Source organism: Acinetobacter sp. ANC 7912 (assembly GCF_039862785.1).
GTDB lineage: Bacteria > Pseudomonadota > Gammaproteobacteria > Pseudomonadales > Moraxellaceae > Acinetobacter > Acinetobacter thermotolerans.
Genome location: NZ_CP156795.1, coordinates 230,686 through 288,356, shown reverse-complemented (window position 1 = coordinate 288,356; position 57,671 = coordinate 230,686). Strand labels below are relative to the sequence as shown.

At 45.5% G+C, this 57,671-nt stretch carries 55 protein-coding genes; 24 read left to right on the top strand and 31 right to left on the bottom strand.

All coding sequences use genetic code 11. The annotated features are described in order from the left end of the window. Positions 1 to 147: 147 nt before the first annotated feature. From dksA to ABEF84_RS01380, 3 genes are read left to right on the top strand one after another with little or no spacing between them, the layout of a single operon-like run. A complete protein-coding gene (dksA, locus tag ABEF84_RS01390) occupies positions 148 to 675 on the top strand; it encodes an RNA polymerase-binding protein DksA (RefSeq protein WP_034587548.1) in 528 nt (175 codons plus the stop codon). A gap of 2 nt (positions 676 to 677) precedes the next feature. Next, a complete protein-coding gene (gluQRS, locus tag ABEF84_RS01385) occupies positions 678 to 1,598 on the top strand; it encodes a tRNA glutamyl-Q(34) synthetase GluQRS (RefSeq protein ID WP_347453462.1) in 921 nt (306 codons plus the stop codon). A 49-nt stretch (positions 1,599 to 1,647) separates the two neighbouring features. Further along, entirely contained in the window at positions 1,648 to 1,908 is a 261-nt protein-coding gene (locus tag ABEF84_RS01380; RefSeq protein WP_347473733.1) for a zinc ribbon domain-containing protein, read from the top strand. Here ABEF84_RS01380 and ftsW read toward each other — a convergent pair. The 5 genes from ftsW to ABEF84_RS01355 form a co-directional block, all read right to left on the bottom strand. Beyond that, positions 1,897 to 3,093, bottom strand: coding sequence for a putative lipid II flippase FtsW (gene ftsW, locus ABEF84_RS01375; RefSeq protein ID WP_347453460.1), 1,197 nt, complete (start codon positions 3,091 to 3,093; stop codon positions 1,897 to 1,899). The genes ABEF84_RS01380 and ftsW overlap by 12 nt on opposite strands. A 20-nt stretch (positions 3,094 to 3,113) precedes the next feature. Continuing rightward, the gene (gene murD, locus ABEF84_RS01370; RefSeq protein ID WP_347453459.1) at positions 3,114 to 4,463 is read right to left on the bottom strand and encodes a UDP-N-acetylmuramoyl-L-alanine--D-glutamate ligase; all 1,350 of its coding nucleotides are present in this window, start codon (positions 4,461 to 4,463) and stop codon (positions 3,114 to 3,116) included. A gap of 162 nt (positions 4,464 to 4,625) precedes the next feature. Then, the gene (locus ABEF84_RS01365; protein ID WP_347453458.1) at positions 4,626 to 4,877 is read right to left on the bottom strand and encodes a DUF6587 family protein; all 252 of its coding nucleotides are present in this window, start codon (positions 4,875 to 4,877) and stop codon (positions 4,626 to 4,628) included. 37 nt (positions 4,878 to 4,914) lie between these two features. After that, a complete protein-coding gene (locus tag ABEF84_RS01360; RefSeq protein WP_347453457.1) occupies positions 4,915 to 6,771 on the bottom strand; it encodes a ferrous iron transporter B in 1,857 nt (618 codons plus the stop codon). Continuing rightward, complete coding sequence (locus ABEF84_RS01355; protein WP_347453456.1) at positions 6,768 to 7,028, bottom strand: FeoA family protein; 261 nt, start codon at positions 7,026 to 7,028, stop codon at positions 6,768 to 6,770. The genes ABEF84_RS01360 and ABEF84_RS01355 overlap by 4 nt, the downstream gene beginning before the upstream one ends. A 174-nt stretch (positions 7,029 to 7,202) precedes the next feature. Here ABEF84_RS01355 and xerD point away from each other — a divergent pair, with 174 nt between their 5' ends. The 4 genes from xerD to thrC all read left to right on the top strand — a co-directional run bounded on the left by xerD (position 7,203) and on the right by thrC (position 11,660). After that, positions 7,203 to 8,120, top strand: a complete 918-nt coding sequence (gene xerD, locus ABEF84_RS01350; protein ID WP_347453455.1) for a site-specific tyrosine recombinase XerD — start codon at positions 7,203 to 7,205, stop codon at positions 8,118 to 8,120. Positions 8,121 to 8,218: 98 nt separating this feature from the next. Then, complete coding sequence (locus ABEF84_RS01345) at positions 8,219 to 9,031, top strand: DsbC family protein (protein ID WP_347453454.1); 813 nt, start codon at positions 8,219 to 8,221, stop codon at positions 9,029 to 9,031. Between the two features lie 127 nt (positions 9,032 to 9,158). Beyond that, on the top strand, positions 9,159 to 10,463 hold the full coding sequence (locus tag ABEF84_RS01340) for a homoserine dehydrogenase (RefSeq protein WP_034587565.1): 1,305 nt from the start codon (positions 9,159 to 9,161) through the stop codon (positions 10,461 to 10,463). A gap of 57 nt (positions 10,464 to 10,520) precedes the next feature. Beyond that, a complete protein-coding gene (gene thrC, locus ABEF84_RS01335; RefSeq protein WP_347473732.1) occupies positions 10,521 to 11,660 on the top strand; it encodes a threonine synthase in 1,140 nt (379 codons plus the stop codon). Positions 11,661 to 11,719: 59 nt separating this feature from the next. On the opposite strand, the gene ABEF84_RS01330 is transcribed toward thrC, so the two are convergent. Then, positions 11,720 to 12,769 carry a serine hydrolase gene (locus tag ABEF84_RS01330; protein WP_347453452.1) on the bottom strand — a complete coding sequence of 350 codons (1,050 nt, stop codon included), beginning with the start codon at positions 12,767 to 12,769 and terminating at the stop codon, positions 11,720 to 11,722. Positions 12,770 to 12,989: 220 nt separating this feature from the next. Here ABEF84_RS01330 and ABEF84_RS01325 point away from each other — a divergent pair, with 220 nt between their 5' ends. Genes ABEF84_RS01325 through ABEF84_RS01315 form a run of 3 tightly spaced genes read left to right on the top strand, consistent with a single transcriptional unit; the run spans position 12,990 to position 16,681 of the window. Continuing rightward, positions 12,990 to 13,625: a response regulator gene (locus ABEF84_RS01325; RefSeq protein WP_034587571.1), complete on the top strand. Its 636-nt coding sequence runs from the start codon at positions 12,990 to 12,992 to the stop codon at positions 13,623 to 13,625. Between the two features lie 38 nt (positions 13,626 to 13,663). Further along, positions 13,664 to 15,229 (top strand): ATP-binding protein, encoded by a 1,566-nt coding sequence (locus ABEF84_RS01320; protein ID WP_347454532.1) that lies wholly within the window; start codon positions 13,664 to 13,666, stop codon positions 15,227 to 15,229. 21 nt (positions 15,230 to 15,250) lie between these two features. Next, positions 15,251 to 16,681 (top strand): sigma-54 dependent transcriptional regulator, encoded by a 1,431-nt coding sequence (locus tag ABEF84_RS01315; RefSeq protein WP_161788389.1) that lies wholly within the window; start codon positions 15,251 to 15,253, stop codon positions 16,679 to 16,681. Between the two features lie 5 nt (positions 16,682 to 16,686). Here the strand turns inward: ABEF84_RS01315 and ABEF84_RS01310 are convergent, their stop codons facing one another. From ABEF84_RS01310 to lptF, 4 genes are all read right to left on the bottom strand, one after another. After that, complete coding sequence (locus ABEF84_RS01310) at positions 16,687 to 17,862, bottom strand: S41 family peptidase (protein ID WP_034587576.1); 1,176 nt, start codon at positions 17,860 to 17,862, stop codon at positions 16,687 to 16,689. Between the two features lie 20 nt (positions 17,863 to 17,882). After that, positions 17,883 to 19,430 carry a 2,3-bisphosphoglycerate-independent phosphoglycerate mutase gene (gpmI, locus tag ABEF84_RS01305; protein WP_347453450.1) on the bottom strand — a complete coding sequence of 516 codons (1,548 nt, stop codon included), beginning with the start codon at positions 19,428 to 19,430 and terminating at the stop codon, positions 17,883 to 17,885. Between the two features lie 123 nt (positions 19,431 to 19,553). Continuing rightward, entirely contained in the window at positions 19,554 to 20,624 is a 1,071-nt protein-coding gene (gene lptG, locus ABEF84_RS01300; RefSeq protein WP_347453449.1) for an LPS export ABC transporter permease LptG, read from the bottom strand. A gap of 2 nt (positions 20,625 to 20,626) precedes the next feature. After that, complete coding sequence (lptF, locus tag ABEF84_RS01295) at positions 20,627 to 21,727, bottom strand: LPS export ABC transporter permease LptF (protein ID WP_034587582.1); 1,101 nt, start codon at positions 21,725 to 21,727, stop codon at positions 20,627 to 20,629. Between the two features lie 163 nt (positions 21,728 to 21,890). Here lptF and ABEF84_RS01290 point away from each other — a divergent pair, with 163 nt between their 5' ends. Genes ABEF84_RS01290 through ABEF84_RS01280 form a run of 3 tightly spaced genes read left to right on the top strand, consistent with a single transcriptional unit; the run spans position 21,891 to position 24,374 of the window. Continuing rightward, complete coding sequence (locus ABEF84_RS01290) at positions 21,891 to 23,339, top strand: leucyl aminopeptidase (RefSeq protein ID WP_034587584.1); 1,449 nt, start codon at positions 21,891 to 21,893, stop codon at positions 23,337 to 23,339. Next, positions 23,332 to 23,739 (top strand): DNA polymerase III subunit chi, encoded by a 408-nt coding sequence (locus ABEF84_RS01285; protein WP_034587586.1) that lies wholly within the window; start codon positions 23,332 to 23,334, stop codon positions 23,737 to 23,739. Before ABEF84_RS01290 ends, ABEF84_RS01285 begins: the two co-directional genes overlap by 8 nt. A 29-nt stretch (positions 23,740 to 23,768) precedes the next feature. Next, positions 23,769 to 24,374: a hypothetical protein gene (locus tag ABEF84_RS01280; protein ID WP_347453448.1), complete on the top strand. Its 606-nt coding sequence runs from the start codon at positions 23,769 to 23,771 to the stop codon at positions 24,372 to 24,374. A 54-nt stretch (positions 24,375 to 24,428) separates the two neighbouring features. On the opposite strand, the gene ABEF84_RS01275 is transcribed toward ABEF84_RS01280, so the two are convergent. The 7 genes from ABEF84_RS01275 to glnK all read right to left on the bottom strand — a co-directional run bounded on the left by ABEF84_RS01275 (position 24,429) and on the right by glnK (position 30,551). Then, positions 24,429 to 24,974 carry a VTT domain-containing protein gene (locus tag ABEF84_RS01275; protein WP_034587590.1) on the bottom strand — a complete coding sequence of 182 codons (546 nt, stop codon included), beginning with the start codon at positions 24,972 to 24,974 and terminating at the stop codon, positions 24,429 to 24,431. A 109-nt stretch (positions 24,975 to 25,083) separates the two neighbouring features. After that, the gene (locus ABEF84_RS01270; protein ID WP_034587592.1) at positions 25,084 to 25,743 is read right to left on the bottom strand and encodes a riboflavin synthase; all 660 of its coding nucleotides are present in this window, start codon (positions 25,741 to 25,743) and stop codon (positions 25,084 to 25,086) included. Positions 25,744 to 25,765: 22 nt separating this feature from the next. Further along, positions 25,766 to 27,058: a DNA adenine methylase gene (locus tag ABEF84_RS01265; protein ID WP_034587593.1), complete on the bottom strand. Its 1,293-nt coding sequence runs from the start codon at positions 27,056 to 27,058 to the stop codon at positions 25,766 to 25,768. Beyond that, positions 27,055 to 28,143 carry a bifunctional diaminohydroxyphosphoribosylaminopyrimidine deaminase/5-amino-6-(5-phosphoribosylamino)uracil reductase RibD gene (ribD, locus tag ABEF84_RS01260; protein ID WP_034587594.1) on the bottom strand — a complete coding sequence of 363 codons (1,089 nt, stop codon included), beginning with the start codon at positions 28,141 to 28,143 and terminating at the stop codon, positions 27,055 to 27,057. The genes ABEF84_RS01265 and ribD overlap by 4 nt, the downstream gene beginning before the upstream one ends. A gap of 2 nt (positions 28,144 to 28,145) precedes the next feature. Further along, positions 28,146 to 28,613, bottom strand: coding sequence for a transcriptional regulator NrdR (gene nrdR, locus ABEF84_RS01255; protein WP_004787309.1), 468 nt, complete (start codon positions 28,611 to 28,613; stop codon positions 28,146 to 28,148). A gap of 139 nt (positions 28,614 to 28,752) precedes the next feature. Beyond that, positions 28,753 to 30,153, bottom strand: coding sequence for an ammonium transporter (locus ABEF84_RS01250; protein ID WP_034587595.1), 1,401 nt, complete (start codon positions 30,151 to 30,153; stop codon positions 28,753 to 28,755). 59 nt (positions 30,154 to 30,212) lie between these two features. After that, positions 30,213 to 30,551, bottom strand: a complete 339-nt coding sequence (glnK, locus tag ABEF84_RS01245; protein ID WP_004650081.1) for a P-II family nitrogen regulator — start codon at positions 30,549 to 30,551, stop codon at positions 30,213 to 30,215. Positions 30,552 to 30,827: 276 nt separating this feature from the next. Between glnK and ABEF84_RS01240 the strand changes: the two genes are divergently transcribed. Both ABEF84_RS01240 and ABEF84_RS01235 read left to right on the top strand, forming a co-directional pair. Next, the gene (locus ABEF84_RS01240) at positions 30,828 to 31,055 is read left to right on the top strand and encodes an accessory factor UbiK family protein (protein WP_034587597.1); all 228 of its coding nucleotides are present in this window, start codon (positions 30,828 to 30,830) and stop codon (positions 31,053 to 31,055) included. A gap of 64 nt (positions 31,056 to 31,119) precedes the next feature. Beyond that, a complete protein-coding gene (locus ABEF84_RS01235) occupies positions 31,120 to 32,607 on the top strand; it encodes a YifB family Mg chelatase-like AAA ATPase (protein WP_034587600.1) in 1,488 nt (495 codons plus the stop codon). A 52-nt stretch (positions 32,608 to 32,659) separates the two neighbouring features. On the opposite strand, the gene ABEF84_RS01230 is transcribed toward ABEF84_RS01235, so the two are convergent. Both ABEF84_RS01230 and tnpA read right to left on the bottom strand, forming a co-directional pair. Then, positions 32,660 to 33,391, bottom strand: a complete 732-nt coding sequence (locus ABEF84_RS01230) for a TorF family putative porin (RefSeq protein ID WP_034587601.1) — start codon at positions 33,389 to 33,391, stop codon at positions 32,660 to 32,662. A gap of 419 nt (positions 33,392 to 33,810) precedes the next feature. After that, the gene (tnpA, locus tag ABEF84_RS01225) at positions 33,811 to 34,224 is read right to left on the bottom strand and encodes an IS200/IS605 family transposase (RefSeq protein WP_075167884.1); all 414 of its coding nucleotides are present in this window, start codon (positions 34,222 to 34,224) and stop codon (positions 33,811 to 33,813) included. Between the two features lie 20 nt (positions 34,225 to 34,244). On the opposite strand from tnpA, the gene ABEF84_RS01220 reads away from it, so the two are divergent. Further along, positions 34,245 to 35,303 carry an RNA-guided endonuclease TnpB family protein gene (locus ABEF84_RS01220; RefSeq protein WP_034586922.1) on the top strand — a complete coding sequence of 353 codons (1,059 nt, stop codon included), beginning with the start codon at positions 34,245 to 34,247 and terminating at the stop codon, positions 35,301 to 35,303. A 57-nt stretch (positions 35,304 to 35,360) separates the two neighbouring features. On the opposite strand, the gene ABEF84_RS01215 is transcribed toward ABEF84_RS01220, so the two are convergent. Beyond that, on the bottom strand, positions 35,361 to 36,125 hold the full coding sequence (locus ABEF84_RS01215; protein ID WP_347454535.1) for a TorF family putative porin: 765 nt from the start codon (positions 36,123 to 36,125) through the stop codon (positions 35,361 to 35,363). A 497-nt stretch (positions 36,126 to 36,622) separates the two neighbouring features. Here ABEF84_RS01215 and ABEF84_RS01210 point away from each other — a divergent pair, with 497 nt between their 5' ends. Next, positions 36,623 to 37,936: an OprD family outer membrane porin gene (locus tag ABEF84_RS01210; protein WP_347473731.1), complete on the top strand. Its 1,314-nt coding sequence runs from the start codon at positions 36,623 to 36,625 to the stop codon at positions 37,934 to 37,936. Positions 37,937 to 38,026: 90 nt separating this feature from the next. On the opposite strand, the gene ppa is transcribed toward ABEF84_RS01210, so the two are convergent. After that, positions 38,027 to 38,563, bottom strand: coding sequence for an inorganic diphosphatase (gene ppa, locus ABEF84_RS01205; RefSeq protein ID WP_034587706.1), 537 nt, complete (start codon positions 38,561 to 38,563; stop codon positions 38,027 to 38,029). 119 nt (positions 38,564 to 38,682) lie between these two features. Beyond that, complete coding sequence (locus ABEF84_RS01200; protein ID WP_034587705.1) at positions 38,683 to 39,081, bottom strand: MAPEG family protein; 399 nt, start codon at positions 39,079 to 39,081, stop codon at positions 38,683 to 38,685. A 99-nt stretch (positions 39,082 to 39,180) separates the two neighbouring features. Here ABEF84_RS01200 and ABEF84_RS01195 point away from each other — a divergent pair, with 99 nt between their 5' ends. Beyond that, the gene (locus tag ABEF84_RS01195) at positions 39,181 to 39,579 is read left to right on the top strand and encodes a hypothetical protein (RefSeq protein ID WP_034587704.1); all 399 of its coding nucleotides are present in this window, start codon (positions 39,181 to 39,183) and stop codon (positions 39,577 to 39,579) included. Positions 39,580 to 39,639: 60 nt separating this feature from the next. On the opposite strand, the gene ABEF84_RS01190 is transcribed toward ABEF84_RS01195, so the two are convergent. From ABEF84_RS01190 to ABEF84_RS01165, 6 genes are all read right to left on the bottom strand, one after another. Continuing rightward, positions 39,640 to 41,316, bottom strand: a complete 1,677-nt coding sequence (locus ABEF84_RS01190) for an AMP-binding protein (RefSeq protein WP_347453440.1) — start codon at positions 41,314 to 41,316, stop codon at positions 39,640 to 39,642. 151 nt (positions 41,317 to 41,467) lie between these two features. Then, complete coding sequence (parC, locus tag ABEF84_RS01185; protein ID WP_347455455.1) at positions 41,468 to 43,687, bottom strand: DNA topoisomerase IV subunit A; 2,220 nt, start codon at positions 43,685 to 43,687, stop codon at positions 41,468 to 41,470. A 166-nt stretch (positions 43,688 to 43,853) separates the two neighbouring features. Further along, positions 43,854 to 45,173, bottom strand: coding sequence for an MFS transporter (locus ABEF84_RS01180; protein ID WP_347453439.1), 1,320 nt, complete (start codon positions 45,171 to 45,173; stop codon positions 43,854 to 43,856). Between the two features lie 124 nt (positions 45,174 to 45,297). Further along, positions 45,298 to 45,942: a trimeric intracellular cation channel family protein gene (locus ABEF84_RS01175; RefSeq protein WP_034587696.1), complete on the bottom strand. Its 645-nt coding sequence runs from the start codon at positions 45,940 to 45,942 to the stop codon at positions 45,298 to 45,300. Positions 45,943 to 46,003: 61 nt separating this feature from the next. Next, positions 46,004 to 46,468, bottom strand: a complete 465-nt coding sequence (locus tag ABEF84_RS01170; RefSeq protein ID WP_034587694.1) for a YchJ family protein — start codon at positions 46,466 to 46,468, stop codon at positions 46,004 to 46,006. A 77-nt stretch (positions 46,469 to 46,545) separates the two neighbouring features. Then, positions 46,546 to 48,123: a TerC family protein gene (locus ABEF84_RS01165; protein WP_034587692.1), complete on the bottom strand. Its 1,578-nt coding sequence runs from the start codon at positions 48,121 to 48,123 to the stop codon at positions 46,546 to 46,548. A gap of 317 nt (positions 48,124 to 48,440) precedes the next feature. Between ABEF84_RS01165 and ABEF84_RS01160 the strand changes: the two genes are divergently transcribed. Then, positions 48,441 to 49,061: a TIGR00730 family Rossman fold protein gene (locus ABEF84_RS01160; RefSeq protein WP_034587690.1), complete on the top strand. Its 621-nt coding sequence runs from the start codon at positions 48,441 to 48,443 to the stop codon at positions 49,059 to 49,061. 55 nt (positions 49,062 to 49,116) lie between these two features. Here ABEF84_RS01160 and ABEF84_RS01155 read toward each other — a convergent pair whose 3' ends face one another. Further along, positions 49,117 to 50,091: a hypothetical protein gene (locus tag ABEF84_RS01155; RefSeq protein ID WP_034587688.1), complete on the bottom strand. Its 975-nt coding sequence runs from the start codon at positions 50,089 to 50,091 to the stop codon at positions 49,117 to 49,119. Between the two features lie 321 nt (positions 50,092 to 50,412). On the opposite strand from ABEF84_RS01155, the gene mdtD reads away from it, so the two are divergent. The 5 genes from mdtD (at position 50,413) to ABEF84_RS01130 (ending at position 55,718) form a co-directional block, all read left to right on the top strand. Further along, positions 50,413 to 51,804, top strand: a complete 1,392-nt coding sequence (mdtD, locus tag ABEF84_RS01150; RefSeq protein WP_347454537.1) for a multidrug transporter subunit MdtD — start codon at positions 50,413 to 50,415, stop codon at positions 51,802 to 51,804. A gap of 66 nt (positions 51,805 to 51,870) precedes the next feature. Continuing rightward, entirely contained in the window at positions 51,871 to 52,644 is a 774-nt protein-coding gene (locus ABEF84_RS01145) for a GH25 family lysozyme (RefSeq protein ID WP_347454538.1), read from the top strand. Positions 52,645 to 52,775: 131 nt separating this feature from the next. Next, the gene (dinB, locus tag ABEF84_RS01140; RefSeq protein WP_347453435.1) at positions 52,776 to 53,831 is read left to right on the top strand and encodes a DNA polymerase IV; all 1,056 of its coding nucleotides are present in this window, start codon (positions 52,776 to 52,778) and stop codon (positions 53,829 to 53,831) included. A 221-nt stretch (positions 53,832 to 54,052) separates the two neighbouring features. Beyond that, on the top strand, positions 54,053 to 55,357 hold the full coding sequence (gene shiA / locus ABEF84_RS01135; protein ID WP_034587681.1) for a shikimate transporter: 1,305 nt from the start codon (positions 54,053 to 54,055) through the stop codon (positions 55,355 to 55,357). Between the two features lie 4 nt (positions 55,358 to 55,361). Further along, positions 55,362 to 55,718, top strand: coding sequence for a RidA family protein (locus ABEF84_RS01130; RefSeq protein WP_347453434.1), 357 nt, complete (start codon positions 55,362 to 55,364; stop codon positions 55,716 to 55,718). 68 nt (positions 55,719 to 55,786) lie between these two features. Here ABEF84_RS01130 and ABEF84_RS01125 read toward each other — a convergent pair whose 3' ends face one another. Further along, on the bottom strand, positions 55,787 to 56,329 hold the full coding sequence (locus ABEF84_RS01125; protein WP_347453433.1) for a DUF2726 domain-containing protein: 543 nt from the start codon (positions 56,327 to 56,329) through the stop codon (positions 55,787 to 55,789). 379 nt (positions 56,330 to 56,708) lie between these two features. After that, complete coding sequence (locus ABEF84_RS01120) at positions 56,709 to 57,572, bottom strand: IS982 family transposase (protein WP_347455453.1); 864 nt, start codon at positions 57,570 to 57,572, stop codon at positions 56,709 to 56,711. Between the last annotated feature and the right edge of the window lie 99 nt (positions 57,573 to 57,671).

Sequence of the window (57,671 nt, the reverse complement as noted above, 5' to 3'; positions counted from 1 at the left end):
CCGCCATCAAAGACTATCAAAACGCATAAAAAGTCTATATGATGACGACCCCCATAGGAGGATAATCCTTCTTCAGGGTGGATAAAAATTTGCATATCACCATATTTTTTGCGTAGTTACCTGCGCATATGATGAGGAATGCCCTAAATGGCGAATGACAACCAAAATCAAGTCTTAGACGAACAAACTGCTGTTGTAGACGAGAAAGCTACAAAACGTGTGCGCAAATCTAAGCCAAAAACGACTGAGGGTGGTTCTACTGCTAGCTTATTTGGTATCGAACCTTATCAGCCTAAAAAGAATGAAGAATACATGTCTGAGGGCCAGCTAGAGCATTTTCGCCAAATCTTGATGGCATGGAAAGCCGAGCTGATGTCTGAAGTGGACCGTACCTTGAACACCATGCAGGACGAAAATACTGCCCTTCCTGATGTAAACGACCGCGCAACCCAAGAAGAAGAATTTGCGATCGAACTACGTACCCGTGACCGTGAACGTAAACTGATCCGTAAAATCGAACAGTCTCTGGAAGCGATCAAGAATGATGACTACGGTTTCTGTGAAACTTGTGGTATCGAAATTGGTCTACGCCGTCTGGAAGCACGTCCAACTGCGACTTTATGTATTGACTGTAAAACCCTTGCTGAAATCAAAGAGAAGCAAAATAACGGTTAAGCATGTCTATAAGTAATCCCTCCCTGCCCCTCCCTTTAACAAAGGGAGGGAAAGCTGAAGAGAATTACGTGGGTCGGTTTGCGCCATCGCCAACCGGCCCTTTGCATTTTGGCTCCCTTATTACTGCCGTTGCCAGCTACTGTGATGCTCGTGCCCATCAGGGCAAGTGGCTGGTACGTATTGAAGACACTGACATTCCCCGCATTTATCCCGGCAGCGAAGAACATATTCTGCGTGCCATGGATGCCTTTGGTTTCGATCCCAATGCCGAGATTATTTTCCAAAAAGACCGTCTCGATATCTATGAAGGCGTGATTGAACAGCTACGTCATCAAGGTCTGGTGTATGCTTGCCAATGCACCCGCAAGATGCTCGGTTCTAATCATATCTATCAAGGCACCTGCCGTGACCTAAACCTGCCGTTTGAACATCAGGCCATTCGGCTCAAGGTCGAAGATATCGAAATCTGCTTTGATGATCCGCTGCAAGGCCGTCACTGTTCCAACCTGAAGCAGGATCTTGGAGATTTCGTCCTGAAACGTCGCGACGGCATTATTAATTATCAGCTCGCGGTCGTCGTGGATGACTATCTGCAAGGCATGACCCATGTGGTTCGTGGCGCAGATTTACTCGATAATACCGAACGGCAGATTTATTTAGGGCAACTGCTCGGTTATCCACGCCTACAGTATATGCATCTGCCGCTAGCGATGAATGATCAAGGCCAGAAACTTTCGAAACAGAACCTGGCTCAGGCACTCGATCTAACCCAAGCTCCACAATTACTGCAACAAGCATTGACTGCCTTGCACCAACCAGACGTAGAACTGGATACCCCAGAACGTATGCTCAAACAAGCGGTAGCACAATGGAATATTAAACAAATTCCACATACAACTGAGCTACAAGGTCACTATTTATAGAACCGGATTTTGGCTTAAGCTAAAGAAAAATTCAGCTGAGTGTTAGTCTATGTTGTTTATTTTTGGAATTGGTCCGAAAACCAAAGTCATTGAGAGAAGTCAATTTCTGTGCCCTGTCTGCCAGACACGTGCCGATTATGAGCTGAGGCAGCAACGTAATTATTTTTCTTTATTTTTTATTCCCCTGATTCCGCTGTCCAAAGCGAAACAGGCGTTTGTTCGCTGTAAACACTGCGGAACGGTCATGCCAAGCACAGTACTTGACCATGCCCAACCTGACCCGAACCGTCAGTCCAACCTAGAAGCTTGATTCCTCCCGGCTTGGGTTGGTTTCACGTGTCGTCGCATCAATCTTGAGAATCAGACTGATCATCATGGCACACATGATTAAGGATGACCCCCCATAACTAATAAATGGCAGAGTCAAACCTTTAGTTGGCAGCATACCCATGTTCATACCTGAGTTTACCAAGACCTGTAACAGGAAAATGATGCTGATCCCATAAGCCAGATAACCCGCACGCAGGTAATGGTTTTTTAGGGCACGATGACCAATACGGATACAGCACACGATCATGGTAAAAGACAGGATCAGTACTGCCGCAATCCCTAAGAAACCAAATTCTTCACCCAGAATCGCCAACATAAAGTCGGTATGTGCTTCTGGCAGATAGGACATTTTCTGAATACTGTGTCCTAGCCCTACCCCGGTCCATTCACCACGACCAAAGGCCATCAGGGCATTGGAGAGCTGATAACCGGTACCCAGTGGATCTTCCCAAGGATTTGAGAACGACATCAGACGTTTCAAACGATAAGGTTCCAGTAAAATCGCCCCGACCAGAGACACCAGCAAAATTCCGAAAGTGGCGCCGAACTGAATCAGTGGTGCCCCTGCCAGGAAAAATACACCCAGCATGGTCAGAGTAATCACTACGGTCGCACCCAAGTCAGGCTCCAGCATCACTAGCAGGATCGTGACCCCCATGATGATACATAAACGTACCAGACCGGAAATCTTGTTACGGACTTCTTCGGCACGACGCACTACATAGTCTGCGGTAAAGATCGCCATCATCACCTTGGCGACTTCCGAAGCCTGCAAGGTAAAGCCAGCCAGACGAATCCAGCGCTTGGAACCGTTCACCTCAGTCCCAACGACCAGCACGGCAGCCAGCAGAATAATGGTGATAAACCATAGAAAGAAGGTACTGTTAAACCAGCGATTCAGCGGAATTTTATAGGTGGCGTAAGCGATCCCGGCCCCGGCAATAATTGAAATTGCATGACGAGTCAGATAGTGAAAGGGATTGCCATTGATCCGCTCGGCATAGGGCATCGATGCCGATGCCACCATGATCGAACCCAGGCACAGCAAGGCCAGTACACAAAAAATCAGCACATTACGCGGATTAATCTCAGCGGGCAGCTTTGGCACCCACTGCTCATAGAGTTGAGTAATTTTATTGATCGCAGTCTGAGCAAACTCAGCCATAGCACGAATCCTTGTTATTCTTAGTTGAGCGCGTTGACATAGGCAACGAACTTACGACCACGCTCGGCATAGCCGCCAGCAAACATATCAAAACTTGCACATGCCGGAGACAATAGCACGACATCTTCAGGCTGGGTATTTTTTTGACACAATTCAACCGCTTGTTCTAGCGTTTTGGCATGCAGCAGTGTAGTTGTCCCTTCAATGGCTTTTTCAATGATTGGACGATCCACACCAAGCAATACTGCCACTTTGGCATATTTAGACAGCGAATCACGTAAAGCGGTAAAGTCCTGACCTTTGCCCTGACCACCGAGAATAATCACCACTTTGCCACCTTTGGCTTCAATCGCCATGCCCAGACCGTCAATTGCTGCCAGTGTTGCACCAATGTTAGTGCCTTTAGAATCGTTGTAATAACGCACACCATTGACTTCTTTGACGAATTCACAGCGGTGTTCCAGACCTTTGAAGTTTTTCAAGGTTTCCAGCATGCTATCTATTGGCAGGCCAATCGCTTCACCCAACGCCAGACAAGCCAGTGCATTCGCGACATTATGAGTGCCTTGAATATACATGTCAGAACTTTTCAGCAGACGCTCACGACCACGGGCCAACCAGATGGTGCCGTCATTATCTTTCAGGATACCGAATTGATTCATATCTGGTGCATTCAGACCAAAGCTTTGCATTGGTGTGGTATCTGGTACCAGCGGACGGGTCAGTGAATCATCACGGTTAAACACGACTTTTTTCACGCCCTGGAAAATACGGTGTTTGGCAGTGTGGTAACCCAGCATGTCACCGTGACGGTCCAAATGATCTTCACTCATGTTCAGTACCACCGCCACTTCTGCATTTAAGTTAGAAGTCGTTTCGAGCTGGAAGCTGGAGAGTTCTAACACATACAGTTCAGGATCATCTTTGGTCAGGTCCAGTGCTGGACGACCCAGGTTACCACCGACTGCCACTTTTTTGCCGGCATCTTTTGCCATCAGGCCAATCAAAGTGGTGACGGTACTTTTAGCATTGGAACCGGTAATAGCCACGATTGGTTTATCAGTCGAACGACGCAGAATCTGAATTTCACTGACGACTGGAATGCCTTTAGCAATCGCCGCCTGAATTTCTGGCAGTTTTGGATCCAGTCCCGGGCTGATCACGATTTCTTCAGCAGACAGCAGTAAATCCTGATCCAGCTTGCCAAAGCTGGTCTGTACTTCAGCCGGAATCTGGTCATGGCCCGGCGGCACTGCGCGAGAGTCGGTAACAGCAACGCGGTAGCCCTGGTCATGTAAGAAATTGACTGCTGCAACACCTGAAATACCGAGTCCTGCAACGACTTTAAGTCCACCACGTTGTATTAACATTTTTGCCTCATGTTCTGGTCTAATTTGAAACTTTGGAAATGTTAGCACTTTGCCGTTTTGAATGCTTTTTTTGATTGGCTTTTCTGCAGATTTTTTTTGTATATCGCACAAAAAAGCCAGCATAAAAATGCTGGCTTTTTCACTTACAACTGGATTGGAAAATTATTTCCATTTTACCGCCTGCTGGGCTGGCTCTTTCGCAATTTCCTGTTCAGAGACTGGGCAAGAACAATTACCGCCACACCCACCGCCCATGGCCGGTTTCAGCCATTTTGCCAAGGTATGCCAGCCCTTGACCTCAGCTGCATTAGACAGTTTCAGGAAAACCGAGCGTGAAGTATTCGGAAATACCTTCTTGAATACCACCACGGCGCTCCAGAGTACCAGTGCTGTCACAATCAGAACTTCAATCATCTCAGTCTCCCCTTCACATTTGCTGCTTCAGTCAATCTTAGCCAAAGTAGTGTGAAGCAATTTGATAAGTCAGGAATGACATCAGATATGCCAGACCAAACAGGTAAAAGGTCATAAAACCTACTGTACGCCATGAACCGGTTTCACGGCGAACTGTTGCCAGGGTTGCCAGGCAGTGCGGCGCATAGATAAACCACACCAGCAAAGACAAACCAGTCGCTAGTGACCAGCCCAGATCACCACCACCGCTGATCAAGGCTGCCAGTCCTTCCGACATCGCATCTTCATCAACTGCAGACAGTGCATACACGGTACCGAGTGCTGCAACCACGACTTCACGTGCTGCCATCGCCGGAATCAGTGCAATACAAATCTGCCAGTTAAAACCTACTGGAGCAAAGATTGGCTGAATCAAATGGCCAAGCATCCCTGCAAATGAATAATCGATATCCGGCAGTGTGGCACCTTCCGGTGGTTGCGGGAAAGTGCACAGGAACCACAGTAAAATCGACAGCGCAAAGATGATGCCACCGACACGTTTCAAGAAGATCTTGGCCCGATCCAGCAGACCTATCCAGATATTCTTGAGATCAGGGAAACGGTAACTTGGCAGCTCCATCAATAACATGTGGCCGACTTTGTCTTTATTAAAGAACTTCAATACAAAAGATACACACAGCGCACTCAGAATACCGGCCATATACAAGCCAAACAGCACAAGACCTTGCAGGTTAAAGATGCCCCACACGGTTTGTGATGGAATGAAAGCCGCAATCAATAGTGCATACACCGGCAAACGTGCTGAACAGGTCATCAACGGCGCCACAAAAATCGTGGTCAAACGATCCCGTGGATCACTGATGGTCCTTGAAGCCATGATGCCCGGGATTGCACAGGCAAAACTGGACAACAATGGAATAAAGGCACGACCAGATAGGCCGGCTTTAAACATCAGCTTATCTAATAGGAAAGCTGCTCGCGGCAAATAACCGGATTCTTCCAGAACCAGAATGAAGAAGAACAGAATCAAAATCTGTGGCAGGAACACCACCACGCCACCGGCACCGGCGATAATTCCATCCACCACCAGACTGTTTAACAGTGGGTGAGCAATCATTGGACCAACAGCTTCACCGAGCCAGCCAAAGATGGCTTCGATGCTATCCATAAATGGTGCGGCCCAAGCAAACACGGCCTGGAAAATGACAAACATCATTACCGCCAGACTCACCAAGCCCAGCACCGGATGCAAGAAAATTTTGTCGAGGAAATCGGTACGTTTGTCTTCGTGGTCAACGAAGTTCACCACATCTTTCAGGATACTTTCAATTTTATGATGGCTATCGCCGCTTAGACCGGTCATTTCGGTTTGTGGCATGGCATATTTGCCCTGATCCAGCGCATTCATCAGGTTTTCAATGCCTGAATTCCGTACGGCTACGGTTTCCACCACTGGAATCCCCAAACGCTGAGACAGTTTCTGGGTATTGATCTGCATGCCACGACGGCGTGCTTCGTCCATCATGTTGAGAACCAGGAGTACTGGACGCCCCAACTGGATCATTTCCAATACCAGTCCCAGGTGCAGTTTCAGGTTGGTCGCATCAACCACACACAAGAACGCATCCTGCTGGCCTTCTTCAGCAATCTTGCCTTGCACCACATCACGGGTAATCGCTTCGTCCGGACTGGTGGCATCCAGGCTATAGGTCCCTGGTAAATCCAGCACGCGTACTGGCTTGCCCGATGGCAGAGTGAAATGACCGATTTTTCGTTCAACCGTTACCCCGGCATAGTTGCCAACTTTTTGTCTGGTTCCGGTTAAATGGTTGAATAATGAGGTTTTACCACAGTTAGGGTTACCGACAAGGGCAATACGTAAGGCATCACTCATGCCGTAACTCCAGGTTCAATTTCAATTTTAGCTGCCTCCGATTTACGCAGGGCAAAACGCGTAAATCCGACTTGAATTAGAATAGGATCCCCACCAAAAATACCTTTGGTAATCACCTGCACTTCGGTACCAGGCACAAAACCTAATGTTTCCAGACGACTCGCTACAACATCGTGCTGAGTACCCTCACCATCAGTAGTTCGATTGATCTTTCGAATGATGGCTGTTTGCTTCACTTTTAATTCCGACAAACGCACCGTGAAAATTCCTAAGATTTTTGCACAGTATACACGCAGATGAGAATAGTTACCAAATAAGGTTTAATTTCATTTTTGCCGGATTGCTGAACAGATCGACAGATCATGTAAATTGCTCTACAGTGCAGAATATCCGTCAAAATGATTGATTTATTTGAGTAAGCGCAAGCCTCCATGTTGAATAAAAAGCCCCGTATTCCTGCCCCGGTTCAGATTCCAGAAGATGCTCAATTCCTGCAGGGATACCGTGACTATCTGATTGCCCAGACCGTGAGCCCACATACGCGTAACGCTTATTTATCTGATTTAATTCAATGTATTCACCGTCTGAATAAACCTTTACCAGAATGGAATCACGGCGATATTTCCGATGTGATGATCGAGCTGACCAAACAGCAGAAAAGTCCGCGTTCCATTGCCCGCTGTTTGTCTGCTTTACGCTCATTTTTTAAATTCCTGCGTGAACAGAAATTAAGAAGTGACAATCCAATGGCGGCGCACAAAACTCCAAAACTGGGGCGTGCTTTGCCCAAAGACCTGTCCGAAGCGGATGTCGAAGCCCTGATTAATGCCCCTGATATCAATACCGCACTCGGCTTACGTGACCGCGCCATGCTGGAAGTACTGTATGCCTGTGGACTACGTGTCAGTGAGCTGCTGAATCTAAGACTGGACTTGATCAATCTCAAACAAGGCTATCTGCGTATTGTCGGTAAGGGTAACAAGGAACGTCTAGTACCCATGGGACAGGTCGCCTGCGAATGGATTGAAAAATATCTGAATGAAGCCCGACCACAGCTGTATAAAACCGCAACGGATTATCTGTTCCTGACCCAACTGGGCGGGATCATGAGCCGTCAAAATTTTTGGTATGCGATCAAACGCTATGCCCTGCAGGCCAGCATTCAGGCAGAACTTTCACCGCATACCTTGCGGCATGCCTTTGCCACACATTTACTCAATCATGGCGCGGATCTACGGGTGGTGCAGATGCTGCTCGGTCATAGTGACCTGTCCACTACCCAGATTTATACCCATGTGGCACAAGTCCGCATGCAACAGCTACATGCCACTTATCACCCTCGTGCTTAAGGTAGGTATCAATAGCGTGTACAGAGAAGTTCAACGTGCATGACATTTTTTTGCTATGCTAGTCGTCTAATTTTATTCAAGAACAAAAAGGGTTATTTATGACATTTGCCCGCTCCAGCCTGTTTATCGCATGCACTCTTGCTGCAGGCCTCGGTCTTTCAGCCTGCTCAAATTCTAATAAAGACGATAAAAAGCCAGACAACTTAACGGCAAGTGCACCAGCAACAGGTGAAGCGTCGACCTTATCCGAACGCAATGCACAGCAACGCCTGATCTCGACATTAGAAGGTCATTTCAAGAAGGCGGGCATCAAGGCCAAAATTACTGATATTAAAACCACTGAAGTGCCAAACTTGTATTGGGTCAGTCTGGAAGGCATGTCGTCGATTTATGCGACCAGCGATGGCAAATATATTATTCAGGGCGATGTGATCCGTCTGGGGGATAAGCAGCTGCATAATGTCAGCGAAACTTTGCAGTCTGAAGTGAACAAGAAACTATTCACTTCCCTGAAAAAAGAGAACCTACTGATCTATCCAGCGAAAGGCAAAGCCAAGCACGTGATCTATGTGTTTACCGATGTCAGCTGCCCGTACTGCCATAAATTTCATGAACAGATGGATGAAATGAATGCTAAAGGCATCGAAGTACGTTATATCGCATGGCCACGTGGTGAGCAGCATATGCCAGCCATGGAAGCGATCTGGTGTAATGAAGACCGTCGTGCTGCCTTTGACCAGGCCATTGCTGGTGGTTCTATTACTCCTGCAAACTGTCAAAATCCTGTGAAAGATCAATATCAAATGGGCCTGAACATCGGCGTGAATGGCACACCAGGTGTGTATAGTTCTGAAGGCTTATACCTTGGTGGATACATGTCGACCTCAGATCTGCTAGATCGCCTTAAATAACTCATTTTAATGAGTTATTTAACTTTATCTTATACATAAAGATATTCTGCGATCACCCTAGAGTCAGCGCGTTTTTTTAGCTATGATCTAGGCTCTCGTAAAAAACTGTTTATATTTGGAGTGTGACGTGAAACCAGTTCGTCTGGCAATCCTCGGTCTTGGTACTGTGGGTGGTGGTGCCCTGAAACTATTAAAAGAAAATGCTGCTGAGATTAAACGTCGCACCGGTCGTGAAATTCAAATTACCTACGTAGGTACCCGTCGTCCACGTCCTGATCTGGACTTGGACCCAAGCATCAAGCAAAGTGCGGATCTGCTTGACATCGTCCGTCAACCGGATGTGGATGTCGTAGTAGAAGTGATGGGTGGTATTCACCCTGCCTACGAAGTGATTAAGGAAGCCATCCTGCATGGCAAACAGGTTGTGACCGCAAACAAGGCATTGCTTGCTGAACATGGTAATGAACTATTCAAACTTGCTGATGACAACGCTGTGCAGATTGCTTACGAGGCAGCGGTGGCTGGTGGCATTCCAATTATTAAAGTGATGCGTGAAGGTCTGGCAGCCAACAAGATTGAATGGCTGGCGGGTATCATCAACGGTACAGGCAACTTCATCCTGACTGAAATGCGTGACAAAGGCCGTGCTTTTGAAGACGTACTGAAAGAAGCACAAGAACTCGGTTATGCCGAAGCTGACCCAACCTTTGACGTGGAAGGCATTGATGCAGCACACAAACTGACCCTTCTAGCTTCTATTGCATTCGGTATTCCGCTGCAGTTTGACAAAGTCTTCACCGAAGGCATCAGCAAAATTACCGCCCAAGACGTGAAATATGCTGAAGATCTCGGCTTCCGCATCAAACACCTCGGTATTGCCCGTCGTGCCGAAAATGGGATCGAACTGCGTGTGCACCCAACCCTGATTCCTGAAGAACAGCTGATCGCCAATGTCAACGGCGTGAAAAATGCCGTACTGGTACAAGCCAATGCCGTTGGCCCTACCCTTTATTACGGCGCAGGTGCAGGTGCCGGCCCTACTGCTTCTGCAGTCGTGGCGGATATCGTGGATATCGTACGTGACATTTCTTACACTGAAGACGGTGCAGGTACTATTCCACAATTGGCATTTGAAAGCTTAAGCGACTTGCCAATCCTGTCACGCGAAGAAATGACCACTGGATACTACATCCGCATCAATGCCGAAGATCAGACTGGTGTGCTGGCTGATGTGACTGCAATTCTGAGCCGTAACGGTATCAGTATTGATGCCATCATGCAGCAATCCCGTCTGAAAGACCTTATTCCGATCGTCATCCTGACTGACCCAGTTAAGGAAGCGAAAATGGATGAAGCGTTAAAGCAAATTCAAGCTCTTCCTGTCATTCATGGCGAAATTGTGCGAATTCGTTTAGAATCGCTTGATAATTAATCGGGTTGAGGGGACTATATCCCCTCGCCAAGCTCTACACACAATTGGAACATCATCATGTCGAATGCCAATCGTTATACTGGTTTAGTTGACCGCTATCGCGACCGTTTACCAGTGTCTGCAACTACTAAAGCCATCTCTCTAGGCGAAGGTAATACGCCACTGATTAAGCTTGCGAATATTCCTCGCATTATTGGCAAAAATGTTGAAATTTATGTGAAGTACGAGGGCTTAAACCCGACTGGTTCATTTAAAGACCGTGGTATGACCATGGCGGTTACTAAAGCCGTTGAAGAAGGTTCTAAAGCAATTATCTGTGCTTCTACAGGTAACACTTCTGCAGCTGCAGCAGCTTATGCGGCGCGTGCTGGCATCAAAGCATTCGTACTGATCCCAGAAGGCAAAATTGCCATGGGTAAAATGGCACAAGCCATGATGTACGGTGCAATCACTATGCAAATTCGTGGTAACTTCGATGACGGTATGCGTCTGGTGAAAGAAGTTGCGGATAAAGCACCTGTCACCATCGTCAACTCAATCAATCCATACCGTTTGCAAGGTCAAAAAACCATTGCTTACGAAATCGTGGATGAATTGGGCCGTGCACCGGATTACCACTGCTTACCAGTAGGCAACGCAGGTAACATCACTGCACACTGGATGGGTTATACCGAAGCGCTTGCTAACCAGCCGAAAGAACAGTTTGAACAAGTGGTTTATAATCCTGAAACTGATCAGTTCACTGGTCCTAAACCAGAAGGCCGTCCAACCATGATCGGTTACCAGGCTTCTGGCGCTGCACCTTTCCTACGTGGCGCACCAGTAGAAAACCCAGAAACCATTGCGACTGCAATCCGTATCGGTAACCCACAAAGCTGGAACCACGCGAAAGCCGTTGTTCGTGATTCTCAAGGCTGGTTCGATGAACTGACTGATAACGAAATCCTTGAAGCACAACGCCTGCTGTCTATGTACGAAGGTGTATTCGTAGAACCTGCTTCTGCAGCGTCTATTGGTGGTGCGATTCGTGACATCAAAGCTGGCAAAATTGCTGAGGGTTCTGTGATCGTATGTACTGTAACTGGTAATGGTCTGAAAGATCCTGACACTGCAATTAAACAATGTTCTGATGCCGTGATGCTGTCTATCGACGCAACTCTGGATCAAGTACGCGATTCTATTCTTTCTAATATGTAAGATAGAGAATTAAAAAAGCCCTGCATTTGCAGGGCTTTTTTATATGCGCCTAAAAGAGATTAAACGCGTTGTTTAGGCAAGCTGGATACCCAAGTCATCAGACGGGTCGCATCATTGGTACGTGCAGCCGTTGAATCTGCGCCTAATACCACGACTACTACAGGACGGTTGTTCAGGGTAGTATGCATGACGACGCAACGTCCTGCTTCATTGATATAACCGGTTTTAGACAGGTTGATGTTCCAGCCACCGTTTCGCACCAGCGAATTGGTATTATTCGATTTCAATACACGGTAGCCCAGGTTGAAATCGTAGCTCGCCGTGGTTGAGAACTGACGGATCAAACCATACTGAGACGCAGTATTTACCAAAATACCCAAGTCACGTGCAGAAGACACGTTACCAGGATGCAGACCGGTAGATTCCATATAGTGGGTTGAATTCATGCCCAGTGCTTTAGCCTTAGCATTCATCTTGGCAATAAATGCTGCCCGACCACCTGGATAGGTTCGTGCTAGTGCTGCTGCGGCCGGGTTTTCTGATTTCATTAAAGCAAATAATAAAGCTTCAGCACGATTCATCGTATCGCCGACACGTAAAGTCGAGCTCGAGCTCTTACAACCTGCACATGAAAAATCACTTTGTTGCAGGGTGATTTTTTCATTCATGTTCAGACGGGCATCCGAAATCACCACCGCGGTCATCAGCTTGGTAATCGAGGCAATCGGCACAGCCCTATTGCTGTTCTTGCTATATAGCACTTCACCAGTTTGTGCATCCATTACCAAGGCAGAACGTGCATTCACCGATGGCTGGCTACTATAGGTTTTCGTATCCAGAATCTGTACGGTTTTAGCCGGTTCTTGAACGGCCTGACCATTCTGGCTACGGATAGTGGTGGTAACCGTGGTAGAGCCAAGTGGAGAAGGCTCATCGGCATCCGCACCATCATTCAGGAACTGATTGGCCTGTTCAGAAGACCAGCTCAAGCTAGCCTGAGGAGTCGCTGCTGACGAATTCATGATGATTTCAGCAAAACTCGTCGTACTCGTGCTGACTGCAATCGACAGACCCAGTACATGCATCAAAGACTTGTGTGTTTTCTTCACTATTCCTTCACCCAACTAACGAGGTAAGATTGATTTGCGTATTACCTCTAATATGGCTTACATTACATTTACCACAATGCAGAACAATTATTGATCTCTACACTGCCTAATACGGTTTTATATGAACTGTCTTTAGGATTGCTAATTTTGTAGTTTCATTGCAAGCTTATTTTGCGTTGTGTAACAAAAAAAATGATTTTTCATCTGAGGGAGAGTATACGTGATCACAGTTTTAGTTGTAGATGACCATGAATTAGTGCGGACCGGTATTTGTAGAATGCTTGAGGATCACGCCGAGATTCAGGTTATTGGACAAGCTGAATCTGGTGAGGAAGCGATCGCCCTCGTACGTCAGCATCATCCAAATGTCGTGCTCCTCGATGTAAATATGCCGGGGATTGGTGGTGTAGAAACCACCCGTCGCCTGTTACAGACAGCACCAGACACCAAAGTCGTGGCTGTCAGTGGTCTGGCCGAAGAGCCTTACCCGTCCCTGCTGCTTAAAGCCGGTGCCAAAGGCTATATCACCAAAGGTGCACCAGTCACCGAAATGGTTCGCGCGATTAATAAAGTGATGCAAGGTGGTAAATATTTTAGTGCCGACATTGCAGAACAGCTCGCCAGCTCATATCTCTCCGATACCCAGCAATCGCCTTTTGACTCCCTCTCAGAACGGGAAATGCAGGTGGCGATGATGGTGGTCAACTGTATCAGTGCCCAGGAAATCGCGGATAAGCTGTTTGTCAGTGTAAAAACCGTAAATACCTACCGTTACAGGATTTTCGAAAAACTCAATATTGACAGTGATGTCAAACTGACCCATCTGGCCATGCGTTATGGCCTGATCAAGCCATAATTTTTATATCCTGAATTTAAAGAATAATAAAAGGTTATATGTCGCAGCGATCTTCTTATTCAGAGCTGAATCAGTATCTGCTCGGTACCTGGTATGCGGCATATCGCTTAATTATCAGCACGGGCCTGCTGCTGATTTTTCTGCTGACCTATCCGGAATATAACAGCGAACTAGCCCATCCTCAGCTCTATCATTATGTGCTGAGCAGTTTTATTGCGATTTCACTGGGGCAGCTGTTTCTGCTGAAATATGTCAAGAAATTTATTCACAAACAGCTGACTGCGATTTTTATTGTTGATGTCTGCGCCCTAAGCCTGCTGACACTCGCCACCAGCGGGGCCAATCTGCATCTCAGTATGCTGTTTGTCATCACCATCTTTGCCGCTTCAATATTACTGAATGCACAAAAGGCACTGGTGATTACCCTGATTGCGGTGATCAGTGTCACCTATCAACATTTTATTGTCAGCATCTTTACTTTGTCCTCACTCGGCAATATCGGCAATAGTGCCATTCTGGCTTTCCTGTTCTGTGTGGTCTATGGCATCGGGCAGATTGCGGTACGGCGTTTCCAGATTCTGGAAAACCTGAACTTCTCCCAGTCCATGGAGCTGTACCGGTTACAGAACATTAACCGCTATATTCTGGAACAGATTGATACGGGTTATCTGGTATTAGATGAAAACTGTCATGTGGTGTTGAGTAATCCTGCTGCCTGCCATTTGCTGGGGATTGAACATACCTATTCCTTTGATAAGTTCCCCCTGTACCAGTTCCAGCCGGATCTGTTTGAACTGATCCGCTTTGAGAATCTGGAAAATGGTGAGCGTTTCCAGTTTGAGTCACAGCAGAGCCGGTTTAATATCCATGTACAAGTCCAGAAACTGATTGTGCCACACCAGACCCTTATGCTACTGGTGCTGCAGGATGCACGAAAAATCAATCAAGAGGTGCAGCAACTTAAACTGGCAGCATTGGGGCAACTTTCTGCCAGTATCGCGCATGAAATCCGTAATCCTTTAGCTGCCATTGTGCAGGCCAATGACCTGTTGCCCGGTTCAGAACAGGAACAGCAGGAAGTCCTGCACAGCATGATCAGCAAACAGGCCACCCGGATTAACCGGATTATTGAAGACACGCTGAATATGGTGAAAAATAAAGAAACTCGCCCAGTACCGATTCAGCTCAATGAATTTATTCCGCAATGCCTACATGAGGATCTGGCTGATATTGCGGATCACATTAAATTCAATATCGACATGCGTCTGGATATCCAGTTTGATGAAGCCCAGCTGCGACAGGTGCTGATCAATCTGTTACGCAATGCAGTACGGCATAATGACCCGACTGTAGGACCAGTTGAGTTAAAGGTACATCCTTATGAGCATAAGGTCTGGATTGATGTACGAGATTTTGGCGATGGCGTGACGCCAGCCGATCAAAGCTTATTATTTAAACCGTTTTTCAGTAACTCGATTAATGGCACAGGACTCGGGCTCTATCTCTCCCATAGTTTCTGTGAAGCCAATCAGGCACAATTGAATTATATACAACAAGAACAGGGTGCTTGCTTCAGGATCAGCTGCCAGCGCATTACTGTTTAATTTTTGAAATTTAAGGGGAAAATTGTGGAACAACAACCACTGGTACTTTTGGTCGATGACGAAGAAGATCTGTGTACCTTGATGCAGATGTCACTGATGCGTATGGGGATACGCACGCACATCGCACATCGCCTTGAGGATGCCAAAAGACGCTTGACCGATCATCAGTATGATGCCTGTCTGACCGACCTAAACTTACCGGATGGCAATGGATTGCAATTGCTGGATTTTATCAGTGAACATTACCCTTCCCTGCCGGTTGCCGTCTTAACTGCCTATGGCAATATGGATATTGCTATTGCTGCTCTGAAAGCCGGGGCTTTTGACTTTGTCAGCAAGCCGATCAATCAAAAACATCTGGAACAATTAATCCAGAAAGCACTGAATAAACCGGCCAATTATGCTTCCAATCAGGAAGACACGCTTGAATACAAGATGCTGATCGGCCAGTCCAAACCGATTCAGCAACTGCGTGCGACTTTACGCAAAATCGCCCGTTCTCAGGCACCCGTATTTATCACTGGTGAGTCAGGAACCGGTAAAGAAGTCGTTGCCAATCTGGTACATCGACTCAGTAACCGTAGTGAAGGTCCATTTATCGCGATTAACTGTGGTGCGATTCCTACCGAGCTGATGGAAAGCGAGCTGTTCGGGCATAAGAAAGGTAGCTTTACTGGCGCGACTCAGGACAAACAGGGCCTGATCCAGTCTGCACATGGTGGCAGTTTATTCTTAGATGAAATTGCCGAACTACCGCTGAGTATGCAGGTCAAACTATTGCGTGCAGTACAGGAAAAACGTATTCGCCCGCTCGGTTCAGATACCGAAATTGATGTGGATTTCCGCGTGATCAGTGCCAGCCATCAGGACTTAGAAGCACTGGTACAACAGGGTAAATTCCGTCAGGATTTGTTCTTCCGGATTCATGTCATGGATCTGGTGCTGCCGCCATTGCGTGAACGCGGCAATGATATTCTTCTGCTGGCGGAACACTTTATCCAGAAAATCTGCCAGGAATGGCAAATTCCAGCCAAGCGTCTGACTGAACGCAGTAAAGAATTATTACTAACCCAATATTACCCGGGCAATGTGCGGGAACTGCGCAATATTATCGAACGCGCCATTACCCTGAGCGATGAAGACATTATCGATATTCAGCACCTGCAAACGGCGCCATTACGGCAAAGTTTTGTCACTCCTGAAAATACTCTAGCCTCTACGTCTGAATCGAACAGCAATACTCACAACGGTTCTGATGCTTTTATCGTTCCAAAAAAACTTCCAGAAGAAGGACTGGAACTATATATGGAGAAAATCGAAAAGGAAATCCTGCTGAATGCGCTGAACCTGACCCACTGGAACCGGACGCTGGCAGCGAAAAAACTCGGTATGTCCTTCCGTTCGCTACGTTATCGTTTGAAAAAGTTTGGATTAGACACTGAGGAAGAATAATCAGCCTATTTCTGCTGAAGCAGCAACTCGGTGACATGATCCACATAGCTGTCTTCTTTCATTTCCAGCGTTAAAGGATAGCTTAAATGGGGTTGTACGCCCAAGCCCTCAATACTTTGCCCATTCGGGGTAAAGTATTGTGATACCGTCATCTGCAGAGCTGCACCATTACTCAGTGGAAAAAGCTTCTGCACCACACCTTTACCATAGCTTTTCTCACCGACTACCCAGGCACGTTTATGCTCTTTTAGCGCTGCGGTAAAGACCTCTGCTGCGGAAGCAGAACGGTGATTGATCAGAATACCCACCTTTAGATTCTGAAATTCAAAGCCCGGTAGTGCCTGAAACTGCTGATCGCCTTCAGCTCGGCTCTTGGTGGAAACAATAATGCCTTGGTTTAAAAACAGGTCTGCAGATTCAACCGCAGCAGACAGCAAGCCCCCTGGATTATTACGCAGGTCAAACAAGACTGCCTTTAAACGCGAACCGGCATAACTGTCAATAATCCGTTTGATTTCATTGGCCGTATCTTGCTGAAACACCTTGACCTGAATCACCAGCACTTGATTATGATGCAGCTGAGATTTGATTTCAGTTTCAACTTTAGTGTTACGAACCAGATTAAATACCTGACTTTGCGGAGATAACTGTAAGCTTAGGGTTGAACCGATCGCACCATTCAATAGCTGACGTACCTGCTCATGATTCAGTGAACTCAGTTCCTGATCATCAATTTTATATACGGTCACGCCATTACGTAGACCCTGACGGGCAGAATCAGCCTCTTCATTCAATTCCTGAATCACCCATTGCTTGAGCTGTGGGTTATATTTCAGGTCAAAGTCGATGCTGGCCAGCTCACCTTCGGTATATTGGCGTAGTTGTTTAAAATCTTCAGGAGAAAGATAGCGGGAATAGCGGTCTAAACCGCCAACCAGGCCTTTAATCGCCTGCTGAAATAGTGCATCGTCATTCTTGTCTTCAATATAATTATCTTTGACGATGCCATAAATCTGCACGAATTCCTGAATCGAAGACACCGGAATTTCGTTATAGGTTTGCTGATCTACGACCATATCATCATCGAATGCCAGATCCGCCGACCTGGCACTCCATGCCGAATGGCTCAAACACATTAATAAGCTCGCGATTAGTACAGACTTCCGCTGTGATCTTGCCATTCTTTATCCTTAAATTTTAATTAAGCTTTTAGCTCGATCAGGTTACGACCTTTCATTTCTGCAGGAATTGGCAGATTCATCAGACTCAGCAAGGTTGGCGCAACATCCGCCAGTACACCACCTTCTGCAATCGTTGCTGAAGTTGGACCGACATAGATGAACGGTACCAGTTCAGTCGTATGCTGGGTATGCACCTGTCCACTTTCATAATCCTGCATCTGCTCCACATTACCATGGTCCGCAGTAATCAGCATATGGCCTTTTTTCGCCATCACAGCTTCATAAACACGGCCTAAGCAGGTATCTACCGCTTCAACGGCTTTGACTGCTGCGTCGAATACACCGGTATGCCCGACCATGTCACCATTGGCATAGTTCACAACTAATAGATCAAACTCACCAGAATTGATCGCAGCGACCAGCTCATCCGTCACTTCATAAGCACTCATTTCCGGTTTCAGGTCATAAGTTGCCACATTTGGTGATGGAATCAGGATACGTTTTTCACCTGGATACTCTTCTTCACGGCCGCCGCTAAAGAAGAACGTTACATGTGCATATTTCTCGGTTTCTGCAATACGCAACTGGGTTTTACCCAAGTTAGACAGATATTCGCCGATTGAGTTCACCAGTGCTTCTGGCATATAGGCTACTGGCGCATCAATGGTTGCCTGATAACGGGTCAGCATCACGAATTTTGACAGGTTTGGCACCACTTTACGTTCAAAACTAGCAAAGTCTTTTTCAACGAATGCACGAGTCAATTCACGAGCACGATCCGCACGGAAGTTCATGAATACGACACTGTCGCCATCCTGAACCGCTGCCACATCACCAATTCGAGTCGCCTTGACGAATTCATCAGACTCATCCGCCGCATAAGCCTCTTCCAGACCTTCTACTGCAGTTACTGCAGTACGTACTGCTTCACCTTCAGTCAACAGACGGTAAGCTTGTTCAACACGATCCCAACGGTTGTCACGATCCATGGCAAAGTAACGACCGATCATCGTTGCGATACGGCCTTGACCTGGATATTGAGCAAATACTGCATCCAGTTTTTCCAGTGAAGGCTGTGCACTGCGTGGTGGTGTATCACGACCATCCAGGAAAGCATGCAGATACACTTTGGCACCGCGTTTCAGTGCCAGTTCCGCCATTGCTACGATATGATCTTCGTGAGAGTGCACACCACCTTCTGACAGCAGACCCATGATGTGGACTGCACCATTCGCAGCTTTGGCTTTTTCAACAGCATCAACTAAAACTTCATGCTCAAAGAAAGCACCTGTACGGATATCTTTAGTAATACGGGTGAAATCTTGGTACAGAACACGGCCGGCACCTAAGTTCATGTGCCCCACTTCAGAGTTCCCCATCTGACCATCAGGCAGACCGACATCTTCGCCAGAACCTGAGATCAGACCATGCGGATGCTTCTCCTGCATAGCAGTTAAATTAGGTCGTTTAGCCGCTAGAAACGCATTGTCCTCGACCGCTTCGCGATGACCCACACCATCCATAATTACCAATACGTGAGGGATTTTGCCAGCAGTTGCATCCGTCATAATGAATACTCTTGTTCGTTTACGAATTAATCAGGTTATTTTACCGAATTTTGCAGCGAGAGGCCATGATCAGACTATGGCTTAAGCCTTTCACTGCGATTGATTTCTTCCATATTCTGCTATTTAGCGTGCCCGCTGCAGCAAGTAGCCACCAATAGCAAACATGATGATGATTGGAATGAATACAAACCATGCTGGAGATGGTGCATAGACCAGACTCGCGTAACCGAGGAAGTCCTGCAGGTAGAAGAAACCCAGACCTGTAAATAATGCAATCACCAGACGGAAGCCCATGGATTGCTGACGCAGCGGTCCAAAGATAAATGAGCAGGCGATCACCACTAAGGCAATCAGGGCAAATGGTGAGCCGACTTTCTGCCAGAAGGCCAGTTCATAGGTTTTCGGTACCTGGCTATATTCATGCATATAGCTCATGAAGCTGACCAGCTGGCTTGGTGACAGGTCTTCCGGGTCGATGGTCACCATATGCACATATTTCGGTTGTAGGGCTAAAGCGAGTGGCTGCTGAGGATGTGTTGCAAATGTGGCATTATCATTTTGCAGAATATTCACTTCCTGAGTCTTTTGCAGTTGCCACGCGCCATCTTTGACAAAATCACCCTGCTCGGCTTTTAAGGTACCACGCAGACGGTAATTATCATCAAAATCCAGCATCTGCACGTGCTTTAACTCACCTTTGGAGTTGGCATAGTCAATGTAGATAAAGCGCTGACCTTCACGGGTCCAGTAGCCTTTCACTTCACCAATTTTCACCGGCTTGTTATAGCTTTTTACCGCTTTGGCCTGCTCATTAGTATATGGAATCACCCATTCACTTAAAGCAAAAGACAGAATCACCAATAACAATGCCGAACGGATCACCCAGCCCACGATACGCCACAAGCTGACCCCAACTGAACGCATCACGATCAATTCACTGTTAGAAGCCAGCGTACCCAAACCAAGTACTGCTCCAATCAGGGCCGAGATCGGCAGGATTTCATAAAGATAATTCGGTGCGCCCCAGAGCACATATTTCAAGGCATCCCAGGCACCATAACCTTCTTTCAATGACCCCAGTTCACCCAAGTAAGTGAATAAAACTTGCAAGCCCGACAAAACTGCAGTTGCACCGAGCATGGCGAGTGCTGTAGTACCGGTCACATGTTTTGCAATAATACGACGTGCCAGCATGATTAAGACCTCACTCGTTGAATCTGTTTCTTGATTTTCGGTGCCAGGTTCTGTTTACGGGCGAACAGCGCTGCGGCAATCCCATAGAAAATCAGTACGATTGGATATACCCAGATTTCCATTTCACCTTTACTGATCCGAGTTTTCACTGCCATTAACGCGACAATAAGGCTGGCAAAAATCAGTAAGGCCGGGAACAGTTTTAAATAACGTCCCTGACGCGGACTCACTTCAGACAAGGCATTCGCCAGCATCAAAGCCACTACAATGGCAAAGGGTACAAATGTCCGCCAACCCAGTTCACTCGCGACGACTGGATCATTACGGTTATCCCAAAGCTGGGAGGTTGGCAAGGCTTCCACTTCAGTGCTAGCGAATTTGGCTTCACTATCATTTTCTAGACGCAGACGGTAAGTTTCAAATTCAGCCTGAGTATATTTTGGCGTACCGGCAAAGATTTCATAGCGGCGACCATTCACCAAATCTACCACATTGGCTGCATCACCTTTGACTTCGACTCGAGTTGCTTCCTGCGCCAGAATTATCACATCTGGCTTACCATCTTTTTCAGCGCGCTGGTAGAAGAAGATATCTTTTAGATTTTTGCGGTCTTCTGATAAATCCCCGGCATAAATGGTATAAGGTCCAGAAGAGATAAATTCCTTCGGTCTTACTAAGTCAAAACCGGTCCGGACAGCCTGTTCATTGGTTAGGGCCTCAAACTGGCGGATCCCCCACGGCGATGCCCAGAGCATCAGGAAAGCCTGAACTGCCAGAAATACCACAGTCATTGGAATTAGCAAACGCGCTAGCTGGTTACGGCTCACGCCACTGCCATTTAAGACAGCCATTTCATGATCGACATACAGCCGGCCAAAGACCAGCATTAACCCGATAAAGAACCCAAGTGGTAAAATTAAGGTCAGGAACTCAGGCAAACGGTAGCCGATAATACTAAACAGGATGCTAGCATCCAGACGTCCTTGCGCTGCCACCCCAAAGTACTTGATCAGTCGACCACCCATCATGATCAAGGTCAATAAGGCAATCACAACCAAGGATGTCGATACAACTTGCTTGACCAGATAACGCCGAATAATCAAATTAAATCTTCCAGAATATAGGGTAAAAAACTTGTCATAGTTTACCCGAATGTTAAGCTTAAAAATATAAACCCGATACTTGAGTTGAACATTGAAACTCTGTTCATCACATGGTTTCAATGGTTTAATGGTTGCAAATTTTATAAGGCTTGAATAACCGCATATGAAACTGACAATTAATACGTCATTCCAAGAGAATGCATCCAGCCAATATTTAGTCGTCTTGGTTGAATCTGAGCAATTACAAGCTGCAGCAAGCACTTACCAGATCGACAAGCTTACCGATATCGCCAATGCCACTCAGTTTAAAGCTGGCTTTAATGAATCCCTGTCACTGGTGGGCACGGTTCCAAATATTACCAATGCTGGTCTGGTAGGCCTTGGCAAACTTGAAGAACTGCAACCTGGCAAGCTGGCAAAAATCGCACAGACGATTGTGAAAGCTGCACAGAAAAAGTTCCAGCAAATCAGTGTCGACATTTCTGCCCTGCCAGCACAACTGCATAATATTTTTGCTCTGCAGCTGACCCAGGTGGCTTATGCTTTTGATGAGTACAAATCCAAGAAAAATGAATTTGTCCTAGAACAGATTAACCTGATCGCAAATGAAAGCCCTGTAACTGCAGAGCAATTACAACTGATTCAGGCAGTGCAAACTGGGCAAAACCTAGCACGCGACCTCGGTAACCGTCCAGGCAATATTTGTTTCCCTGAGTATCTGGCCGAACAGGCACTGGCTTTAGCGGCTGAATATCCAGAACTTTTAAAAGTCACCGTGCTGGATGAGCAGCAAATAGCCGATCTGGGCATGCACTCATTCCTAGCTGTCAGTAAAGGTTCAGACCGTCCGGGTCGTATCATTACTATCGAATACCGTGCAGAACGCAGTGAAGCACCTGTGGTATTCGTTGGTAAAGGCATTACTTTTGATACGGGCGGCATTTCCCTGAAACCAGGTGCAGGCATGGACGAAATGAAATTCGACATGTGCGGTGCAGCCTCTGTTTTAGGTACCATGCGTGCGCTGTGTGAATCTGGCCTGGATATTCATGTAGTTGGTACTATCGCGACTGCGGAAAACATGCCATCTGGCAAGGCAACCCGTCCAGGTGACATCGTCACCACCATGAGCGGTCAAACTGTCGAAATCCTAAATACCGATGCAGAAGGTCGGCTGGTACTCTGTGATGCCCTGACCTATGTAAAACGCTTTAACCCTGCACTAGTCATCGATATCGCGACATTAACCGGTGCCTGCGTGGTCGCATTAGGTTCAGTTCTGACTGGTATGTTTACTCCGGATGATGAACTGGCAGCAGAGCTTGAAGCGGCTGGTCAAACTGCATTTGACCGTGTATGGCGTATGCCTGTTCTTGATGATTATCAGGAACAGCTGGATTCTCCATTTGCGGATATCGCTAACATTGGTGGTCCGAAAGCAGGCTCAGTGACTGCGGCCTGCTTCCTGCAACGTTTTACCCGCGACTACCGTTGGGCACATCTAGACATTGCCGGTACTGCATGGAATTCTGGCAACAATAAAGGTGCCACTGGTCGTCCGGTGCCATTATTGATGCAATTCCTGGCGAACCGTGTTCAAAAGCATGGCTAAAGTCAGCTTTTATCTGTTTGAAAAAAGCCCTGAACGGCAGGTGGAAAGTACCTGCCGTTTATGTCGTAAGATTCTGCGTCAGCCGGAACGGATCTGGTTGCTCTGTGCTGATAAAGACTTGCAGCATGAGCTGGATGAACGCCTCTGGACTTTCGATGCCACTGGTTTCATTCCACATGGCATTGACCAGCCACAGGCCAACGTCTGTATTTCTGCACAGTTGCCAGAACAGGCTGACTGGATTATCTTTAATTTTAATGCCGGAGCACTTGAACCTTACACAAAATTTAGTCACATTATCGAGATTATTGAAAACAATGAAGCGGCCAAGCAGATCGGTCGTGAAAAGTTCAAGCAATACCGCCGACTGGGTATTGAACCGCAAACCTATAAACTTTAATTTTCATCCCACATCATAAGGAGATGCCCGTGGCATTAAATGTTGGTCCCGATTTTAAACAGCGCTGGTTAAATGTGCCTGAAGCTGTACGTCAGACCTTTATTGATGATCTCGCGCGCATCTGCGATGTACTGAAACCGGAAACTTCCCTGCAAGAATGGCTGGTCCGCGACCAGCAGATGCAGAAGGAATCTGAACTTAAAATCGAAGAGGCCTATGCACAGCGTAAGGCCGAACTGATTGAAGAAGCCCGTATTCGCAAGCAGCAAGCATTGGAAAAAGCCTTGGCCGACAAGCGCGCTGAAGAACTGGCCTATATCGAGCAGATGAAGCTGGATGAAGAGCGCCGCTATGCAGAGCAGACTCGTATGCTGGAGTTGCTACGTGACAGCCTGAATGCTGAAGTACAAAATTATGCTGCACGTTTCGAGCAGAATCCTCTCATCAATACTACCCAGATCAAGATTGAAGACAGCGAAATTTTGTCCGAGCTGGAAAGCACGCGTTTACGTCTAGAACTCGAAGCTGAAACGGCGATTGAAGAAACGCTGGTACAGTTACGTAACCGTCTGCGTGCTGCGGCCCGCGAAGAAATTGATTACATTTTGCAGAAACGCAAAGCTGCTGAAGAATAAATAAAAAAAAGCCCACAGATGTGGGCTTTAATTTTTTTGAATCTTTGAAAATTTCTAGAAAAAATCAGCAATCATAAAGGCTGCATTTCCCGCCATATACCCCACCCCAAGCAAGGTGCTGATCCAGAGCAGACCACCGGCAATGTTATACAGGGTAAAGGTAGTAAATTTCATATGGCCTGAACCGGCAGCAAACGGCCCAAAGGAGCGTACAAAAGGAATAAAACGCGCAATCAGAATGGTCTTGCCGCCATGCTTCATAAAATAATGGTTGGTCTTGCTAATATATTCTGGTTTGAAATAACGTGAATGCTCATTAAAGTATTTCAGACCAAGGATCCTGCCCGTGTAGTAGTTCACAGTATAGCCCAGCACTGCAGCGACAAAAAGCAAAAGCCCCATGGAATGCAAAGTCACTAAATCTGTAGTGGAACAGAGTGCGCCAATAGCAATCAGCAGGCTATCCCCTGGTAGAAAAAAGCAAAATACTGATCCCGTTTCTGCAAAAATCACCAGGAAAAGAATGGCATAAATCCACACCCCATACTGCTCCAGCATGAGCGGTAAAGACTGTTCCAGGTTAAGTAAGAAATCGAGCATTCGACCTGTCCGCAAGGGTTAAAATCGTAAAATGAAGCATGGATTATCTCCAAAAATAAAAAAACAGTCTAATTTTTCAATTAGACTGTTTAGTCTTTCGGCATTCTGACTATTTCAAAAAGCCATTTTCCGCCAGAAAATCCAGACTGATTTTCGACTCAGGTGCAGTTTCTGCTGCCTTGTCACCCAGCAATAAACGCTCGATATAACGAGCCAGCACATCCACTTCCAGATTGACTTTAGTACCGACTTTCCAGGTACCAATATTGGTCCGTTCTGCGGTATGTGGAATCAGGTTCAGACTAATAATATTGCCACGCAGATGGTTGATGGTCAGGCTGATCCCATCCACTGTCACCGAGCCTTTCTCGGCCAGATATTTGGCAATTTCCTTTGGAGCTGTCACTTCAAAATACAGGGAACGGGCATCAGAACGCACTACGGTGATTTCACCGACCGCATCCACATGTCCCGCCACAATATGCCCGCCAAAACGTGTAGTTGGCAACATGGCTTTTTCTACGTTTACAGGTTGGCCGACTTTCCAGCTACCAAGCGTGGTACGGTTCAGGCTTTCACGCGATACATCTGCTGCATACCAGTTCGTACCCCAGTCAATTACGGTCAGGCAGATGCCATTGGTCGCGATCGAGTCGCCCAGATGCACATCAGACATATCCAGATCGGTCTGAATACGCAGGCGCACATCACCACCGATATTCTGCAGACTTTCGACCTTGCCGAGGCTTTCAATAATACCTGTAAACATTTTATATTCCTTTTGAAATGCCTTACCACAAGGCCAGCTGTGTACTCACACCTGTGGTATCCACACCACCGAGCTCTGCATAATGATGCAGTTGGCCTAATAACTGACGGATTGGCGGCCCAGACTTAGCATGCGTATCGGTAATCACAATAAATTCAAGTACGCGTGCGCGTTCAGACTGGCGCTGCTTACTGACCCGGTAACGCGGCACATCCTGAGTGAGCAAGGTAACACGACCACGTTTCAGATTGGCCTGTAGCAGATCCGTCGCACTGATATTACCATCGGTCGAATAACTGGTCAGGATAAAGCGTGCATTGATGGTTGCCAACAGGTTTTCGTAAGCTTCCTTGGCATGCTTAGACGAATTGTACGGGCTTGGGCGCTCTTTACGCCATGCACGGTCAATCCCGCTCTTAAAGCCTTTAGTATCCGGGCTTGGCAGATCCACCTGATCCCATAAAGTTAAAGCATTCAACACATGATAGTTACTGCTATAAGCATGCTGGTTATACGGTGGATCCAGATAAGCTACATCAACTTCAAAGCTGCTCATCTGATTAGCCAGATGCTGGGCATCAACACACCACATTTCTGCCGCCGGACCTTTCAGGTTTGGGTTTTCACAGAAACGGCTTGGCGTTAACCACAGCAATGATTCAATACGTTCTAAGGCGGTCTGGGTTTTACCGCCCCAGCCATGGTGAAAACTTTTAAATACGCCGGAAGTATTGCTGACAAAACTGGCAGAGTATAAAAGTGGTGCTAATAAAGCACTCATTTCTACATCATCAATCGCACCCTGCGCCTGCCAGGTCGCAATCTGCTGACGGATGGCATCAATACGCATACCATTACGACGTTTAAAGAATAAACGGTCACGGCTTGGGTCATAGACTTCGTCATTTCTTGGACACAGATTATGCGTCACCCAGCCTTTTACTTCCGGCAGACGGTTTAAGTAATCAATGGCCTTTTGATAGCCGCCAAGCTCTTTAAATGCCGGTGCGTCAGTACAAGATAGAATTGCATGGTTCAACGCATGGCTATAAGGTTCCCAGTCATTGGCAATCACACGATAGCCATTTTGACGTGCTAAACGCGACACCACACCAGAACCAGCAAAGAAATCGGCAAAAATCGGCGCACGGCCATCCGTACGGTTTAAGGTTCCCGTGCTCTCAAGTGCTTCTAGAATTAAATGTAGTAAACGGCGCTTGTTCCCGAGGTATGGAACCAGCTGATGGAACAGATATTCATCTGTGGTACGCGCCGCATGGCGACGTTTGTGATAAACCGTAGACTCTGAATTCATAGTGTCTCTTGAGAAGGAATTAACCTGAAGCGCACGTCATCACCTATGCGGGTGACATCCTGCAGCTTGAATCGAAGTTGTTCTGCCATTCGGCTAAATTCTGCATTAAACATACTACGCGCAGTTCGCCCCAATAAGGTCGGTGCAACATAACTGATGAGTTCATCCACCAGTCCTGCCGATAAAAATGCGGTAGACAAGGTCGCCCCTGCTTCTACCAGCACATCATAAATCTGATATTGCTGAACCAGTTGCTGTAATAACTCTTTTAAAGGCTGAATTTCCAGTTGGGTCACACCCAGATCGGCAAGTTCCTGACGATAAGGCCCCATGACCATCACGGTTTCTGGCTGTTCCAGAATTTTGGCATTCAGTGACAAACGTCCTTGGCGATCCAGTATCACCCGTTTGGGTTGAACCACAGTATTGATGTCATCTACACCATTCAGGCTACGCACATTGAGCTGACAGTCATCCGCCAATATCGTATCGATCCCGCTAATCACCGCACCAGAAATCGCCCGCCAGTGCTGTACATCCTGACGTGCTTCAGGCCCAGTAATCCATTTCGACTCACCGGATGCCATGGCAGTACGACCATCCAGACTTGATGCAATTTTCAGCCGAACATAAGGCATACCAGTCGCCATCGCTTTTAGAAAGCCATAATTCAATGGATGAGCTTCATCTTCACAGATACCGACTTCAACTTCGATGCCAGCATCTTTCAGGATCTGTATACCCTTGCCAGCGACCAATGGATTTGGATCAGGACAGGCGACTATCACTTTAGCCACCCCTGCTTCAACCAAACCTTTGGCACAAGGGGGTGTACGGCCATAATGCGCGCATGGTTCCAGGGTCACATAAGCGGTCGCCCCACGTGCCTGTTTACCCGCCTGACGCATGGCAAAAACTTCCGCATGCGGCTGACCCGCTTTGGGGTGAAAACCTTCACCCACGACTACGCCATCTTTGACAATGACACAGCCGACATTCGGATTCGGTTTAGTGGAATACTGTCCCTGACGTGCCAGTTCGATGGCACGGCGCATCCAGACTTGATCTTGATTGAGTTCAGACATGCTTATTCTTGAAATTCGCCACGTTGCTGCATCTGTTCAATTTGACGACGAAAAGCCTCGACATCCTGAAAATCCTGATAGACCGAAGCAAAACGGACATAAGCGACATGATCAAGTGCAAATAGAGATTGCATGACAATTTCACCAATGGTACGTGATTTCACATCACGCTCACCCAGACGGCGAATCTGCAACTGGATATCACTCAGCACCGTTTCAATCTGTTCCTGCGTCACAGGACGTTTCTGCAAGGCATGCATCAGGGAACGGCGTAATTTGGCTTCATCAAAGGGTTCATTCTTGCCATCAGATTTGATGACACGCGGCATCACCACTTCATAACTTTCAAAGGTGGTAAAGCGTTCATTACAACTGACGCATTCACGACGGCGGCGAATCTGGCAACCTTCAGCGGCCAGGCGTGAATCGATCACTTTACTGTCTGGTGTATTGCAAAATGGGCAATGCATAGCGGTTTAATTGAACAAATCCTGATGATTTCCGAGTGTAGCAAAAAATGTGAACTTTGTAGAGTTTTACGCAATATATAGAAAAAAAACAGCCCTGACGGGCTGTTTTGCACTATATATTGATTATTGTTGTAGCAGATTATTCTACGCGTTCGCCGTGTTGGCTCAGGTCCAGACCCATGCGTTCATCGTCAGAAGAAACACGGATACCGATGATTACGTCGATCACTTTCAGGATTACGAAAGTCAATACTGCAGAGTAAGCGATGGTTGCCAGTACACCTTCTACTTGTACCCAAAGTTGATGCATCAGGTCAGTTGGAGCTGAGTCACCCATGATGAATTCACTTGCGAAGAAGGCAGTCAGGATCGCACCTACGATACCACCAACACCGTGCAGACCAAATGCATCCAGCGAATCGTCGGCTTTCAGCGCACGTTTCAGCGCAGTAATACCCCAGAAACATACCACACCACCGATCAGCCCCATTGCCAGCGCACCACCGACAGTCACGAAACCAGCAGCTGGAGTAATCACGACCAGACCTGCAACTGCACCAGAAGCGCCGCCTAATACAGATGCCTTACCACGTGCAATTTTTTCAGTAATTAACCAAGAGATTGCTGCTGCAGCTGCTGCCACTTGAGTTACAACCAGTGCATAACCTGCAGAACCATTCGCACCCAGCGCAGAACCACCGTTGAAGCCGAACCAACCTACCCACAGTAAGCTTGCACCGACGACTGTTAAAGTCAGGTTGTGAGGAGCCATAGATTCACGGCCAAGACCCATACGAGAACCAAGCATGTAAGCAGCAACCAGACCAGCCACACCTGAGTTGATGTGAACCACTGTACCACCAGCGAAGTCAAGCGCACCGTCGTTGCCTAACCAGCCGCCGCCCCATACCCAGTGTGTAATTGGCGCATACACCAGAATTACCCAAAGTGTAATGAATGCGACAAAGGCACCGAATTTCATACGTTCCGCAATTGAACCGCTAATGATGGCCACGGTAATAATCGCAAAAGTCATTTGGAAGATGACGAACAGGATTTCAGGAATCGTGCCGGATAGCGCTTCAGTAGTAATACCGGATAGCATGAATTTATCCAAGCCACCAATAAAGGCACTACCTTCACCAAACGCTAATGTATAACCGATCACCACCCAAGCAATACTCACCACTGCTGCTGCCACAAAGCTATGCGCCATGGTGCCCAATACGTTTTTCTTACGTACCATACCGCCATAGAACAGCGCTAAACCAGGAATGGTCATCAGTAAAACAAGTGCGGTAGACGTTAAAATCCAGGCTGTATCACCTGTATCTAAAGTAGGTTCTTCTTCTGCAGCAGGAGCCTCAGCTGGTGCTGGTTCTACTGTCTCTGCAGCAGTAGCAATATCTGTAGTTTCAGCTGCTTCGACAACAGCAACTTCTTCAGTAGGAGCGGCTGCTGATGCGGCTTCTTCAGCCCAGGCAACAGAACCGCCTAAAAGTGCGCTGGACAGACCCAACGCGAGTAATATTTTTTTCATTCGTATCCCCCAACCAAGTTTTTGTGAGTTATTCAGAACTCAGCAAACTTCGTGCCAAATTAGACAGCATCTGCGCCTGTTTCACCTGTACGAATACGGATGACTTGTTCCAGATTTGTTACGAAAATTTTTCCGTCACCGATTTTGCCTGTGCTTGCGACACGAGTAATTGATTCGATGACTGAATCAACCATTTCATCGCTGATCGCGATTTCAATTTTGACTTTAGGCAAGAAATCAACAACATATTCAGCACCACGATAAAGTTCAGTATGGCCTTTTTGACGACCAAAACCTTTAACTTCAGTTACAGTGATACCTTGAACGCCAATTTCAGACAATGCTTCACGAACATCATCCAACTTAAAAGGTTTTACAATTGCAGTTACGAGCTTCATGTTTGTTTTCCTTCGGCTTATTTCACCAGTAAGGTTTTATGTTCAAATTTCATGCCAAGATTTCTAAGGTCGGGGGAAATTAGAAAGCTCGACATGCGGTTTCCCTATTTTTTATTCTATACTTTTAAAGCTTTTGAATCTTCAAAATTTAGTCATTTTTATGTGGTCTTTTATGATAATCACTATCGATTAATCCCATATTTTGTCTGAAAAGCTATAGTCTTGAGTCCCGCAGTGTTAAACTGTCGGCACATTTCCATTGCTATGGACCACACAATGATTGAAACTTTATTACAAGCGATCTTGCAGCAAATCGAACAACCAAAAAAAGATCTGGAACATAATCTTCGTGCCCTGCTGAATGAAGCAGTCAGCAAAATAGATCTGGTATCTCGGGAAGAAATTGAACGTCAACGTACTGCCCTGAATCAGGCCAATCAGCGTTTAAATGAGCTGTTAAAACAGGTTGAAGCGCTTGAAGAGAAAATATTGAACAAAAAATAAGCACCAGCAGAGTGCAGAAAAGACAAATAACGAACAATAATAATGCACCAAAACGGAACAGTAAATGTCTTTCGCCAAAATTCATACCCGGGGTCTGCTTGGACTGCATGCCCCGCTGATTGAAGTTGAAGTCCATGTCAGTCAGGGCATGCCCTCTTTAACCATTGTCGGTCTGCCAGAAGCAGCGGTTCGGGAAAGTAAAGATCGAGTTCGCTCAGCGATTTTAAATAGTGGCTACCAGTTTCCAACCAAACGCCTGACTATCAATCTAGCGCCAGCCGATCTTCCTAAAGATGGATCCCGTCTGGACCTGCCAATTGCACTCGGCATATTGCTCGCCTCAGGACAGCTTCCAGAAAACTGTACCGATGGCATGGAATTTATTGGTGAGCTGGCCTTAGATGGTCAGCTTCGCCCAATCAGTGGCACCTTAAGCATTGCGATTACCTGTCAGCAGGTACAGCATGAATTGATCTTACCGAAGGAAAATGCGCAGGAAGCCTGCCAGTTACCAGATTTTAAGGTCTTTGCCGCCAGTCATTTAAAAGAAGTCTGTGATCATCTAGCTCAAACAGTTTCATTGCCACAGATTCATGCACAGCCTCAAACAGATCAACAGAAATATCCTTTAGATTTAGCGGATGTAAAGGGCCAACTCCGTCCAAGGCGCGCCTTAGAAATTGCTGCCGCGGGTGGACACTCTTTACTGTTTAGAGGACCTCCGGGTACAGGTAAAACCTTGTTGGCTTCACGTCTGCCAAGTATCTTACCGCCATTAAATACGCAAGAGAATTTGGAAGTTGCCAGCATCTATTCAATTGCTAATTGCAATCATCCATTTGGGCAGCGCCCCTTCCGTGCACCACACCATACGGCATCAGCAGTGGCTCTGGTTGGTGGAGGATCCCATCCTAAACCGGGTGAAATTACTTTGGCACATTTAGGGGTGCTTTTCCTCGATGAACTGCCTGAATTTGACCGAAAAGTACTAGAGGTCTTACGCCAACCACTCGAATCTAAAGAAATTGTGATTTCTCGTGCTTCACGGCAAATTACTTTCCCAGCCAATTTTCAGTTAATTGCAGCGATGAACCCCTGCCCTTGTGGCTATGCCTTTAATCAGGATATCCGCTGTCAATGCTCTCCAGAAATGATTAAACGTTATCAAAATCGAATTTCTGGCCCTTTATTAGATCGCATAGACTTGCATATTGATGTACCGCCTCTTCAGGCATATGAACTGCAGAATACCCAACCTGTTGAAGATTCGGCTACAGTTAGAAAACGTGTCATTGCCGCATATGAACTGCAAATGCAAAGACAGAATAATTTGAATATGAGCCTAAATCCTAAGCAATTAGAACAGTTTGCACCACTTAACGCACAAGCCAGCAAGATGTTTGAACTTGCCCAACAAAAGCTCAATCTCTCAGCACGTGCCTATCATCGGGTATTACGTGTGGCACGGACGATTGCCGATCTGGCAGCAAGTGAAGAAATTCAGACTCAGCATTTATCTGAAGCACTCTCTTACCGAGGACAACAAAGCTAAATCTATAAAATAAAAAAGGCGACATACGTCGCCTTTTTCTACTTTGTTAAAATTAGAAGTTATATGTTAAACCAAGTACAACTTTATTTTTTTGCTTAACATCATTACGATCATAACCACCAAAAATATAATTCACATTTGCAGTTACGCCTGTGTCAGCTAATGGTTTACTTAAGCCAATGTCAAAATGACGGAAACCAAAACTTTCAGTTGAATCTGGAATAAAATCTCCACTTTCTTCATAAATATACAAACCAAGCGCCGTATCTAAACTGAAGTCATTTGGCAGTGCATAGCTATATGTCCCTTTGATATAAGTATCACCAGCATTACCCCAAGCTGTATCTTCTAATAAGGTTTGTGCTGTTACTCCAAAATCTTTATAAGATAAACCTAGCATGGTTTCAAAACCATTTGCATCCTTTGTACCAATGTCATAGTAATAATAGTAGGTAAAGCCAACGGTATAACCTAGATCATCATTGATTGAGCCGTTATAACCTGCATAAAAGTCATTTTCAAACTCAGAGCCATTATCTGAACCATAATCTAATGTTGACCCCCACCAACCAGCATAGAAACCAGAAGCATGGTTATAGTCTAAACCACCATTAAGTGTTGCTCCTTTATTTTCAGGTGCACTCGTAATACCACGTAAGTTATAACTAGATAACACACCAATATTGCCTGAGAAACTATGCTCTGAAGTCGCTTCTTCTGCGAATGTCAAAGTAGATGCTGATGCGACTGCTGCTACAGCTAAAGCTTTTAAAGTGAATTTCATTATTCGATTCCCCCAACCGTCCGCAGACGTTTTTAGTTGTGTTTTAAACTCATGGGAAACTTTGCAATTGCTATGCCAATTTAAGAAAAAAAAGAATTCAACCAAATTTAGAAATCACTTACATTATTTTAACAAATTGTTTTTTATTATTTATTTTAATAAAGTACAGCTATAAAAATTACTATATGTGATAGAAATATCCGAAAAAGTGAAAAATAAAATATCGATGTGCTCTATAAAGGCTTATACATATTCATTTACAAGTTGCTACTTTTTAAGGCTGTTTTTTATGCAATTTAATTTTTATGCATAAAAAAGGTGCACAATATTTATCCCTTTAGCCGTAAAACCTCGCCCTTCAGGGCGGGGATATAAGGCTGCAATCCGCTAGTCCCCCTTGTGGGGATTAGCTAGGATTGCTAATGCGGTGTTTGCTGTTGTTGGATATATTGTTTAATAATCCCAATGGGAGCACCTCCACACGATGCAGCGAAATAACTAGGCGACCACAAAGCATTCCCCCATAATTTGTTTTTAATTTCAGGGTGTTTAGTTCTTAAAATACGACTAGATGCACCTTTTAGGCTGTTAACCAAGCTAGAAATAGCTACTTTTGGTGGATAGTTCACAAGTAAATGAACATGATCATGCTCACCATCAAATTCTACCAACTTAGCTTCAAAGTCTAAGCAAATGCGCTTGAATACTTCATTCATAGTTTCGAGCATAGCTTTGGTAAAAACATCTCTACGATATTTAGCCACAAAGACTAAATGAACGTGCATATTAAAAACACAGTGACGACCTGTTCTAATCTCTTGACTATTATCCATAGACCAAATATATTTTAGTGATGAAGACACTTAAATTACGCATAAAAGACAAACATTGCAAGGTGCTAGACCAATTGGCATCTGAAGTTAACTTTGTCTGGAACTATGTCAATGATTTGTGTTTTAAACACTTGCAAAGAAAACAACAATTCTTTTCAGCTTACGATATTGCTAAATACACGAAAGGTACATCAAAAGAGTGCAATTTGCACAGCCAAACCATACAGGCAGTTGCGGAAGAATTAGTTACTCGAAGAAAGCAATTTAAAAAAGCCAAGCTAAAATGGCGTGTCAGTAACAAAAAAAATGCTAGACGTTCTCTCGGTTGGATTCCATTTAAAAAAGTGGCGGTGAAATATGCCGATGGGTATGTCCAATACGGCAAGCATCAATTCAAGCTATGGGACAGTTACGGACTAAGTAAATACAATGTTAAAACAGGCTCGTTTGTCGAGGATAGCCGAGGGCGTTGGTATGTATGTCTTGTGGTTGATTCAATTAAAACAGAGAAAACCACCGCTAAAACCTCAATTGGCATTGATCTAGGACTCAAAGACCTTGCGACTTGCTCAGATGGTGTAAAGTTCAAAGCGCCTAAAATCTATCGTCAATATGAACAAAAACTTGGTATTGCTCAAAGAGCAAGAAATAAAAAACGTGTCAAAGCGATTCATGCCAAGATCAAAAATCTACGTCAAAATATGCTGCATCAATTCAGTCATAAACTGGTGAATGAACATGCAGCCATCTTCGTTGGTAATGTGAATGCCAAAGCATTGGCACAGACAAAATTAGCTAAGTCTGTACTCGATGCAGGTTGGACGACCTTAAGAACCATGCTCAAGTATAAATGCGAGAACGCAGGGGTATGGTATGAAGAAGTCAATGAAGCCTATACCACCCAAACTTGCTCGTGCTGCGGCTCACGCTCCAGTAGTCTGAAAGGTAGAGCAGGACTTGGAATAAGAGAATGGCAGTGTGTGGAGTGCGGTACATTCCACGATAGAGATATAAACTCAGCACTGAATATTCTTGCGCTCGGACATGGGCGTCTCGCAGGAGGAATCTCCGTCCTTTAGGTCGGAGAGGATGTCAAGCAATATTGCACACCTTAAAAAAATCGTTTTTTGAAAAACTTAGAAATTATAATTTACCCCTACAACTACATGATCATCCAAATCAGAGCCTTCGCGATCTTCACCACCGTAAACATAATCCAGGCTTACATCAATTTTTTCAGCAAGTGTCTTGCTGAAACCAATCCGCGCCTCATTAAATGCAACACTTTCGGTAGTATTAAGCAACTGATCATCATGACTATCATTATAAATTGAAGCGCCAATTGAAGTATTCAGGCTAAAATCTTTTGGTAAAGGATAGCTATAGGCTGCGCTTAAGTACACATCTCCCGCATTGGCATAGCTAGCATCAGCTAGCATCACCCCTAACCCCATGGTCAGGTTTTTATAGCTAACATCATTCAATAATTCAAAACCCGTAGTCCGACGCTCATCAAGACCATCTTCACTATAAATTGTGCCGCCATCTTGATAATAATAAGAAATGAGTTGAGACTTATAACTCCAGTTCTCATTTAACTCATGGCCATAACCAATATAGAAATCATGTTCAAACCCATGATTCTGGCTTTCATCAGAAGGATCATAATTTAAGGTTGAACCCCAATACCCAGCAAATACGCCGCTGTTATGCGCATACTCCACTCCCAGCTGCACTGCCGGATTATCATTCTCCTCACCACCGCGATAAATATATTTATTGACCACACCAACGCTTGCCGAAACTTCACCATTTGCAAAGGTTGAAGCATCCTGTGCACCAGCAACAGAAGCCATGGTTGCAAATAATAAAAGTAGGCTAAATTTAGGCAGTTGAGACATGGAGACCCTCTTTTTCGCGTCAACATAAACGCGCAAGAAACAAGAAAGCGTGAATAATAAAGTTTTACCAAAAGGTTGAATAGTAAAAGTGTATGGGTTTAGCCGATATAAAATTATAAAAGCTCCCTAAAAATGAAAATTGAAAGATTGCTAAATCATGTTTAAAGATAAAAATGAACAAATAAAAGCGCATTAAAATGAAAATCGAGAAAATCAATAGCTACTTTGCAACAGGAACTTCATAGTTGAACATTCAACTATTTTTAAATTTCATTCTATATTTTATTGTTTTATATATCATTTTTACCTTTTGGCAAAAAATTATTTTAAAAGCTGTAACTCAATTGTGAATAAAAAGTAATAAAAACTAAACTTTAGTTTAAAAATTGCCATAAAAACGATATTTTTTATCAGATTAATTATACAATTTGGTTAATTTCTGCCTGTTCTTTGCCCGAACGCAGTCCTTTGAAAAACATATATGAGGCTCTCTCCCCATGTTAAAGACACAAAAACTTGCATTAGCAGTTTTAGTTAATGCTGCTCTTATTTCCACGGCTTATGCCAGTGAACAAAGTGAAGCAAAAGGCTTTGTAGAAGATGCCGAAGGTACAGTACTGTTCCGTACCGGTTACTTAAGCCGCGATTTTAAAGACGTGCCTCAAGGAGCGGATACTAGCTCTTTTGCCCAAACCGCTATGTTTAAACTGGATTCAGGCTTTACCAAAGGTGTTGTAGGCTTTGGTGCCGGCATCATTGGTGATGCATCTTTCAAATTAGGCAACAATAAACATGCTGGCAATGGCATGATTCCACGTGAAACAGGTTTAGATGAAAATGGTGTACCAACGAAAGGGCTTGGGGATACCTATGATCATTGGGCACGTGGTGGTGCTTATGTAAAAGCACGTGTTTCTAATACCACTGCTGTCTACGGTACGCAAATTCTAGATCTTCCTGTCCTTGCATCAAATACAGCTCGTTTGGTGCCTGAATATTTTGAAGGTGTATTAGTTACCAGTAATGAAATTGATAACTTGTCACTGACTGCCGGTAAATTTACTAAAAACCAGTACTCAGACCAAATCAACAGTGATGGTCGTAATTTAGATCGTGCAGTTGTATGGGGCGCAAAATATAAATTTAATGATGCCTTAAATGCTTCTTATTATGGTACAGATGTTCAAGATCGTTTAGAACGTCATTATGTGAATGCAAACTACACCTATGCTTTATCAGAAGATAGCAGTTTAACTCATGATTTCAGCGGCTATCATACTGAATGGGATAAAGAAGCTGAGGCTTCTTCCTCACGTTTAGGTAAAGATTCATCTGATCGTAGCAATAACATCTGGGCGCTTTCTAGTACCTATAATAAAGGCCCTCATAGTGTAATGTTGGCTTATCAACAAAGTACTGGTAATACTGGTTACGCATATGGTGAAAATGCTGATGGTAATCAAAGTATTTATTTACCAAACTCTTATCTGTCTGACTTCAACGGTCGTGACGAAAAATCAGCTCAAGTTCAATACAATTTAGATTTTTCTAAATATGGTATTCTTGGACTGAACTGGACTTCAGCATTTGTTTATGGCTGGGATATTGATACAGATACTGATAACAATGCAAAAGAACAAGAGTTTTTCAATCAAGTGAAATACACTGTTCAATCTGGTTTTGCTAAAGATACTAGCCTTCGTCTACGTTATTCGCACTATCGTAATGATTCTGCTTATGCTAATGATTATTACCTGCCTGACACCAATGAATGGCGTATCTGGTTAGATATTCCTGTGAAATTATTCTAATTTCCCGAATATTAAAGCCAATAAAAAACCTGCACAATGTGCAGGTTTTTTTATTCAGGTCTTAAAACTCAGACCTTCATCACACAGCCATTATTTGTTTGCTGCTTTGTAAGCTTCAATTGAGCTTAGTACTTCTTGTTTCGCAACATCAGCACCTTCCCAACCACTTAACTTAACCCATTTGCCTGGTTCTAAGTCTTTGTAGTGTTGGAAGAAGTGTTCGATTTGGCTGATCAGCAGTGCAGGAAGATCGGTATACTCTTGAACATCTTTGTACAGCGGAGTTAATTTTTCGTGTGGAACTGCAACCAGTTTCGCATCAACACCACCGTCATCTTCCATGTTCAGTTTACCTACAGGACGGCAACGAATTACAGAGCCTGGCTCAACTGGGTGTGGAGTTACTACCAATACATCTAGAGGGTCACCATCTAGAGAAAGTGTATTTGGTACATAACCGTAGTTTGCTGGGTAGAACATTGCTGTACCCATGAAACGGTCTACAAATAATGCATCAGAATCTTTGTCGATTTCGTATTTGATTGGCGCTGCATTTGCAGGAATTTCGACGATTACATAGATGTCATTTGGTGCGTCTTTACCCGCTGGGATATTGCTGTAGCTCATAGCATCACTCTTTAACAAGTTATATCTTTAAAAACCGCGACAATTATAACGGTTTTTGCAGATTTTTTTTGATTTAAAAATATTGAACTGTAAATCAGGCTATCTCTCGATCTTTGGGCTTAAATAATTTTGATAATCAGCAAGAGCAAGGTGATTGGACAAAGTATTGAAAGCAGCCACATGATTGAACGTAGTGTCGCCCAATTTGCTAGGTAGCAAATGCCATATAGCACTCGAAATACCAAATAGCCAATCCCGAAAGTCATGATCAGGCTTTGTGGCATCACCAGATATTCCGCCATCAGGATCGCGGCAATAAATAAAGGCAGACTTTCAAAACTGTTCTGCTGTACCGCATTAGCACGCTTGGCTACACCGGTCGTTTGAGCCAGAAAATCCCGTGGATTCTGATTATCTTTGGCTTTGAAGCCCCCAGCTTTTTTGGCAATCATGGTAAACACATAAGGCAGCAGACATGCCGCTAAAATGAGATAGATAATCCCACTAATGCTTTGCATCTGATTCTTCTCATGAAAATTTTATCGCTATCATAGCATGGCATTTCGTGAATAAATTTTGTTAAATAGGGTGTTTTTAGCAACTGTATAGGATTCACGATGGTCAATCCCGATCAAAAGGAAATGCTTGACGTACTGGAACGCCAGCGTCAGATGCAACTGCAAGTGGATCGCGTCCTGAAAATTGTCCTGCCGATTGTGGCATTTCTGCTCAGTGTTATTAGTGCCAATATAAATATCTGGTCACCACTGTGCAGCTTCATCATCTTATGGATCGCTTTTTATGCTGTGGGAATTAAACGCTATGCCCTGTGGCATTGGCTGACCATTCTGCTGGTGTATTGCCTGATTGATAATTACCTGAGTTATGGCGAGTTTTATCGCTCCGGGTTTAACCGCCAGTTTATTTCCATGTTTATTTTTATGGGAATTGTTGGTGTGGGTCGTCGCTACTTTGACCGCTGGTGGATGGAAAAAAACAAACCGACTGCGTCTTGATGTTCTATCAGAAAAATCATCGATAAAAAAAGCGCCTTACGGCGCTTTCTCTTTAACAGCTTAAGCGGATTTGCGTAGATCTTTACGCAGGATTTTACCCACGTTTGATTTTGGCAACTCGTCCATAAACTCCACATAACGTGGGCGTTTATAACCTGTCAGATTTTCTTTGGCGAATGCTAAAACTTCTTCAGTTGTTAAAGATGGATCTTTTTTCACCACGAACAGTTTAGGCACTTCACCTGATTTCTCATCTGGTACACCAATCGCAGCCACTTCTAGCACTTTTGGATGTTTCGCAACCACTTCTTCGATTTCAGATGGATAAACGTTAAAGCCAGAGACCAGAATCATGTCTTTCTTACGGTCTACGATTTTCACATAGCCGCGTTCATTCATGATGCCGATATCACCGGTACGGAAGAAACCGTTCACCATCACTTTGTCAGTTTCATCCGGACGGTTCCAGTAACCTTTCATGACTTGAGGACCACGGATTGAGATTTCACCCTGCTCGCCTAGTGGCACTTCATTACCATCATCATCCAGAATCGCCACTTCAGTAGAAGGAAGTGGAATACCGATGGTACCGCTGAACTCTTCAGATGCAGGCGGATTCGCAGTTGCAACCGGTGAAGTTTCTGACAGACCATAACCTTCAATAATGGTCGTACCTGTCACTTTCTTCCAGGTTTCAGCTGTAGACGGTAGCACTGCCATACCACCACCCATTGCCATTTTCAGGCGGCTGTGGTCTAGCTGCTTGAATTCTTCATTGTTTACCAATGCATTAAACAATGTGTTTACTGCTGGGAAGAATGTAGGCTGATATTTACGTAATTCTTTGATTACTGCAGGCAGGTCACGTGGATTTGGAATCAAAACGTTAGCCTGACCTTTGTACATACCGTAAAGCGCACACACCATGAAGGCAAAGATGTGGTACAGCGGCAGCGCACAGAAAATACGGTCATCTGGCTGACCATCTTGCGCACCGAACTTGCTCTGGAAGATGCCATCACACTGCAGCATATTTGCGACTAGGTTGCGATGGGTCAGCTCAGCGCCTTTAGATACACCTGTAGTACCGCCGGTATATTGCAATACAGCAGTGTCACTTAAAGTCAGCTCAGGACGTTTGTAGTTATTTGGATTAACTTTGTTGAGCGCAGCATTAAACTTGATGTGGCCTGGAATATCCCATGCTGGAATTTGCTTACGTACTGAACGCAGTACAAAGTTCACCAAAGTACCTTTCAGCGCACCAAGCATATCACCTACAGAAGCGACAACCACGTGCTTCACAGGAGTTTTGCCAATAATTGCTTGGTAAACTGTAGCAAAATTTTCAATGATCACCAGCACTTCTGCACCAGAGTCATTTAATTGATGCTCAAGTTCACGTGAAGTATACAGCGGGTTCACATTCACCAGAACCAGACCGGCACGGAATACACCCAATGCCACGACTGGATATTGCAGTACGTTTGGCATCATTACAGCAACACGTGTGCCTTTTGGCAGGTTCAGGCTTTGCAAATAGGTTGCAAACTTGCGGCTTGCTTCTTCCAGTTCATTAAAGGTCATGACTTTATCCATGAAGATAAAGGCATCACGTGAGCCGAACTTCTGGAAGTTACGCTCAAAAATATCAATTAATGAAGTATTTTCTGGTGGCAATTCTATCGTTTGTGGAATCCCTGTTTTTTGATATTCAGCGTACCAAATCTTTTCCATAATGCCATTCTCTCCAATCATAATCCTTAGAATCTCAACTGTTTTTTTTCAATATTGCGCTGAATTATTAAGCTTGTTGATGCGCAATACTGCATCCATCCTGTCGAATCGTTGTTCATATATAACGTATTTCGATGGATGGATGCTAGTCTTATCTCTGAATCAACAGTTTATTTGCTTTTTGATATCCGCGTGGTAAAAGCTGTCCTTTTGAACCACGTTTCCCCATGTATTTCTGCAGGTCGTCTCCTTTTAATTTTATTTGTTGATTTCCTGCAAGCACTTGAATTATTTCATCTAAGTTCAGTGTTGTCATGGACAAAATCTGATCTTTATCTTCAAGTTGTATCAACTTATTTCCCTTGCCCTTATTCAACACAGGTAATTCAGCTAAATCAACAATTAACAGACGACCTGCAGAGCTGAGCAGCGCCACATGGGTTTTATTTTCAAGTGGCTCCAGATTCATTGGCTGTGCGCCTTCTGGCACAGTCAGGAAGGCCTTACCGGCTTTAGCATTGGTATCCAAGTGTTTGGCCTGGGTCTTGAAACCATAACCTTTATTGCTGACTGCCAGAATTTCGGCGTCATCTTCAGCCACCAGCACCTGCTTGAAGCCAACACCGCTGGCTGGAGAAAGTTTTGAACTGAGCGGTTCACCCAAACCACGCGCAGATGGCAGGCTGTTAATCGCTAGCGCATAGCTACGGCCAGTTTCATCCAGCACATAGACACGTTGATTGGATTTACCTTGAGCATGACTCAGGTACTGATCCCCCGCACGGTAATTCAGATGCTCCGCATTAACCTCATGACCTTTGGCACAGCGAATCCAGCCGGCTTCGGACAAGACTACAGTCACAGGATCTGCTGGCAGCATTTCTGTTTCATCAATTGCAGCTGCTTCGGCACGCTCCACAATTGGTGAACGTCGGTCATCGCCAAATTTCTTGGCATCATCTTTCAGTTCATTGATGATCAGGGTTTTGAGTGACTCTGGATTCGCTAACTGGTCACGGATTTCCGCGGCTTTGGCTTCCAGTTCTTCCTGCTCTCGGCGCATTTCCATTTCTTCAAGTTTGGCCAAATGACGTAACTTGAGTTCTAAAATGGCTTCAGCCTGAATTTCATCAATCCCAAAACGTTCCATCAGTACCGGTTTGGGATGATCTTCCTCACGGATGATCTGAATGACTTCATCAATATTCAGGTAGGCAATGATCAGCCCCGCCAGAATATGCAGACGTTTTTCAATCTTGTTCAGATGGAATTTAAGACGGCGAGTGACGGTCTCTTTCCGGATTTCAATCCATTCCAGCAGAATACGGCGAATCGATTTCACCTGTGGACGGCCATCCGCACCGATCATGTTCATATTGACCCGGTAACTGGATTCCAGATCAGTGGTGGCGAACAGGTGACTCATTACCGATTCGGCATCAATACGATTCGAACGTAGCACAATCACCAGACGGGTTGGATTTTCATGATCCGATTCATCACGCACATCAGTTACCAGCGGCAGTTTCTTGGCCTGCATCTGGTCGGCAATTTGGGAAATGATCTTGGAACCAGACACCTGATATGGCAGCTCAGTGATTACAATCTCATTTTTCTCAACCGTATACACGGCGCGCATACGATAGCTACCACGACCCATACTTTGCATTTTCAGCAATTCAGCTGGTGAGGTAATGATTTCAGCTTTGGTTGGCAGGTCCGGACCAGGAATATATTCCGCAACTTTGCTGTCGGTCAGGTTCGGGTTACGGATCAGGGCAATCGTACCTTTAACCACTTCACGCAGGTTATGCGGTGGAATATCAGTTGCCATACCAACAGCGATACCGGTGGTACCATTCAACAAAATATTCGGTACACGCGCTGGCAGATTTATTGGCTCTTTCAAGGAACCGTCAAAGTTGTCCTGCCAGTCACAAGTGCCTTGACCAAGTTCAGACAACAACAATTCACTGTACTGGGATAGCTTGGCTTCGGTATAACGCATCGCAGCGAAGGACTTCGGATCATCCGGTGAACCCCAGTTACCCTGCCCTTCAATAAATGGATAGCGGTAACTGAATGGCTGTGCCATCAATACCATGGCTTCATAACAGGCTGAGTCACCATGCGGATGGTATTTACCCAGCACATCACCTACAGTACGTGCAGACTTTTTCGGCTTGCTGGTCCATTTCAGTCCCAGTTCACTCATGGCGTAAACAATACGGCGCTGTACCGGTTTCAGACCATCACTGATATGTGGCAGTGCACGGTCCATGATCACGTACATGGCGTAATTGAGGTAGGCCTGTTCGGTAAATTCTGCTACGGAACGGTTTTCTGTCGCATGATGCGCAAGGCTTGTCATAACAACCTATAATCCTAAAAAATTCATTTTTTGTATCAATGTTTCTTATGCTAAGTCGCACTGCTAAGCGGCACAAGGGCACTAGATGACACAGTGCGACAAATCGTGTCTTATGGCGTAAAAATATCCACTTTATCCGCCCTAATCAACTAAAAATTCACCAATTCTACAAGCTCATTGACTCAAGGGTTTTACCTTTGGTTTCCTCACCCAGAACCAGAACCACCACAGCGACTGCAATCAAAACGGCAGTAAACATGGTAAAGACATAGCTAAAACCTGCAGGCAGCACCATCAAGTGAGTCACAGCAAAAGGTGCCACAATCCCGCCCATACGGCCGATCGCCCCAGCCCAGCCTGAACCAAAGGCACGGATATTGGTTGGGTACTGTTCCGGGGTATAAGTATAAAGAACACCCCAAGCCCCCAGATTAAAGAAGGACATCAAGCAACCCCAGATCACGATTTCAATGACACTACCGGACTGACCAAAGAAGTAAGCCGAGATTGCACACATGCCGATGAAACCAGCCAAGGTTGCTTTACGGCCCAGTTTTTCTACCAGCCATGCTGCTACCAGATAGCCCGGCAGCTGTGCCAGAATCATGATCAGCACATATTCAAAGGACTGTACGATGGTATAGCCTTCTTTAACCAGCAGGCTTGGCAGCCAAGTGAAGATGCCATAGTAAGAGAAGATAATGCCGAACCAGATCAGCCACAGCATCAAGGTACGACGGGCAAATACACCTGACCAGAGCTGGCTAAAGGAAATAGTTTTGTTCTCGGCTACTGGTTTGACTTCAAAAATTTCCAGAACTTCTACACCACACTTGGCTTCAATTTTTTTTACCAAAGCCTGTGCTTCTACATACCGGCCACGGTTAATCAGGAATGGAATCGATTCTGGCACCATTTTCCAGATCACGATGGCATAGAGTGCTGGAATACCACCGACTAAAAAGGCAGTATGCCAGTCAAATTTCGGAATCACAAAATAGGAAATTAAAGCTGCACAAAGCCAACCCAGTCCCCAGAAACTTTCCAATAAAACAATAAAACGACCACGTACCCGTGCCGGAATATATTCACTCACCAATGTCACCGCGACAGGCAACTGTCCACCCAGTCCCAGACCGACAATAAAGCGACAGACCAGCAACCAGGTCAGATCCGGCGCAAAAGCACAGGCTGCGGTTGCCAGACTGTACACTACCAGTGTTACTGCAAACACCGTTTTACGGCCAAAACGGTCTGCTAATCCACCTGAACAGATCGCGCCAATCGCCATGCCGATAAAGCCGATCGACACGACCCAGCCTTTCTGGTCTGGCGTCATCTGCCAGTCTTCTGCCATTTTGGCCAGAATAAATGAAATCAATCCAGTGTCCATGGCATCGAACATCCAGCCGAAACCAATCACGACCAGCAACATGTAATGGAATTTGCCAATCGGCAAGCGCTGAATCCGGGAAACGAGGTCCATAATTAAATCTCTGATAGATGGTACGGGAGAAGCTGCGAAAAAAGCAGGCGTATCAGTACTCTTGTTATACTACGATTGAATGCAGAAGCGAGGCTATTTTGCCTCGCTTATCTGAAAATCATGCTCATGATTCATCTTTGGACGATGCGGACTGTTCATCGTCATCCTTGTAGATAAATTTTGGCATTTCTAGACCAAAATAAATCGCAATCAGACGTAGGGTAAAACCGAAGATGAGGGTGGAAATGATGGTCAGCTCCAGGGATAGGCCGACATTGCTACAAATCCAGTAAAAAATCACCGCGACAAAGGAAATACTGGCATACAGTTCACGGCGGAACACCAGCGGCACATCATTACATAAAATGTCACGTAAAATACCGCCAGATACTCCGGTCAATACGCCAGCTACGGCGCTGACCACAAAGCCCTGCCCCATTTCCAGGGCGATCTGACAGCCAATGATGGTAAAGCCAATCAGGCCCAAGGCATCCAGCACCAGGAAAATATTGCGTAAGTGCTTCATCCACTTGGCAATCAGGATAGTCACAAAAGCGGCACAGCAGGTTAAAACCAGATATTCAGGATGTTTGACCCAAGTCAGTGGATAGTGGCCCAGCAAGACATCACGTACCGAACCGCCACCAAGTGCCGTGACACAGGCAATAATGATGACCCCAAACCAGTCCATACTCCGGCGGCCGGCGGACAAGGCACCCGTCATTGCTTCTGCGGTAATGGCAATAATATAAATCACGGTCAACAACATCGCCCTGCTTCCACCTGAGGCTTTAAGTTGCGCGCTATTCTAAGGCAAATCTATGTGAAAGTTATAAAAATTGCGCACAACATTGCTTAAATTTTTTCCCGGAACCACAAATACAGGGCTGTTTCATCGTAAGCTTTTGATCTGTGGTTGGATCCAGGAAATACCAGACATCCTTCACTTTGACAAAATGTGAAACTTCATGATGTATCTGGGCCTGTTTACCATCATGGAAATGAGCCTTGAATTCGACCAACGCATGAGTTTTGTCCAGCTTTTCATTGGCCTGCACGATCTCCAGTTTTAGCCACTGATTTGATTTACTCCAGTCTGCAATCGCAGGCATATCCAGAAAATCCTGCTGCCCCAATGCTGTGGTCTTTTGAATATAGTTAATTTCCTGCTTGGCAAAGGCGCTGTAACGCGAACGCATCAGCTGTTCAGCCGTTTGCGCAATCCGCTTACCCTGATGCAGTGGCTGACAACAGGTCTCATAATTTCCCAGTCCACATGGACATGCTTCTGACATGGTGAGTTCCAAAAATAAAATCAAAAAAATAGCCCGACAATGCGGGCTATTCTAGCAAACTTGGTTTAAGCCTGAGCTTAATCCTTTTGCTTCAGCGGAATAATATGAACCTTCTCGATCTTATGACCATCCATCGTCACCACTTCAAAAATGTGGTCATCCGCTTCAAACTTCTGACCATTTTCCGGCAAGCGTCCCAAGTGGAATAGGATATAACCGGACAGGGTTGAATATTCTTCTGATTCATCTACCAGGTCACGACCGATCAGCAGGGATACATGACGAATGTCGGTTGAACCTTCCAACAACAGGCTGCCGTCATCCAGGCTTTCAGCCGCAGTGTCCATTTCATCTTCATCTGGGAATTCACCGGCAATGGCTTCCAGTACATCAATCGGGGTCGCGATGCCTTCAATCGAGCCATATTCGTTCAGGACAATTGCCATTTGCAACGGCGCCTGACGCAACTGATCCATCACCATCAGCACCTGCGCATTTTCATGCACAATCACTGGCTCACGTAAGTGCTTTTCGAAATCCATTACACCGGTTTCGATGTATTCATTCAGGACTTTATGGGTCAGCACGATACCGGCAATATTGTCCAACTCACCACGGGCTACGATCAAACGCGAATGGCTCATATGCAGCAACTTAGAACGGATAATCTCCGGATCTTCATCCAGATCGATCCATTCCAGTTCAGGACGCGGGGTCATCACCGATTTCACTGGACGTTCAGACAGACCGAGTACGCCCTGTACCATCACACTGTGATAGACACCACTTTCATCATCATCAAAGACTTCATCGGCAAAGGCACGGGTGGCCAATACATCTTCTGGTTCTGGCGAGTCATTGTCCTGCGCCGGCTTGCCACCGAGCATACGCATCACGGCAGAAGCCGTACGGTAACGCAGATCTGTTGTCGTGACCATTTTTTCCTGGTTACGACGCATGGTCTGGTTAATGAACTCGACAATCACCGAGAAACCGATTGCTGCGTATAAGTAGCCTTTCGGAATATGGAAACCAAAGCCTTCCACCACCAGAGAGAAACCAATCATCATCAGGAAGCCCAGACACAGAATCACCACCGTCGGATGACGATTGACGAATTCCATCAGGGCTTTGGATGCCCACAGCATGATCCCCACAGCGATAATCACTGCAGTCATCATTACTGACAGGTCTTTAACCATGCCCACTGCGGTAATCACACTGTCCAGTGAGAAGATCGCGTCCAGCACCACGATCTGAACAATGACCATCCAGAACACGGCATGCACAGGATTTTCATCTTTTACGACTGGTTTGGCTTCCAGACGTTCGTGCAATTCCATGGTGCCTTTAAACAGCAGAAACACCCCACCAAAGAGCAGGATCAGGTCCCGTCCAGAGAATGGATGATCAAAGATATAGAAGAACGGTTCAGTCAGCGTCACGACCCAAGCAATCGAAGCCAGCAAGATCAGACGCATCACCAAGGCTAAACTCAAGCCGACGATACGTGCCGTATTGCGCTGTTCTGGCGGCAGTTTTTCTGCAAGAATGGCAATAAACACCAGGTTATCGATGCCCAGTACGATTTCCAGAACAATTAAGGTCAGTAGGCCTACCCAGGCTGAAGGATCGGACATCCACTCAAAAATCATCACATGCTCCCCTGAACATCAGTGGAAAGACATGCTGTTGAGCGATGCAGGTGGAATGATTTCCGCTTTGAGTTAAAGACTTGATAATGTGACGTTTTATTTGGTTAAAGCGCCAACTTCGACTACCCATGTGAATTCTATTGTAGTAAGACAGATTTTCAGTATAGCAATTTAAAAATGAAATTCATCAGTTTTCATGCTTTGGTTGAAGCTTCCTGACTCTTGACGTGCAGATTGGCAAGGAAGATGCATGGTTTTGTCATATTTTTAATATATGTTGTAGCAAGCAAATAAAAAAATGATAAGGTGAAGAAAAGATGCAAAGTGTAGTAAGAATGACTGAACATACTAAAAATAAAACTCCCAAAACCACCCGCCCGCTGGTAGCGCTGTACTGCGGTTCACGTGCCGGCAATAACCCGATTTACCAAGAAAAAGCCGTTCAGCTGTCCCAGAGTCTGGCCGAAAACGGCTTCGGCCTGGTCTACGGCGGTGCCAGTATTGGCCTGATGGGCCAAGTTGCTGACACCATGATCGAGCATGGCGGCGAAGCAGTAGGTGTGATTCCGGAATTTATGCTGGATTATGAGATTGCACATAGCAAGTTGACCGAACTGCATATTGTGCAGTCCATGCATGAACGTAAAGCGTTGATGGCGGAGCGTGCCTGCGCCTTTGTCGCCCTGCCTGGTGGTCTGGGGACTTTTGAAGAAATTCTGGAAATTGCGACCTGGGGCCAGCTCAATCAGCACCAGAAACCAATGATGCTCTATAACGTGAATAATTTTTATGACCCGCTAATTGCCCAGCTGGATCATGCCGTGAATGAAGGCTTCCTGCCCCCCCAACACCGCGCCAAGCTGATTGTCTGCGAGCATTCGGTACATATTTTCAATGCCCTGAAAAATCTCGGCAGTCCAAAACAGTTTGCCATTTAAACCTGATTTACAAACAAAAAAGCGAGCACTGGGCTCGCTTTTTTATTGTTCAATTTTATTTGCCAAAGTTAGTAATGAACTCATACGCTGCGGGTAAGGTTGTTGCCAGAATCACCGACATTGCCAGACCGAACATCAGTTTCATCGCATCTTTGCTGACATTGCGTGAAGTGCGATATTTGTTCACCTCGGACAGGAACAGTGACATGGCAAATTCACGGCCGGCCAATAGACCCAGGAAGACCCAGGTGGTACTCATCGGAATATTGCTCCATTCCTTGAAGACCAGCAGGATTGCGCCATACATAAAGTCGATCACGGTTGCCGAACGGATATCGGTCACGCCAGTTTTGGTATCGATAATCTTCTGAATTGCGCCCCCGCGCTGGTATAGCACCACCCCGATGAGCGTCACAAATACTGCAATGGCAAAGATCAGGAATTCCAGCGGTACCTGACGCGGTACATACACAAAAATATTGGCCAAATCCTGAATCAGCCACTGGCTCCACAGGAAGCCGGTAGATAGCCACTGTAAGCCGATCCAGAAATGAGATGGAGGATGATTGCGGGTCTTGGCAAAGTATTCCGCCATACCTTTCATGACAAAACGGTAGACCACAATCGCTACCACAAAAGCCACGGCGTAGCCCATCATGGATTTGACCATCATGGAACCTAGACTGGTTGGGGAGAAAATCGTCAGCACCAGGAAGGTAGTACTCACCGGAATCCCGTAACGGGTCAGAATCAGCAGCAGGACTGGCGGAACCACATACAGCCAGGTAATCCCTTCTGCAGGGAAAGGAATGGTTTCCAGACGGCCATAGGAGGCGTCGCCAACGCCAGAACTGATCCAGCCATAGGTCAACACCACTACCAGAATGGTACTGATATAAATCCACAACACCCACCACGGACGGTGCGAATTGGATGAAATAAAGGTTCCCAGCGTCTGTGGAACGTCATTACCCACGATAGAATAGGCTGCCAGACAGAAGCCAATTACCATCAATATTTCGATGGACATAAAACCAAACCTTTTCGAGGACCATGACCTCAGGGCCATAGTGGAAAAATTTTTTCAAGATTATGACTGTTTTATTGCAGTTTCATGACAAACATGACAGATGTTTTGTAGTCGTCAATGATTTCTGCTCCTTTCAGCAGTATTCATTTAATATTCCTTAGGCATATAACTAGCTTTAGCCTGCTGATATCGCTATAGATTGGACTGCTACATTTTTCAGTAAAAATCCCCGATTTTTGCAACCGATTTATTACATGCAATCCAATGAATTGCTTTAAACTTAGCCCACATTCAAATACTTAATAATTTTATCACTCACATATGAATGCCACGCCCACCCATCAAGCGCTGCAACCTGAATTTCGACTGCTGGTCTTACTGGTATCGATCGGCTTCTTTATGCAGGGGCTGGACACCACCATTATCAATACTGCCCTGCCCGCGATTGCCCGCAGCCTGAATGAAGATCCGCTGCGCATGCATAGCGTAGTAGTGGCATATGTGTTATCCGTGGCAGCCTGCATTCCCTTGAGTGGCTGGCTGGCCGACCGCTTTGGTGTGCGTAATACCTATTTTACTGCCATTATCGTGTTTGTATTGGGATCACTGGGCTGTGCCATTGCTCAGGATTTAAATACCTTACTGATGTTCCGGGTCTTGCAAGGCATAGGTGGAGCATTGCTGCTGCCGGTCGGTCGTCTGGCGATGCTGAAAATTATTCCTCGTACCCAGTTTTTATCCGCGATGAGCCTGATGAGTCTGGCCGGACTGATTGGCCCATTGATTGGCCCAACTTTAGGTGGCTGGATGGTGGAATACCTGTCCTGGCAATGGGTGTTTTTAATTAACCTGCCGATTGGTCTATTGGGGGGCCTAATTACTTTTAAAGCGATGCCGAATGTCACTGAACCCAATGTGGCTCGCTTTGACTATAGTGGTTTTGTGCTGCTGGTTGTCGCGATGGTCGGGCTCTGTCTCGGCATTGAAAACTTTGCCAATCCCCTCTATCCACTCTGGTGGAGCTTAACCCTAGTTGCCGTGGGTTTACTTACCTCATTAATTTATGCCTACCATTCGCATACGCATAGCAATGCCCTGTTTCGCAGCAAGCTGTTTAAAAATAAGATTTATGCCATTGGGATTTTGGGTAATTTTTTTGCCCGTCTCGGTGGTAACTCGATTCCTTTTCTACTGCCGCTGATGCTGCAAGTCGCATTTGGTTTTGAGCCCTTTATTACCGGCCTGCTGATGATTCCAACCGTGCTTGGTTCTCTGGCCTCTAAACCGATTATCCGCAAGATCATTCAGCGTTTTGGCTATCGTCAGGTATTATTGGTAAATACCTTGCTGGTGGGTATGTGTATTGCCAGTTTTGCCTTAACCACGGCGGATACCCCGATCTGGCTGCGTGCCATGCATTTCTTCGCCTTTGGCATTCTGAATTCACTGCAGTTTGTTTCCATGAACACCCTGACGCTAAAAGACCTGAGCCAGCAGGATGCCAGCAGTGGCAACAGTTTCCTGTCCATGATCATGATGCTGTCCATGAGTATCGGGGTTGCACTGGCAGGGACCTTGGTGAATATGTTTAGTGCCTATTTTGGTCCGGAGCAGCTGAATAATGCCTTCCATCTGTCACTGATCTGCCTCGGCTGTATCAATATCATTGCTGCCTATATTTTCTGGCATATCCCAAAGAATACGCCGGTGTGAGCATCGGCCATTAAAGTTCCAGGCAAATCGGTATAAGCTAGACAGAGTCAGAATTTAAGATCCGTTATGAAGAAAACTGCCAAGCATTATCCACCCCTTTGGGCAGCATTGATGAGTGCCATGCTGCTGCTTGCTGCTGTCTGTGCAGCGTGGTGGCTGTTGCTTAAGCCCCTGCCTGCCAATGCTTCGGAATATGACATTCATGGTTTTGATGTCTCCCATCACCAGAAAGAGATTAACTGGAAAAAGATTCCCAAGGACAAATACCGCTTTGTCTATCTGAAATCTACCGAAGGCGGTGATTTCAAGGACACCAAATTCCAGGACAACTGGCTCAAAGCCCGCGAGCAGGGTTTTCTGGTTGGTGCCTATCATTTCTACCGCCTCTGTCGTGACGGCAAAGTCCAGGCAGAAAACTTTATTGAAACTGTACCGAACAAGGCCGATGCCCTGCCTCCAGTGATTGACCTGGAATATGACAGCAACTGCATCAATACCTATACCAAGGAACAGCTGCTCAAGGAAATTCAGGTGATGCATGACCTGCTCAAGCAGCACTATGGCAAGCAGCCGATGTTCTATACCTCCAAGGCTTTTTACAATATTGTGCTAGCTGGACAGTTCTCTGACGTCCCGCTATGGATCCGCGAATACAAAGGCTTGCCAGAACTGAAAGGCAATCCGAAATGGCATTTCTGGCAGCATACCAGCCAGGGCCAGATTAATGGCATTCCGGTTCCTGTAGATTTGAATGTGTTCTATGGTTCAGAAAACGACTGGCTGAAATTCCTGCAACAGAATGGGATTGAGGCGGCACCTGCACAAAAGGCAGCCAAATAATTTTGCAATCAGAATGAATTCAAAAAACAGATCCATAGCCGGCCTAAATAGCACTGTTCATGGTTTTTTAATCTTATAGTCTTTTGAAATCAGCATCTTCCAAACTTTCTAAAAGCCTTTTAAGATGTCATATGCGCAAAATTATCCATATTGATATGGACGCATTCTACGCCTCGGTAGAACTGCGTGAACGTCCGGAACTGAAACATTTGCCCGTGGTGATCGCTTCCCATCATCCACGGGCCGTGGTCGCGGCTGCTTCCTATCCGGCACGGGAATTTGGCGTACATTCTGCCATGCCGATGAGCCAGGCCCGCAAGCGATGTTCCCAGCTGATCGTGATTGAACCCGACTTCCAGAAGTACCGTGCTGTTTCAGCACAGATTCACGAAATTTTCCGCAGATATACCCCGATTATTGAGCCGCTGTCTCTGGATGAAGCTTATCTGGATGTCACGGAAAATCTGCAGCAGATTCCGAGTGCCACCGAAGTTGCCATGCGCATCCGGAAGGAAATTTTCCAGACCACAGGTTTGACCGCTTCCGCCGGTGTCGCCCCGAATAAATTTCTCGCCAAAATCGCCTCGGACTGGCATAAACCCAATGGCATCTGTGTGATCAAGCCGTCGCAGGTACAGGCCTTTATTCAAGATTTACCGCTCAAGAAAATTCCCGGTGTGGGCAAAGTCACCCAGGAAAAACTGAAAAGCCTGAATCTGGAAACCTTAGGTGATCTGCAACAAGTCGATGAGGCGATACTGATCCAGCATTTTGGTAAATATGGCAAACGCCTGTTTCTCTATGCCCAGGGCATTGATGAACGGCCGGTAGAAGCGGAACGCGAACGCCAGCAGATTTCCAAGGAAACCACCTTTGGCGATGACTTATATTTGCCGCAATGCAGTCCTTATTGGGAGCCGCTGATTCAGCAGGTCTGGAACAGTATGGAGAAGAAACAGCTTTCTGCCCGCGGGATCAGCGTGAAACTCCGACTAAAAAATTTCCAGATCATTCAGCATAGTCGCAGCTTCCGTTCCATCTTTAAAGATCCGCAGGAAATGCAGCAAGCTCTTTACCTTCTATTGCAGGGCATGCACCTTGACCCTGAGCTACAGTTTCGCCTGATTGGCGTCGGTGTATATCAGCTTTCACAACGCCATCAGGAAACCCAGCTTTCTTTGCTTTAATCCCCCTCTGCCTAAGAAATAGGCCATTAGTCTAAAAAGACAACAACTTTATTTTTACATTTTAATTTTTTGGAGTAATCTATCCGCGCAATGCATTATCCATGTATGTGCTGAGATGCTGAAAATCACCTTTACTTTCAGCATGCTGTCCTGTGATTGGCGTGACGATCAATCCGAATATTGCAGGGCACTCTGTAATCTCCCATGGAATCCTATCCTGCATGTCTTCTGCAAACCCTACATCTCTTTCTCTTATTCAAGAACAACGCGCGCGTAAAGCTGCACTATCCAGTTTCATTGGTGCAGTCGTTGACTGGTATGACTTCCTTCTCTACGGCATCGTGGCTGCACTGATTTTTAAAGACCAGTTTTTCCCGAGCATTGGCAACAATATGGGCACCTTGGCGGCGCTCGCGACCTTTGGAGTCGGCTTCCTGTTCCGTCCGCTCGGTGGCATCGTGTTTGGTCACTTTGGTGACAAGCTCGGCCGTAAAAAAATGCTGGTGCTCACGGTGCTAATGATGGGCATCTCCACTGTCGGGATTGGCCTGTTACCGAATTTTGCTGCGATTGGCTGGTGGGCACCTGTCCTATTAGTAACTTTACGTGCCCTGCAAGGCTTTGCGGTTGGTGGTGAATGGGGTGGTGCTGCCCTGATGGCGGTAGAAAATGCCCCGAAAGGCAAAAAAGCCTTCTACAGTAGTGGTGTTCAGGTCGGCTATGGTGTCGGTCTGGTCTTAGCGACCGGTGCAGTGTCTCTGATTATTGCCACCTTAGGTGAACAGGCCTTTGCCGAATGGGCTTGGCGTCTTCCGTTTATTGCCAGCATTATCCTGATCGGCATCGCCATGTGGATTCGTCGCGGTCAGGATGAATCTCAGGAATTCCTGGAAAAAGTCGCGAAAGCCAAAGACAAGCCAAAAAAACTGCCGATCCTGCAAGCAATTACTGCACATCCGAAGGCATTTTTCTACATCATTGCCCTGCGTCTGACTGAATTGCTGACCATGTATCTGGTGACCAACTTTGCCCTGAACTATTCAACCAATAATCTGGGCATGGACAAGCAGTTCTTCCTGAACATTACCTTGATGGTGGGTGCGATTAGCTGTTTCAGCATTCCCTTCTTTGCCTGGGTATCGGACAAGATCAATCACAAGACCATGTGCGTCTGGGGTGGTTTGATTGGTGCACTGTCTGCCTTCCCGTTCTTTATGGCACTGGATGCACAAAATACCTGGATGATTATTATTGGGGCGATTCTGCTGGCCAACGTTGCGCATGACATGGTGGTGAGCGTGCATCAGCCGATTTTCACTTCCTTGTTCGGTACCGAATACCGTTATAGCGGTGCTGGTGTTGGTTATCAGGTTGCGAGCATCATCGGTGGTGGTTTTACTCCAATGATTGCCGCTTCACTGGTGATTTGGGGCAACGGTTCATGGCATTATGTTGCGATCTATCTTGCTATCGGCTGTCTGCTGACCACTTTAGTCGCGGCGCTGATGCCTAAAACTCAGGATTAAAACCATGACTGTTCAACGTTTGCATGTTTCCAGCCGTTTTTCTGAAATCGCCATTTCGGGCAATCTGGTGCACCTAGCCGGCCAGCTTGCTACGGATCTGGAGCTGGATATTAAAGGACAAACCCAGCAAACCCTGGACATCATTGACCAGTTCCTAGCTGATGCCGGTACTGATAAAAGCCATATCATGTCGGTAACCATTTACCTGAAAGACATTGAACGTGACTATGCCGCGTTTAATGAAGTCTGGGATGCCTGGGTAGCCGATATTGAAGCCCTGCCACGTACCTGTGTCGAAGCTAAATTGTATGATCCACGGGTACTGGTTGAACTGACTGTGGTTGCGGTGAAACCGGAATAAGCCAGGGTTTTCCCAATAAAAAAAGCATGCAACCTGCATGCTTTTTTTGTTCCCGCCTATTTTAAATCTTATCCCACTGCTTTGGCCTTAGGCTGGGCCAGACGGGAATACAGTGGGTACTGCTTTGGGAGGATCCGTGGGCTGGAAGCTACCGCACTCTCCTCATCTTCATTCAGAAAATCACGACGCAACTCATAATATTCCGGAATATCTTCATAACGAAACACCTTATAGCCCGCCATGCTCAACAGTGCATCCTGATACTGTGACTGTTGCGGGCGTCTTAAGACCACCGGATCGTCCACGGCAACGATGGCAACCACCTGATGGTTCTGATCCAGCACAACAAAATCAGCCACCAGATTACGGTACTTGTTCCGGGTACGGAAAAATTTGGTTGTCAGCAGCGCGTCATAGGAGACATGTGCCAGGATGGTATGTTCTGGGAGAATTTCCTTCAGACGTGTATAGGTCATCTGTTCATTCAGGTTAAAAATGGCACGCTGCTTCAGTGCGCTGTCTTGCTGCTTATTGCTGTTTTCTACGCGTTTCCATGCCATCAGTACGGCACAGAACAGCAGAAAACTGCCAATCATAATATAAGTGGCCATGCGTTCGTCCTTTTTGCATTTCTTATAATCGTTCTTGTTTTATTGTTGTCAGTATAAATACGATTTTCGAAAGAAAATCTCGATACAACCAATTTGCTTAGATACTGCAACATCCGGTATCAAAACTTATAAGAGCGTATTACATTCCAATTGGATGGGAAGAATTAGAGTATTGGAAATGTAATGTGTTCCTTACATAGCTCTCACTCTAAAACAGCTATTCAAAGTTAAGCAATAGGATTTATGGTTATTTGTCTGACGATTCCGATAAAGTGCAACTTTTAAAGGAGTTTTTTCTAACAAAATCTGCAATTTAAATTATTATTTAATTAAGTTTTAATTTTTTCTTAATAAATAACCTGAGTTCGATGAAATCCACTTAACCTTTTAGCATATTTTGGAAAGTTGGCTTATTGGGGTTCAAACAATAAGCCACTACAGCAGCCATGATATTCACCATGAAGTTATTTACCGAACGATGACGTGAATGTTCAAGTTGATGTAAATTTTTTAATTGATCATTCACTGTTTCGATCAATCCTCTTCTGCAAAGTAATTGTTTTTCTTCTTCAGTTTGGATGGGTTTATTTTTCATATTCCGACGTGATGGGGTCAATATTTTCAGTCCTCTTGCTGCTAAAGCTTCGGCTTTTGCTTTGCTTAAATAGCCTTTGTCTCCGAGTAGGATCCCTTTTAATTCTTGAGTTAAAGATTCTAATATAGCAACATCATGAACATTTCCCGATGTCAGCTTGAGATTAATAATTTCACCTAAATTATTGATAACGAGATGTAATTTAAAACCATAAAACCAACCCGTACTACTTTTTCCACGACCGGCCAAGCCTTTAAATACACGATGCCTTTTAATCCGAAGATTATGGCAAACTACCAATTTAGTGGAGTCAATGATACTGATTCCCGTATCTTTTCCTTTCACCTGATGGAAGAAGCTACTCAGAGCTTGCAAACAACGGGGCATGATTTCAATAAATCGGCTGTAGCTAAGCAGTTTAGGAAAAGCAGATTTCCAGAATGGAACGATCATTTGGCAATAAAAATATTTGAAGAATCTAAAACCGGATTGATGAAATAAAATGACAATGGTCATTGCTTCAGACAAGCTTAAAGCTGACTTTTTCAACCTGGTTTTTTGATTAGAAATTAAAGCTTTCTCTAAAGATTCATTAAATTTTTTGCAGAAATCATCCAAAATACAAAATAATTCGGTAATATGATCCATTGAGAAGCCTTGTTTTATAACATTTTGTCTTGAGAACCAATATGTTACAAAAACAGGGCTTTTTTTCTACTCTTTTTTTATATCGAACTCAGGTTAAAT

What these genes read in the sequence shown, in the direction of transcription:
- ABEF84_RS01165 (WP_034587692.1), bottom strand. Translation starts at nt 48,123, where the DNA reads ATGATTTTTGAGTGGATGTCCGATCCTTCAGCCTGGGTAGGCCTACTG.
- ABEF84_RS01215 (WP_347454535.1), bottom strand. Translation starts at nt 36,125, where the DNA reads ATGTCTCAACTGCCTAAATTTAGCCTACTTTTATTATTTGCAACCATG.
- ABEF84_RS01170 (WP_034587694.1), bottom strand. Translation starts at nt 46,468, where the DNA reads ATGTCAGAAGCATGTCCATGTGGACTGGGAAATTATGAGACCTGTTGT.
- murD (WP_347453459.1), bottom strand. Translation starts at nt 4,463, where the DNA reads ATGTTAATACAACGTGGTGGACTTAAAGTCGTTGCAGGACTCGGTATT.
- ABEF84_RS01160 (WP_034587690.1), top strand. Translation starts at nt 48,441, where the DNA reads ATGCAAAGTGTAGTAAGAATGACTGAACATACTAAAAATAAAACTCCC.
- glnK (WP_004650081.1), bottom strand. Translation starts at nt 30,551, where the DNA reads ATGAAGCTCGTAACTGCAATTGTAAAACCTTTTAAGTTGGATGATGTT.
- ABEF84_RS01380 (WP_347473733.1), top strand. Translation starts at nt 1,648, where the DNA reads ATGTTGTTTATTTTTGGAATTGGTCCGAAAACCAAAGTCATTGAGAGA.
- ABEF84_RS01240 (WP_034587597.1), top strand. Translation starts at nt 30,828, where the DNA reads ATGATTGAAACTTTATTACAAGCGATCTTGCAGCAAATCGAACAACCA.
- tnpA (WP_075167884.1), bottom strand. Translation starts at nt 34,224, where the DNA reads ATGGATAATAGTCAAGAGATTAGAACAGGTCGTCACTGTGTTTTTAAT.
- ABEF84_RS01235 (WP_034587600.1), top strand. Translation starts at nt 31,120, where the DNA reads ATGTCTTTCGCCAAAATTCATACCCGGGGTCTGCTTGGACTGCATGCC.
- shiA (WP_034587681.1), top strand. Translation starts at nt 54,053, where the DNA reads ATGTCTTCTGCAAACCCTACATCTCTTTCTCTTATTCAAGAACAACGC.
- ABEF84_RS01210 (WP_347473731.1), top strand. Translation starts at nt 36,623, where the DNA reads ATGTTAAAGACACAAAAACTTGCATTAGCAGTTTTAGTTAATGCTGCT.
- ABEF84_RS01180 (WP_347453439.1), bottom strand. Translation starts at nt 45,173, where the DNA reads ATGGACCTCGTTTCCCGGATTCAGCGCTTGCCGATTGGCAAATTCCAT.
- lptG (WP_347453449.1), bottom strand. Translation starts at nt 20,624, where the DNA reads ATGCTGGCACGTCGTATTATTGCAAAACATGTGACCGGTACTACAGCA.
- ABEF84_RS01155 (WP_034587688.1), bottom strand. Translation starts at nt 50,091, where the DNA reads ATGTCCATCGAAATATTGATGGTAATTGGCTTCTGTCTGGCAGCCTAT.
- ABEF84_RS01310 (WP_034587576.1), bottom strand. Translation starts at nt 17,862, where the DNA reads ATGGCAAGATCACAGCGGAAGTCTGTACTAATCGCGAGCTTATTAATG.
- ABEF84_RS01275 (WP_034587590.1), bottom strand. Translation starts at nt 24,974, where the DNA reads ATGCTCGATTTCTTACTTAACCTGGAACAGTCTTTACCGCTCATGCTG.
- ABEF84_RS01220 (WP_034586922.1), top strand. Translation starts at nt 34,245, where the DNA reads ATGAAGACACTTAAATTACGCATAAAAGACAAACATTGCAAGGTGCTA.
- ABEF84_RS01200 (WP_034587705.1), bottom strand. Translation starts at nt 39,081, where the DNA reads ATGCAAAGCATTAGTGGGATTATCTATCTCATTTTAGCGGCATGTCTG.
- mdtD (WP_347454537.1), top strand. Translation starts at nt 50,413, where the DNA reads ATGAATGCCACGCCCACCCATCAAGCGCTGCAACCTGAATTTCGACTG.
- ABEF84_RS01320 (WP_347454532.1), top strand. Translation starts at nt 13,664, where the DNA reads ATGTCGCAGCGATCTTCTTATTCAGAGCTGAATCAGTATCTGCTCGGT.
- ABEF84_RS01145 (WP_347454538.1), top strand. Translation starts at nt 51,871, where the DNA reads ATGAAGAAAACTGCCAAGCATTATCCACCCCTTTGGGCAGCATTGATG.
- ABEF84_RS01365 (WP_347453458.1), bottom strand. Translation starts at nt 4,877, where the DNA reads ATGATTGAAGTTCTGATTGTGACAGCACTGGTACTCTGGAGCGCCGTG.
- ABEF84_RS01175 (WP_034587696.1), bottom strand. Translation starts at nt 45,942, where the DNA reads ATGTTGTTGACCGTGATTTATATTATTGCCATTACCGCAGAAGCAATG.
- ABEF84_RS01290 (WP_034587584.1), top strand. Translation starts at nt 21,891, where the DNA reads ATGAAACTGACAATTAATACGTCATTCCAAGAGAATGCATCCAGCCAA.
- ABEF84_RS01270 (WP_034587592.1), bottom strand. Translation starts at nt 25,743, where the DNA reads ATGTTTACAGGTATTATTGAAAGCCTCGGCAAGGTCGAAAGTCTGCAG.
- ABEF84_RS01195 (WP_034587704.1), top strand. Translation starts at nt 39,181, where the DNA reads ATGGTCAATCCCGATCAAAAGGAAATGCTTGACGTACTGGAACGCCAG.
- nrdR (WP_004787309.1), bottom strand. Translation starts at nt 28,613, where the DNA reads ATGCATTGCCCATTTTGCAATACACCAGACAGTAAAGTGATCGATTCA.
- ABEF84_RS01120 (WP_347455453.1), bottom strand. Translation starts at nt 57,572, where the DNA reads ATGGATCATATTACCGAATTATTTTGTATTTTGGATGATTTCTGCAAA.
- ftsW (WP_347453460.1), bottom strand. Translation starts at nt 3,093, where the DNA reads ATGGCTGAGTTTGCTCAGACTGCGATCAATAAAATTACTCAACTCTAT.
- xerD (WP_347453455.1), top strand. Translation starts at nt 7,203, where the DNA reads ATGTTGAATAAAAAGCCCCGTATTCCTGCCCCGGTTCAGATTCCAGAA.
- dinB (WP_347453435.1), top strand. Translation starts at nt 52,776, where the DNA reads ATGCGCAAAATTATCCATATTGATATGGACGCATTCTACGCCTCGGTA.
- dksA (WP_034587548.1), top strand. Translation starts at nt 148, where the DNA reads ATGGCGAATGACAACCAAAATCAAGTCTTAGACGAACAAACTGCTGTT.
- thrC (WP_347473732.1), top strand. Translation starts at nt 10,521, where the DNA reads ATGTCGAATGCCAATCGTTATACTGGTTTAGTTGACCGCTATCGCGAC.
- ABEF84_RS01265 (WP_034587593.1), bottom strand. Translation starts at nt 27,058, where the DNA reads ATGAATTCAGAGTCTACGGTTTATCACAAACGTCGCCATGCGGCGCGT.
- ABEF84_RS01130 (WP_347453434.1), top strand. Translation starts at nt 55,362, where the DNA reads ATGACTGTTCAACGTTTGCATGTTTCCAGCCGTTTTTCTGAAATCGCC.
- ABEF84_RS01250 (WP_034587595.1), bottom strand. Translation starts at nt 30,153, where the DNA reads ATGAAAAAAATATTACTCGCGTTGGGTCTGTCCAGCGCACTTTTAGGC.
- gpmI (WP_347453450.1), bottom strand. Translation starts at nt 19,430, where the DNA reads ATGACGGATGCAACTGCTGGCAAAATCCCTCACGTATTGGTAATTATG.
- ABEF84_RS01360 (WP_347453457.1), bottom strand. Translation starts at nt 6,771, where the DNA reads ATGAGTGATGCCTTACGTATTGCCCTTGTCGGTAACCCTAACTGTGGT.
- ABEF84_RS01345 (WP_347453454.1), top strand. Translation starts at nt 8,219, where the DNA reads ATGACATTTGCCCGCTCCAGCCTGTTTATCGCATGCACTCTTGCTGCA.
- ABEF84_RS01230 (WP_034587601.1), bottom strand. Translation starts at nt 33,391, where the DNA reads ATGAAATTCACTTTAAAAGCTTTAGCTGTAGCAGCAGTCGCATCAGCA.
- gluQRS (WP_347453462.1), top strand. Translation starts at nt 678, where the DNA reads ATGTCTATAAGTAATCCCTCCCTGCCCCTCCCTTTAACAAAGGGAGGG.
- ABEF84_RS01125 (WP_347453433.1), bottom strand. Translation starts at nt 56,329, where the DNA reads ATGGCCACTTATATTATGATTGGCAGTTTTCTGCTGTTCTGTGCCGTA.
- parC (WP_347455455.1), bottom strand. Translation starts at nt 43,687, where the DNA reads ATGACAAGCCTTGCGCATCATGCGACAGAAAACCGTTCCGTAGCAGAA.
- ABEF84_RS01285 (WP_034587586.1), top strand. Translation starts at nt 23,332, where the DNA reads ATGGCTAAAGTCAGCTTTTATCTGTTTGAAAAAAGCCCTGAACGGCAG.
- ribD (WP_034587594.1), bottom strand. Translation starts at nt 28,143, where the DNA reads ATGTCTGAACTCAATCAAGATCAAGTCTGGATGCGCCGTGCCATCGAA.
- ABEF84_RS01190 (WP_347453440.1), bottom strand. Translation starts at nt 41,316, where the DNA reads ATGGAAAAGATTTGGTACGCTGAATATCAAAAAACAGGGATTCCACAA.
- ppa (WP_034587706.1), bottom strand. Translation starts at nt 38,563, where the DNA reads ATGAGCTACAGCAATATCCCAGCGGGTAAAGACGCACCAAATGACATC.